57 protein-coding genes and 2 tRNA genes (2 of these 59 running past the window's edge) are annotated in these 55,910 nt (G+C 53.6%); 43 read left to right on the top strand and 16 right to left on the bottom strand.

What is annotated here, in order from left to right; genetic code table 11:
• Positions 1–384, bottom strand: the 5' end (the start) of a protein-coding gene (locus tag ACZ51B_RS00815) for a hypothetical protein (RefSeq protein ID WP_464295335.1). It extends 2,598 nt beyond the left edge of the window; 384 of the gene's 2,982 nt are visible here — the first part of the coding sequence; the start codon lies at positions 382–384; its stop codon lies beyond the left edge, outside the window.
• On the opposite strand from ACZ51B_RS00815, the gene ACZ51B_RS00810 reads away from it, so the two are divergent.
• On the top strand, positions 378–512 hold the full coding sequence (locus ACZ51B_RS00810; protein WP_464295334.1) for a hypothetical protein: 135 nt from the start codon (positions 378–380) through the stop codon (positions 510–512). The two genes, ACZ51B_RS00815 and ACZ51B_RS00810, sit on opposite strands and share 7 nt — an antisense overlap.
• A 210-nt stretch (positions 513–722) precedes the next feature.
• Here ACZ51B_RS00810 and ACZ51B_RS00805 read toward each other — a convergent pair whose 3' ends face one another.
• Positions 723–1,427 carry an HAD family hydrolase gene (locus ACZ51B_RS00805; protein ID WP_464295333.1) on the bottom strand — a complete coding sequence of 235 codons (705 nt, stop codon included), beginning with the start codon at positions 1,425–1,427 and terminating at the stop codon, positions 723–725.
• Positions 1,428–1,534: 107 nt separating this feature from the next.
• Here ACZ51B_RS00805 and ACZ51B_RS00800 point away from each other — a divergent pair, with 107 nt between their 5' ends.
• From ACZ51B_RS00800 to ACZ51B_RS00770, 7 genes are all read left to right on the top strand, one after another.
• A complete protein-coding gene (locus ACZ51B_RS00800) occupies positions 1,535–3,424 on the top strand; it encodes a flagellar hook-length control protein FliK (RefSeq protein ID WP_464295332.1) in 1,890 nt (629 codons plus the stop codon).
• Between the two features lie 9 nt (positions 3,425–3,433).
• Positions 3,434–4,114 carry a flagellar hook assembly protein FlgD gene (locus ACZ51B_RS00795; protein ID WP_464295331.1) on the top strand — a complete coding sequence of 227 codons (681 nt, stop codon included), beginning with the start codon at positions 3,434–3,436 and terminating at the stop codon, positions 4,112–4,114.
• Positions 4,115–4,130: 16 nt separating this feature from the next.
• A complete protein-coding gene (locus ACZ51B_RS00790; RefSeq protein ID WP_464295330.1) occupies positions 4,131–4,502 on the top strand; it encodes a TIGR02530 family flagellar biosynthesis protein in 372 nt (123 codons plus the stop codon).
• A 120-nt stretch (positions 4,503–4,622) separates the two neighbouring features.
• The gene (locus tag ACZ51B_RS00785) at positions 4,623–5,999 is read left to right on the top strand and encodes a flagellar hook protein FlgE (protein ID WP_464295329.1); all 1,377 of its coding nucleotides are present in this window, start codon (positions 4,623–4,625) and stop codon (positions 5,997–5,999) included.
• A gap of 75 nt (positions 6,000–6,074) precedes the next feature.
• Positions 6,075–6,455: a RidA family protein gene (locus tag ACZ51B_RS00780; protein WP_464295328.1), complete on the top strand. Its 381-nt coding sequence runs from the start codon at positions 6,075–6,077 to the stop codon at positions 6,453–6,455.
• 45 nt (positions 6,456–6,500) lie between these two features.
• A complete protein-coding gene (locus ACZ51B_RS00775; RefSeq protein ID WP_464295327.1) occupies positions 6,501–7,445 on the top strand; it encodes a quinate 5-dehydrogenase in 945 nt (314 codons plus the stop codon).
• A gap of 13 nt (positions 7,446–7,458) precedes the next feature.
• Positions 7,459–8,550 (top strand): shikimate dehydrogenase, encoded by a 1,092-nt coding sequence (locus tag ACZ51B_RS00770; RefSeq protein ID WP_464295326.1) that lies wholly within the window; start codon positions 7,459–7,461, stop codon positions 8,548–8,550.
• Between the two features lie 307 nt (positions 8,551–8,857).
• On the opposite strand, the gene ACZ51B_RS00765 is transcribed toward ACZ51B_RS00770, so the two are convergent.
• Positions 8,858–9,181 carry a hypothetical protein gene (locus tag ACZ51B_RS00765; RefSeq protein WP_464295325.1) on the bottom strand — a complete coding sequence of 108 codons (324 nt, stop codon included), beginning with the start codon at positions 9,179–9,181 and terminating at the stop codon, positions 8,858–8,860.
• A gap of 55 nt (positions 9,182–9,236) precedes the next feature.
• Between ACZ51B_RS00765 and purL the strand changes: the two genes are divergently transcribed.
• The 7 genes from purL to ACZ51B_RS00730 all read left to right on the top strand — a co-directional run bounded on the left by purL (position 9,237) and on the right by ACZ51B_RS00730 (position 17,225).
• On the top strand, positions 9,237–11,462 hold the full coding sequence (purL, locus tag ACZ51B_RS00760) for a phosphoribosylformylglycinamidine synthase subunit PurL (RefSeq protein WP_464295324.1): 2,226 nt from the start codon (positions 9,237–9,239) through the stop codon (positions 11,460–11,462).
• A 72-nt stretch (positions 11,463–11,534) separates the two neighbouring features.
• Positions 11,535–12,977 carry a tetratricopeptide repeat protein gene (locus ACZ51B_RS00755; RefSeq protein ID WP_464295323.1) on the top strand — a complete coding sequence of 481 codons (1,443 nt, stop codon included), beginning with the start codon at positions 11,535–11,537 and terminating at the stop codon, positions 12,975–12,977.
• A 2-nt stretch (positions 12,978–12,979) separates the two neighbouring features.
• Positions 12,980–13,843: an NAD(+)/NADH kinase gene (locus ACZ51B_RS00750; protein ID WP_464295322.1), complete on the top strand. Its 864-nt coding sequence runs from the start codon at positions 12,980–12,982 to the stop codon at positions 13,841–13,843.
• Positions 13,840–14,778, top strand: a complete 939-nt coding sequence (locus tag ACZ51B_RS00745) for an ABC transporter ATP-binding protein (RefSeq protein ID WP_464295321.1) — start codon at positions 13,840–13,842, stop codon at positions 14,776–14,778. The genes ACZ51B_RS00750 and ACZ51B_RS00745 overlap by 4 nt, the downstream gene beginning before the upstream one ends.
• An 18-nt stretch (positions 14,779–14,796) precedes the next feature.
• Positions 14,797–15,516 carry a phosphate signaling complex protein PhoU gene (gene phoU, locus ACZ51B_RS00740; RefSeq protein WP_464295320.1) on the top strand — a complete coding sequence of 240 codons (720 nt, stop codon included), beginning with the start codon at positions 14,797–14,799 and terminating at the stop codon, positions 15,514–15,516.
• A gap of 111 nt (positions 15,517–15,627) precedes the next feature.
• Positions 15,628–16,485, top strand: coding sequence for an ABC transporter permease (locus ACZ51B_RS00735; RefSeq protein ID WP_464295319.1), 858 nt, complete (start codon positions 15,628–15,630; stop codon positions 16,483–16,485).
• On the top strand, positions 16,482–17,225 hold the full coding sequence (locus tag ACZ51B_RS00730) for an ABC transporter ATP-binding protein (protein ID WP_464295318.1): 744 nt from the start codon (positions 16,482–16,484) through the stop codon (positions 17,223–17,225). The genes ACZ51B_RS00735 and ACZ51B_RS00730 overlap by 4 nt, the downstream gene beginning before the upstream one ends.
• Here the strand turns inward: ACZ51B_RS00730 and ACZ51B_RS00725 are convergent.
• Complete coding sequence (locus tag ACZ51B_RS00725; RefSeq protein ID WP_464295317.1) at positions 17,203–18,120, bottom strand: glycosyltransferase family 2 protein; 918 nt, start codon at positions 18,118–18,120, stop codon at positions 17,203–17,205. The genes ACZ51B_RS00730 and ACZ51B_RS00725 overlap by 23 nt on opposite strands.
• Before the next feature lie 29 nt (positions 18,121–18,149).
• Between ACZ51B_RS00725 and greA the strand changes: the two genes are divergently transcribed.
• From greA to ACZ51B_RS00685, 8 genes are all read left to right on the top strand, one after another.
• Positions 18,150–18,620, top strand: coding sequence for a transcription elongation factor GreA (gene greA, locus ACZ51B_RS00720; protein ID WP_464295316.1), 471 nt, complete (start codon positions 18,150–18,152; stop codon positions 18,618–18,620).
• A gap of 7 nt (positions 18,621–18,627) precedes the next feature.
• A complete protein-coding gene (locus ACZ51B_RS00715) occupies positions 18,628–19,281 on the top strand; it encodes a hypothetical protein (RefSeq protein ID WP_464295315.1) in 654 nt (217 codons plus the stop codon).
• A 285-nt stretch (positions 19,282–19,566) separates the two neighbouring features.
• Positions 19,567–20,295 (top strand): 3-deoxy-manno-octulosonate cytidylyltransferase, encoded by a 729-nt coding sequence (gene kdsB / locus ACZ51B_RS00710; protein ID WP_464297205.1) that lies wholly within the window; start codon positions 19,567–19,569, stop codon positions 20,293–20,295.
• 124 nt (positions 20,296–20,419) lie between these two features.
• A complete protein-coding gene (locus tag ACZ51B_RS00705; protein WP_464295314.1) occupies positions 20,420–22,645 on the top strand; it encodes a RelA/SpoT family protein in 2,226 nt (741 codons plus the stop codon).
• 9 nt (positions 22,646–22,654) lie between these two features.
• Positions 22,655–23,137, top strand: coding sequence for a D-aminoacyl-tRNA deacylase (gene dtd, locus ACZ51B_RS00700; protein ID WP_464295313.1), 483 nt, complete (start codon positions 22,655–22,657; stop codon positions 23,135–23,137).
• A 165-nt stretch (positions 23,138–23,302) separates the two neighbouring features.
• Positions 23,303–23,908: an RNA polymerase sigma factor gene (locus tag ACZ51B_RS00695; RefSeq protein WP_464295312.1), complete on the top strand. Its 606-nt coding sequence runs from the start codon at positions 23,303–23,305 to the stop codon at positions 23,906–23,908.
• Positions 23,905–24,774 carry a hypothetical protein gene (locus ACZ51B_RS00690; RefSeq protein WP_464295311.1) on the top strand — a complete coding sequence of 290 codons (870 nt, stop codon included), beginning with the start codon at positions 23,905–23,907 and terminating at the stop codon, positions 24,772–24,774. Before ACZ51B_RS00695 ends, ACZ51B_RS00690 begins: the two co-directional genes overlap by 4 nt.
• Positions 24,755–25,858 carry a PDZ domain-containing protein gene (locus ACZ51B_RS00685; protein WP_464295310.1) on the top strand — a complete coding sequence of 368 codons (1,104 nt, stop codon included), beginning with the start codon at positions 24,755–24,757 and terminating at the stop codon, positions 25,856–25,858. Before ACZ51B_RS00690 ends, ACZ51B_RS00685 begins: the two co-directional genes overlap by 20 nt.
• Here the strand turns inward: ACZ51B_RS00685 and recJ are convergent.
• Genes recJ through secE form a run of 3 tightly spaced genes read right to left on the bottom strand, consistent with a single transcriptional unit; the run spans position 25,855 to position 28,453 of the window.
• Entirely contained in the window at positions 25,855–27,597 is a 1,743-nt protein-coding gene (gene recJ, locus ACZ51B_RS00680; RefSeq protein WP_464295309.1) for a single-stranded-DNA-specific exonuclease RecJ, read from the bottom strand. The genes ACZ51B_RS00685 and recJ overlap by 4 nt on opposite strands.
• 60 nt (positions 27,598–27,657) lie before the next feature.
• Positions 27,658–28,185 carry a transcription termination/antitermination protein NusG gene (nusG, locus tag ACZ51B_RS00675; protein WP_464295308.1) on the bottom strand — a complete coding sequence of 176 codons (528 nt, stop codon included), beginning with the start codon at positions 28,183–28,185 and terminating at the stop codon, positions 27,658–27,660.
• A 10-nt stretch (positions 28,186–28,195) separates the two neighbouring features.
• Positions 28,196–28,453 carry a preprotein translocase subunit SecE gene (gene secE, locus ACZ51B_RS00670; protein WP_464295307.1) on the bottom strand — a complete coding sequence of 86 codons (258 nt, stop codon included), beginning with the start codon at positions 28,451–28,453 and terminating at the stop codon, positions 28,196–28,198.
• A 234-nt stretch (positions 28,454–28,687) separates the two neighbouring features.
• On the opposite strand from secE, the gene ACZ51B_RS00665 reads away from it, so the two are divergent.
• Positions 28,688–29,242, top strand: a complete 555-nt coding sequence (locus ACZ51B_RS00665) for a PadR family transcriptional regulator (protein WP_464295306.1) — start codon at positions 28,688–28,690, stop codon at positions 29,240–29,242.
• A gap of 10 nt (positions 29,243–29,252) precedes the next feature.
• Here ACZ51B_RS00665 and ACZ51B_RS00660 read toward each other — a convergent pair whose 3' ends face one another.
• Positions 29,253–29,753 (bottom strand): GreA/GreB family elongation factor, encoded by a 501-nt coding sequence (locus ACZ51B_RS00660; RefSeq protein WP_464295305.1) that lies wholly within the window; start codon positions 29,751–29,753, stop codon positions 29,253–29,255.
• 244 nt (positions 29,754–29,997) lie between these two features.
• On the opposite strand from ACZ51B_RS00660, the gene ACZ51B_RS00655 reads away from it, so the two are divergent.
• The 6 genes from ACZ51B_RS00655 (at position 29,998) to ACZ51B_RS00630 (ending at position 35,721) form a co-directional block, all read left to right on the top strand.
• On the top strand, positions 29,998–30,717 hold the full coding sequence (locus ACZ51B_RS00655; protein ID WP_464295304.1) for a hypothetical protein: 720 nt from the start codon (positions 29,998–30,000) through the stop codon (positions 30,715–30,717).
• Positions 30,718–30,753: 36 nt separating this feature from the next.
• Positions 30,754–31,830, top strand: a complete 1,077-nt coding sequence (locus ACZ51B_RS00650) for a type IV pilus twitching motility protein PilT (protein WP_464295303.1) — start codon at positions 30,754–30,756, stop codon at positions 31,828–31,830.
• 145 nt (positions 31,831–31,975) lie between these two features.
• On the top strand, positions 31,976–33,073 hold the full coding sequence (locus ACZ51B_RS00645; RefSeq protein WP_464295302.1) for a type IV pilus twitching motility protein PilT: 1,098 nt from the start codon (positions 31,976–31,978) through the stop codon (positions 33,071–33,073).
• Entirely contained in the window at positions 33,060–34,247 is a 1,188-nt protein-coding gene (locus ACZ51B_RS00640; protein WP_464295301.1) for a type IV pilus twitching motility protein PilT, read from the top strand. Before ACZ51B_RS00645 ends, ACZ51B_RS00640 begins: the two co-directional genes overlap by 14 nt.
• Positions 34,248–34,277: 30 nt before the next feature.
• Positions 34,278–35,363, top strand: a complete 1,086-nt coding sequence (gene metX, locus ACZ51B_RS00635) for a homoserine O-acetyltransferase MetX (RefSeq protein ID WP_464295300.1) — start codon at positions 34,278–34,280, stop codon at positions 35,361–35,363.
• Positions 35,353–35,721, top strand: a complete 369-nt coding sequence (locus tag ACZ51B_RS00630) for an ACT domain-containing protein (protein ID WP_464295299.1) — start codon at positions 35,353–35,355, stop codon at positions 35,719–35,721. The genes metX and ACZ51B_RS00630 overlap by 11 nt, the downstream gene beginning before the upstream one ends.
• Here ACZ51B_RS00630 and ACZ51B_RS00625 read toward each other — a convergent pair.
• The 3 genes from ACZ51B_RS00625 to ACZ51B_RS00615 all read right to left on the bottom strand — a co-directional run bounded on the left by ACZ51B_RS00625 (position 35,718) and on the right by ACZ51B_RS00615 (position 39,680).
• Positions 35,718–36,752, bottom strand: coding sequence for a TIGR03118 family protein (locus ACZ51B_RS00625; RefSeq protein ID WP_464295298.1), 1,035 nt, complete (start codon positions 36,750–36,752; stop codon positions 35,718–35,720). The two genes, ACZ51B_RS00630 and ACZ51B_RS00625, sit on opposite strands and share 4 nt — an antisense overlap.
• 1,099 nt (positions 36,753–37,851) lie before the next feature.
• The gene (locus ACZ51B_RS00620; RefSeq protein ID WP_464295297.1) at positions 37,852–38,232 is read right to left on the bottom strand and encodes a GNAT family N-acetyltransferase; all 381 of its coding nucleotides are present in this window, start codon (positions 38,230–38,232) and stop codon (positions 37,852–37,854) included.
• Positions 38,233–38,285: 53 nt separating this feature from the next.
• Complete coding sequence (locus ACZ51B_RS00615) at positions 38,286–39,680, bottom strand: family 4 glycosyl hydrolase (RefSeq protein ID WP_464295296.1); 1,395 nt, start codon at positions 39,678–39,680, stop codon at positions 38,286–38,288.
• Positions 39,681–39,796: 116 nt separating this feature from the next.
• Here ACZ51B_RS00615 and ACZ51B_RS00610 point away from each other — a divergent pair, with 116 nt between their 5' ends.
• From ACZ51B_RS00610 to ACZ51B_RS00575, 8 genes are all read left to right on the top strand, one after another.
• Positions 39,797–40,324, top strand: coding sequence for an NADPH-dependent FMN reductase (locus ACZ51B_RS00610; RefSeq protein ID WP_464295295.1), 528 nt, complete (start codon positions 39,797–39,799; stop codon positions 40,322–40,324).
• A gap of 197 nt (positions 40,325–40,521) precedes the next feature.
• A complete protein-coding gene (locus ACZ51B_RS00605) occupies positions 40,522–40,998 on the top strand; it encodes a response regulator (protein WP_464295294.1) in 477 nt (158 codons plus the stop codon).
• Positions 40,999–41,087: 89 nt separating this feature from the next.
• Positions 41,088–41,163 (top strand) — tRNA-Asp (locus tag ACZ51B_RS00600).
• A gap of 18 nt (positions 41,164–41,181) precedes the next feature.
• Positions 41,182–41,257 (top strand) — tRNA-Phe (locus tag ACZ51B_RS00595).
• Positions 41,258–41,487: 230 nt separating this feature from the next.
• On the top strand, positions 41,488–44,271 hold the full coding sequence (locus ACZ51B_RS00590) for a GH116 family glycosyl hydrolase (protein ID WP_464295293.1): 2,784 nt from the start codon (positions 41,488–41,490) through the stop codon (positions 44,269–44,271).
• Positions 44,268–44,810 (top strand): RbsD/FucU domain-containing protein, encoded by a 543-nt coding sequence (locus ACZ51B_RS00585; protein ID WP_464295292.1) that lies wholly within the window; start codon positions 44,268–44,270, stop codon positions 44,808–44,810. Before ACZ51B_RS00590 ends, ACZ51B_RS00585 begins: the two co-directional genes overlap by 4 nt.
• Positions 44,811–44,970: 160 nt before the next feature.
• Positions 44,971–45,975 carry a polysaccharide biosynthesis/export family protein gene (locus tag ACZ51B_RS00580; protein ID WP_464295291.1) on the top strand — a complete coding sequence of 335 codons (1,005 nt, stop codon included), beginning with the start codon at positions 44,971–44,973 and terminating at the stop codon, positions 45,973–45,975.
• A gap of 12 nt (positions 45,976–45,987) precedes the next feature.
• A complete protein-coding gene (locus ACZ51B_RS00575) occupies positions 45,988–46,728 on the top strand; it encodes a M15 family metallopeptidase (RefSeq protein WP_464295290.1) in 741 nt (246 codons plus the stop codon).
• On the opposite strand, the gene ACZ51B_RS00570 is transcribed toward ACZ51B_RS00575, so the two are convergent.
• Positions 46,691–49,123 carry a hypothetical protein gene (locus ACZ51B_RS00570; protein WP_464295289.1) on the bottom strand — a complete coding sequence of 811 codons (2,433 nt, stop codon included), beginning with the start codon at positions 49,121–49,123 and terminating at the stop codon, positions 46,691–46,693. The genes ACZ51B_RS00575 and ACZ51B_RS00570 overlap by 38 nt on opposite strands.
• Positions 49,124–49,204: 81 nt before the next feature.
• Positions 49,205–50,194, bottom strand: coding sequence for a Gfo/Idh/MocA family protein (locus tag ACZ51B_RS00565; protein ID WP_464295288.1), 990 nt, complete (start codon positions 50,192–50,194; stop codon positions 49,205–49,207).
• Between the two features lie 69 nt (positions 50,195–50,263).
• On the opposite strand from ACZ51B_RS00565, the gene ACZ51B_RS00560 reads away from it, so the two are divergent.
• Together ACZ51B_RS00560 and ACZ51B_RS00555 are read left to right on the top strand one after the other, a co-directional pair.
• Positions 50,264–51,136 (top strand): glycosyltransferase family protein, encoded by an 873-nt coding sequence (locus ACZ51B_RS00560; protein WP_464295287.1) that lies wholly within the window; start codon positions 50,264–50,266, stop codon positions 51,134–51,136.
• Positions 51,133–52,011, top strand: coding sequence for a hypothetical protein (locus tag ACZ51B_RS00555; RefSeq protein ID WP_464295286.1), 879 nt, complete (start codon positions 51,133–51,135; stop codon positions 52,009–52,011). Before ACZ51B_RS00560 ends, ACZ51B_RS00555 begins: the two co-directional genes overlap by 4 nt.
• Here the strand turns inward: ACZ51B_RS00555 and ACZ51B_RS00550 are convergent.
• On the bottom strand, positions 52,008–52,916 hold the full coding sequence (locus tag ACZ51B_RS00550; RefSeq protein ID WP_464295285.1) for a glycosyltransferase: 909 nt from the start codon (positions 52,914–52,916) through the stop codon (positions 52,008–52,010). The genes ACZ51B_RS00555 and ACZ51B_RS00550 overlap by 4 nt on opposite strands.
• A gap of 12 nt (positions 52,917–52,928) precedes the next feature.
• A complete protein-coding gene (locus ACZ51B_RS00545) occupies positions 52,929–53,561 on the bottom strand; it encodes a hypothetical protein (protein WP_464295284.1) in 633 nt (210 codons plus the stop codon).
• Between the two features lie 91 nt (positions 53,562–53,652).
• Here ACZ51B_RS00545 and ACZ51B_RS00540 point away from each other — a divergent pair, with 91 nt between their 5' ends.
• Positions 53,653–54,699: a BMP family lipoprotein gene (locus ACZ51B_RS00540; RefSeq protein WP_464295283.1), complete on the top strand. Its 1,047-nt coding sequence runs from the start codon at positions 53,653–53,655 to the stop codon at positions 54,697–54,699.
• A 45-nt stretch (positions 54,700–54,744) separates the two neighbouring features.
• Here ACZ51B_RS00540 and ACZ51B_RS00535 read toward each other — a convergent pair whose 3' ends face one another.
• On the bottom strand, positions 54,745–54,948 hold the full coding sequence (locus ACZ51B_RS00535) for an FmdB family zinc ribbon protein (protein ID WP_464295282.1): 204 nt from the start codon (positions 54,946–54,948) through the stop codon (positions 54,745–54,747).
• Positions 54,949–55,009: 61 nt separating this feature from the next.
• Between ACZ51B_RS00535 and ACZ51B_RS00530 the strand changes: the two genes are divergently transcribed.
• Both ACZ51B_RS00530 and ACZ51B_RS00525 read left to right on the top strand, forming a co-directional pair.
• Complete coding sequence (locus tag ACZ51B_RS00530; protein ID WP_464295281.1) at positions 55,010–55,747, top strand: TerC family protein; 738 nt, start codon at positions 55,010–55,012, stop codon at positions 55,745–55,747.
• Between the two features lie 84 nt (positions 55,748–55,831).
• Positions 55,832–55,910, top strand: partial view of a Gfo/Idh/MocA family protein gene (locus ACZ51B_RS00525; RefSeq protein WP_464295280.1) — the 5' end (the start) only. 995 nt of this gene lie beyond the right edge of the window; only the first 79 of its 1,074 coding nucleotides appear in the window; its start codon is at positions 55,832–55,834; the stop codon falls past the right edge of the window.

The following is a 55,910-nucleotide window of genomic DNA, read 5'->3' as shown; positions in this document are numbered from 1 at the left end:
TTCGGTGTGATCTGAGATACCGGCTGCTGTGATGTCTTTTTCGCGAAGACCCTTGCGTCGGCGATTCTTGGATCGTCTGGTATCGCTGGTTGAGTCGGTTGATTCGGCAACAGCTTCAACTTGCTTTGCGCTTTGCCTTTGTTTTGGAGCGTCGGAAGGTTTGGATCTCCACTCCAGGACGGGTAGCTCTTCGCCGTCCAGGTCCACTGGCTCGTAGTTGGCTGTTTGCTCAGTGGTTACGGCTGGCGCTGAAGCAACTGCGGAAGGCTTGGCAGCTGGGGTTTTGCTGGCTACTTGCCGGGTTCGGAATACCACCGGCAACTGGTCGCCTGCGTCATCGAACAGTAGAGTGGTTTCTTCTACGTTTACGACCGCGATTGGCAACTCGGTTGAAGTTGTCTTTGCTGGTCGTCTTCGATTGGACTGTTTTGGTTGCTCTTGGGCAGGCTTTGCAGGAGTTTGAGCTGCTGGTTCGACTGCTGGTTGAGACGTTCTTGAGCCACGTCCTTTAGACTGTGTCCGACCTGTTGCAGGTTTGGATTGTGTTCGAGATGCGGTCGTCTTCGCGCGGAACGTTACTTCGAGCGCTTCGACTGGTTCCGGTGCAATTGTTTGCGTTGGAACTGCTTCTTTTGAGACAGCTTCTTTTTTGGCTCTTGGTTTGCGCAATCTGGCCGGGGTTTCTACGGCTACCGGAGTTGCCTCAACGGTATCTGCGGGTGCTAACTTTTTTCGCGGCATGTTTTTTGGAAAAAGGCGGATGTTGCCCACGCGAAAAGCTCCTGGGGAGTGTGGATCAAGAGATCGGGTGACTCGGCTTCGAGTACTTCGGCCGGTGCTGCGCCATAGGCTACGGCTACTGATGCCATGCCTGCGCTTTTTGCGCACCGAATATCGTAAATCGAATCTCCGATAAAGATCGCACTATTTGGCTCCACCTCTAGTCTTTCGCAGGCTAAAAGAGCGCTATCTGGACTAGGTTTTGGAGCTCGAACATCTGAGGAGCTAACCGCCGTGTGGACGTACGACGTCGCTATAAATCTTTCTAAGAACGGTTCTATTTCTGGCTTGCTCTTGCTTGTCACAAGCGCCGTCTTTAGACCGTTGTCGTAACAAATCTTTAAAACTTCTATGGCGTCTTCGAATAAGGCTTCTCGATCTTCTAGAGCGTCAAATCGGCTCATCGCAAATCTAGACATTTCGTCGACTTCTTCTTGCGTGGCTTCTGGACCGGCATATCCGCGCATCTGTTCGCCTAACGGAACGCCGATCAAACTTCGAATGTCGGCATCCGACGGTCGATGTCCCAGAAACTTTTCGATAGTGTCACCTAAGCCAATAACGATCATTTCGAGGCTGTCAACTAGGGTGCCATCTACGTCAAACAGCACAGCACGATAGTCAGACAGGGAAGGCCGGAGCGGCATTACCCTTAAGTATGGCAGAACGGAGCCGCTTCTTGTTGAATACCCGCTAAATATGCGAGTTGAAAGTGCCGAAGATGTTAAGGGGCATACCCCGAGGGAAAACGATTATGGAAATAGCGCAGGTTTTTGCGACCAAGGCGCCGGATCCAACGACAACAGCTACCGACTCACATGCAGCGCCGACGACGGACCACGGTTCGGGCTTTGCTTCTGCGTTGGGTCATCAAATGTCTAAGGATACGCAAGCGCCTACGAGCGGACCACCCGGAGCATCTGGACCACCTGGAACAAAGGAAACTCCAGGAACATCTGGATCTAATGGAACAATCGATCTGACAAAGATTGCTGGAGAAGCGAATGGAAAAGGGCCGAATGCCCAACCAAACTTGCTGGACTTCCTGCAATCACCTCAGCTTCAGATTGAGTTACCGAATCCATTTTGGGGAAAGAACGCGGATAAGGCATCGGACACCAAGACTGATGCCACTGGCACTGTGCCGACTGCGGAGGAGTTAGAGAAGATGGCGGCATCGCTGGGAATTCCCGTGATGATGCCTGTTCAGTTTGCGTCGGTCGACCCGAACGCCCAGTCTTCGACTCCGACTCCGACTCCAGCGGCTCCAGGGGCCATTCCGGCAGCAGCGAGTACAGCGACTCCTTTGGATGCGAAGGCTATCGTGGGTGACACGCCGTTGGCTGCCGTGAGTTTGCCGACTGTGGATCCATCTTCACCGAAAGACCCGGTTGATCCGAGCGCGGCGCGACCGGGCGAAGCATCTTTTGCTGCCTTACTTTCAGGGGCTGATGCTAAGCAGGCGGTACCTGGTTCGGAAGCGGTCACAGGTCAGTCTTCGACACCTATTGCTGATAAGCCGAAGATGGTGAGCTTGTCGGAACTTCCGAAGGACGCTACGGCGCCGATTGTTGAAGCCAAGAAGGTTGACGTTGGTCCGATGGCTGTCAGTGCGGCGCCGGATCCGGCACCGACTGCTGCTCCGGCGGCTGCGCCGGAGAGTCCGAAGGCTGAGCCTACGACAGTCGTTGTTTCGGCTGAGCCTGCTCCGCAGCATCAGGTGATGGCAGCTGAGAGTAAGCAACCGATGGCGAATGCGGCTGCTGTGGCCGCAGCGCAGGCGAGTCAGCCTCAGGTCACTACGCCTGTGGTTGTTTCAAAAGCGAGTGGCGAAGCTAAGGTTGAGACTCCGAGTGTGAGTGAGTCCAAGCCTACGACTCTGAATGTAGATCAGAAGAGCACGACTGTAAGTTCATCGAAGGATGCTCCTCAGGGTGTTGTGACTGATCAGTCTCCGGCGAAGGGGGCATTGAAAGAGGGAAGTAGTGGGTTTGGTGGGGAGGCTAAGGACTCTTCGCGGAAGAGTTCGACACAGGCGGAAGCGAAAGTTGACGTTCCTGTAGCGAGCTCGGCGGGTGACACTCCCAACTCGGTTCCTTTGTCCGGTGATTCTGGGTCTGCCGTGTCTACTGAGCCCCGGGCTAAGCAGATTGAGCAGTCGAAGGCTGTTCAGACTGCGGATACGGGAGCGGTTGATCGATACCAGGTTGTTCGACAGGTTGCTGATCGGATTGAGATGCTTGCGGCTTCTAAGTCTACGGACGGCGTGGTTGTTCATCTTGAGCCGAAGAACCTCGGCACGATCACTCTTGTGGTGAAGAACGTGGCTTCTAATGTGGACGCGCAGGTCACGGCTAGTGATAACCGCGTTCGAGACGCTCTTCAGCAGAGTCGGCCCGAGTTGGGAGCGGCATTGCAGCAGAGAGGATTCAATCTTAACAACGTTTCGATCTCCAGTTCTCAGACAAGCACCCAACTATCTAATCATGGGGAAACGCAGCAAAAACACCAGCAGCCTTCCCAGCAACAATCACAGGGTCAATCTGGAAACAAGTTTCCGGGCGGGCATGTGAAAGGTGACTCACTCAACGATGGCAGTCAGCTTCGGAGAAGCTTATCTGGCGGCGTGGATGTGTGGATCTAAGGAGTAAGTATGAGTAGTGTCGTCCCAGTAGATGGAGCGCAATATTACGGCTTGAAGGCGGCCACCCCGAAATCGGCTTTGAACATGCAGACGTTCTTGCATCTGCTGACTGTTCAGTTGCAGAACCAGGATCCGACCAAGCCGATGAGTGACACGGACTTCTTTGCCCAGATTGCCCAGTTGGGTCAGGTTCAGGGTATGGAGCAGTTGAACAACCAATCGTTGGTTCAGCAGGCTCAGTCTTTGATGGGCAAGACGGTTACTGCTACTCGTTCCCTGAGTGATCAGGCGGCGGGTACGAATCCGATTGTGACGGGTGTGGTTACGAAACTGTCGATTAAGCAGGGTCAGTACTACATCAATATTCAGGAAGCGAACGGTGGATTGGTTGAAGTTCAGATGTCTGCACTTCAGAGTGTTCAGCCGACGCAGAACGTAAGTGCTGCGCTGCCGCTTGTTGGTAAGACGATTTCTGGTATCGCTCAGATCACTGCGAACGGGAAGACGACCCCGACTGAGGTTGTTGGTAAGGTTCTTGGTGCGAGTGTGGACAGCAATGGTCAGGTCACTGTTCAGGTGAACGTGAATGACGCGAATGGTGTTGGGAAGACGACGACGGACAGCAATGGAAAGACCATTCCTTATGTTGTGCCTGTTGTTCTTTCTGACGTGACAAATATTGCGGGATAGCAGCTAAAGTGTTTGTATGAACCCGATTCAGAACAACCGTATAGCCGACTTGGTTCAGGGAGGGGCGACTACGCCTACCCCGGTACAGCCAGGGAAGACGGCGGTTGGTGCGACGTTTGAATCTCTCTTACAAGACAAGCTGAAGGTGAGTGGTCACGCAAAGACTCGACTTGAAAGCCGGAACATTCAGCTGGGTCAGGCGGAGTGGGATCGTGTGATGGGAGGGGTCGACAAGGCGGCCCAGAAAGGAGCAAAAGAAAGTCTGGTAATGGTTGACGATGTGGCTCTTGTTGTGAGTGTAAAGAACCGAACAGTTATTACAGCCGTTGACAAGAACAACCTCAAAGACAACGTGTTTACCAATATAGACAGCGCAATCTTCGTTTAAAACAGAAAATCGTCATCTAGCAGCAAACCAAGCGCAGGCCCCAGAGTCACTCTGGGATGTGTCGCCTCTTCCAGAAGTGAAGGGGCTCTTGCTGCCTAATCTAAGGAGACTAGTTTAGGAATGCTACAGGCACTACTTGCTGGCGTTGCCAGCATCAAAGCGCAGCAAACGCGCATGAACGTTATCGGTAACAACTTGGCTAACGTTAATACGACCGCCTATAAGGGCTCTCGTGTTACGTTCCAGGACATGATTGCCCAGACTCTTACTGGTGCAAGCGCACCTTCCAGTGCATTGGGTGGTACGAACCCAGTTCAGTTTGGTTTGGGTGTGTTGGTAGGAGCTACTGACACCAACAACCAACAGGGTTCTCTCAGCGCTACGAACCGCCCTTCTGACATTGCAATTCAGGGTAACGGCTACTTTATGGTGAGCAATGGCCAGACGGTGTCGTTTACTCGGGATGGAGCGTTTGACATTGATGCAAGCGGCAACCTGGTTCAGAACTCGACGGGACAGCGTGTATTGGGTTGGACTGCTAACTCGCTGGGACAGATCAATACGAGTATTCCGATTGACACTCACACCACTTTGAACATCCCCATCGGTCGACTGAATGCGGTTCAGAAGACTACTCAGGTGACGATGGTTGGGAACTTGGACGGTACGGCAGCGTCGAGTGCGAAGTGGACGACTCAGGTTCGAGTTTATGACACTTTGGGTGGCCCTCACGACTTGACGATGACATTTACGAATCACCAGGCGCCTGCGGCGGCACCAGCGGCTGCAACCAATGCTGCTCAGCCTGCTGGAGCGAGCTCTTCTTGGGACTGGAGTGCTGTTGATAGTGCTGATACCAATGTTCCGCCTGCGGTTCTGGGCTCCAGCTCGATGGCTGGTGGTGCTCCGTTGTACTTCGACCAGAACGGTGTTTATTTACCTTCGACAGTTAGTACGGGCTATACAAACTCTCTTGGGCAGACCATTGCAGCGGGTTCGACGGTTACGAACCAGGTAATTATTCCTGCGAACTTGACCACGGGAACGGTTGCTTTGGGAATTAACTTGGTTATGTCTCAGGTTGGTCAACTTAAGACGACTACTCAGATTGCGGCGAAGGACCAGGATGGCTTCCCACCCGGATCGCTTCAGGGTTATTCGATTGGTACTGACGGGATCATCACTGGCTTGTTTACCAACGGTCTTACGCGGCCTATTGGTCAGTTGGCGACGGGAATCTTCCCGAACCCGAACGGTATGGAGCGCATTGGTAGCAACTTGTGGCGTGCTACGGATAACAGCGGTGTGGCTGTTGTTGGAACTCCTGCTACGGGTGGTCGTGGTCAGGTTAGCTCTGGGTTCTTGGAGCAGTCGAACGTTGATATTGGTAGTGAGTTTACGGACCTGATTGTCACTCAGCGTGGCTTCCAGGCGAACACTAAGGTTGTCACGACGGTTGATGAGATGTTGCAAGACCTCATTAACATGAAGCGATAATTTTCCTTTCTAGTCTCCTTATGTGCCCGTTGCAGAGTTGCAACGGGCATGTTCGTTTCCAAGTATCATCCTGGTATGACACGCGAGATTGTCTCTACGACATCTGCACCAGGTGCAATCGGTCCTTATTCTCAGGCTGTGAAGGCCAGCGGCAATTTCATGTTTATGAGCGGTCATATTCCGCTGACTCCTTCGGGCGAGCTGGTTACGGGGGACATTAAGATTCAGACCAAGCAGTGCATGGAGAACATGAAGGCTGTTTTGGAATCGCAGGGATTGGCTTTGTCCAATGTGGTTAAGACGACGATCTTTTTGAGCTCGATGGACTATTTTCCTGCTGTGAATGAGGTTTATGGCTCTTACTTTGAGTCTGATCCTCCTGCTCGTTCGACTGTTGCTGTGGCGGGTCTTCCGAAGGCCGTCGATGTTGAGATTGAAGCGATTGTCGTTTATTAATCAGCAAGTTGAGGGGTTGGGTTTGCTATTCTTAGGAACCCAACCATGAAACGAGTTGTATCGATTAGCCTTGGGACCGACAAGCGTGATAAGCGCGACGAAGTCGAAATCTTAGGTGAGAGCTTCACTCTGGAGCGCATTGGGACGAATGGGGATTTGGCTAAGTTTGGTCAGATGTTCAAGGATCTTGATGGGAAGGTTGATGCGATTGGTGTTGGCGGTGCTGACATCTATGTGGTGATTGAGGACAAGCGTTACGCTTTTGCTCAGATCCAGAAGCTGGCCTCGGGTGCGACTCAGACTCCTGTTGTTGATGGGAGTGGGTTGAAGCACACGCTGGAGAGGGAAGCCATTCGTCACCTTCAGCGAGAGGGTGTGGTTGATTTCAAGCAAGAGAAGGTCTTGTTGGTTTCGGCTGTGGATCGGTTTGGGATGGCTCAGGCTTTGATTGAGTCTGGGGCTTCTGTGGTTTTTGGGGACATTTTGTTTGGCCTTGGACTGGATATTAAGTTGACCAAGTACAGCCAAGTGAAGTCGGTTGGGAACTTCATTTTGCCTCTCATTACTAAGCTGCCTTTTAAGTGGTTTTATCCGACGGGTGAGAAGCAGGAGCAGCGGCAGCCTAAGTTTCCCAAGGTTTTTGCTGAGGCCACTTTTATTTGTGGGGACTGGCACTACATTCGGCGGTATGCGCCTGAGGATTTGACGGGGAAGACGATCCTTACGCAGACGCTTCGGAAGGCTGATATTGATTGGCTGAAAACTACGGGTGCTCGGCGGGCGATTACGACGACCCCGGTTATTGGCGGCGAAACGTTCGCCACAAACGTCATGGAAGGTGTTGTGGTTGCCCTTCTTGGTAAGCGTCCTGAGGCGCTGACTGAGCAGGATTACCTGGGCACTCTGGCTAAGCTGGGTTGGCAGCCTAACGTCATTGATCTTGCTTCCGATTTGGAGCAGGTCGCGATTGGCAACTCTTCTAACGCGTAGGAATTTAAAACACGTGACTCGATTTGCATTTGTAATTCACCCTTTGAACGCCAAAGATTTGGCTCGAAAGTTCCCTATCGCTAAGTATTTGCCTGACAACATGATTGAGTTCTTCAGCAAGATGAAGAGCCCTATGGTTGTGAGTGAGATCACTGGTGTGGAGTCTTTGACTGGGGCTAAGACCTCTGGGGTTTTCATTGGATGTCCGCTGACTCCTAACCAGATGATTAAGACCGTGCCGCAGGAGGTTGTTTACGACCGGATTGTGGAGTGCGCGAATATTGGTGAGCGTGAGGGGGCTTCTCTGATTGGGCTTGGTGCGTTTACTAGTGTGGTGGGTGATGGTGGAATTACTATTGCCAAGCGGTCCAAGATTGGGGTGACGACGGGGAACAGTTATACCGTTGCTACTGCGATTCAGGGGACTTTGCGGGCTTGCCAGCAGATTGAGATTGACATTCCGAATGCGACTTTGGCGGTGGTGGGTGCTACGGGGTCTATTGGTAAGACTTGTGCTCACATTTTGTCGCGAGAGTTTGGGCGGGTGATTTTGATTGGTCGCGATTTGGAGCGGACTCAGTTGGTGGCTGACGAGATACCGGGGAGCATTGCTTCGACTGACTTCAATATGTTGAAGGAGGCGGATGCGATTGTTACGGTGACATCTAGTGATACGGACGTGATTAAGCCGGAGCATTTGAAGCCTGGTGCTGTGGTTTGCGATGTGGCTCGGCCTCGGGATGTGAGTGTTCGCGTTTCTAAGGAGCGGCCTGACGTTTTGGTGATTGAGGGCGGCGTGGTGAAGGTGCCTGGAAAGGTTAAGTTTGGGATCGATTTTGGGTTTCCGCCTGAGACGGCTTATGCTTGCATGAGCGAGACGATGATGCTGGCTTTGGAGAGCGATCCTTCTTTGTACAACTTCACGCTTGGGAAGGATGTTTCGGTGGCTCAGGTGGAGCAGATCTCTGGGTTGGCGGTGAAGCATGGGTTTAGCTTGAGTAGCTTCCGCAGCTTTGAGGTTGAGGTTAACGATGAGGCGATTAGTCGGGCGAAGCAGGCTCGGTTGGTGGCTGGGACTGTGCCTCGGAATTTTCGACCGGCTTAGTAGAAAATTGGCCTAGGCTGCTGTATTTGTGGGGTTTAGAACCGTCATGAATATTGTAGGGATGACGGTCTGGTGTTAAGGCCGAAATGTTGAGTCTTAACGTGCGGCAATGTCCGCAAAATTGCCAGGTTTCGTTATGGTCCTATAAACGTCATTTAATACTAAACCAACAAAAACACTAGGATGATTATGTTCTACCTACTCGGTTACGCTGTCGTTGCCGTAGGGTTCTATACAATGGTGGCAAAGACGGCCACCCTCTTGGAAGAGGACTCTCGAGACTCCTTAACGTTATCTCGGTGACGTATTACAGATCTGGCTTTTTGGTGAGTGTTACTTCCTCATCGAAGAGCCATGTTCCGTCTTTCTGAGGCGTGAATGGGATTCGCGCGGTTTTTTGGATATCTGCGGGCTGTCTTTCTAGACGCATGCCGTGGATGGTTTCGGTCACGAAGATGGCTTTGCCATCGGAGTATTCCATTTCACCCTCTCTGTCTATTCCACCGTTGACGAAGGTGGCTCGGCCGTTTTCTTTGACTTGAAGTCTGACTAGGCCCAGGGTGTAGCCAATTGTTGGGTCTGCACCTGGTTTTAGATCGACTTTTCGGCGGCCTTCGTAAGTTCCTAGCATTCTTGGTGCGCCAGAACAGCCGATACACACCACCCCGGCGGCTATAATTAAGTGGATGGCCCTCATTACGCCTGAAGTGTACACGTCTATGGGGCTCAACCATAGCGAGTATGAGCTCATCCTTTCACTGCTCCAACGTGAACCGACTTATACCGAACTCGGAATGTTCGCTGTCATGTGGAGCGAACACTGTGGTTACAAGTACAGTCGCCCTGTCCTAGCCTATTTCAAGCGCTATAAAGAGGCTCTTGAAGGAGACGGCTTTGAGAATGCGGGTGTTGTCGAGATCGGAGACGGTCTTGGCGTTACCATGAAGGTGGAGTCTCACAATCACCCTAGTGCGGTTGAACCCTATCAGGGCGCTGCGACGGGTGTGGGTGGAATTATCCGCGACATTCTGACGATGGGTGCTCGGCCTATTGCGGCTTTGAACTCACTCCGGTTTGGAACTATTCAAGAAGGCCAAGAAAGCGCTGATGTGGTCGAACACAACAAATACTTGTTCGAGCATGTGGTTGCTGGTATTGCTGGTTATGGCAACTGCGTAGGTGTGCCTACTGTGGGTGGTGAGGTTGGTTTTCACCCTCGTTACAGTGGCAACCCTCTGGTTAACGCGATGTGCGTTGGCATTTTGCCGCTTGACTCGGTGACGACTGCTGCGGCGGCTGGCACTGGGAACCCTGTGATCTACCTTGGATCGGCTACTGGTAAGGATGGGATTCACGGTGCTACTTTTGCGAGTGATGCGCTCGGTGAAGATAGTGATGCCAAGCGGCCTAACGTTCAGATTGGTGACCCGTTTGCTGAGAAGTTGCTGATCGAGGCGACTTTGGAGGCTTTGCAGACTGGCGCGATTGTTGGTATCCAGGATATGGGCGCGGCGGGGATTACCTGTAGCACCATTGAGATGGCCAGCAAGGGAAGCGTTGGTATGGCTGTTGATTTGGACCTTGTGCCGATGCGCGAGTCTGATATGACGGCTTACGAGTTGATGCTGAGCGAGAGTCAGGAGCGGATGCTTGCGGTTGCCACTAAGGGGCGCGAGCATGAAGTGATTGACGTGTTCCACAAGTGGGGCTTGAAGGCTGAGGTTGTGGGCTACGTGACAGACGACGGTCTTGTGACGGTTACTCGGCACGGCAAGATTGAGGCCCAGCTGGATCCGAAGTTGTTGACTGACAAGTGTCCGACTTACGGTGGTACACCTGTTGAGCCTGATTACTTCAAGAAGGCGGCTCACTTTGATCCGAAGAAGCTTCCTCAGGTTGATCTGCACAAGGCTTTGATTACTTTGCTTGGTTCGCCGAACATCGCGAGCAAGCGATGGGTTTATCAGCAGTACGACTATCAGGTGCAGACTCAGACAACGGTGATTCCTGGTGCGGCGGATGCGGCTGTTTTGGCTCCTCGCGGATCGAAGAAGGGCGTGGCGTTCTGCATTGATGGCAACTCACGACAGACTTTCTTGCACCCTTATCGAGGCGGCCAGCTTGCTGTGGTTGAGGCGGCTCGAAATGTGGCTTGTACGGGAGCTTTGCCGAAGGCTGTTACCGACGGTTTGAACTTCGGAAATCCGACCTATTCTCACGTGTATTGGCAGTTCGACCGAGCTGTGAAGGGGATTGCTGACGCTGCGGAGACTATGGAGACGCCGGTTGTTAGCGGTAATGTGAGCTTCTACAACGAGAGCGAGCTTGGTGAGGTTCCTCCGACGGCTTTGATTGGAATGCTTGGCATTTTGGATGAAGCTGAGAGCCGGTTGACGATGGCTCCTCCTAGCCGATGTCCGCTGTGGTTGATCTCGATTCCTGAGGTTGAAGTGGAGCAGGACGGTCTTGGTGCTAGTGCGTTCCTTGCAGAGGTACACGGCATTGAGGACGGTTATCCGGTGGCTCCTAGCGTTGAGGGTGAGAAGCGGCTTTGCGAGTTCCTCTCGGAGGGTTGCTCGACTGGGATTCTGGTTTCGGCTCACGACTTGAGCGAAGGTGGCCTTGCTGTTGCGGCTGCTGAGATCGCTATGGTTACCAGTGGACGAGTTGAGATTGGTTTGGATGCTCACGAGGCAGCTGACCTGTTCGGTGAGATCCCTGGTTCTGTGATTGTTGGAACCGAGCGGCCTGATGCGATTGCTGCACTGGCACGGACATATCGATTGGAGGCTCGGCCTTTGGGAACCATCGTTCATGGTTCAGGGTTGAGAATCGGTGGGCTTAGCTGGTCTCTTGATGAGATGCAGCTAGCATTTGAAGGGGCTATTCCTTCGGCTATGCTCAGAAAGTAAACGGACGCGATTGTTAGGCGTCTGAAACGTTAATGCCGTGGCTCGAATGGGTCACGGCATGGAAGGCAATTTATGATCGGATTTCGAGCGGGTAAGACCGTTGCTTTGTTTGTCGCTTCGCTGGCTTTTGCCAGTGTTTCGCTTGCGCAGGATGTTCAGAAGCAGATCGCGGATGCGGTGGCTGTGTACAAGCAAGGGAACATGGATGAAGCTCTTAAGCGCTTCACGGACATGAACGCCAAGACGCCCAAGAATCCCGACATTGAGGCCTGGCTTGGGTTCTTGTATCTCCGGACGGACAAGGGTGAGAAGGCTGTGCCTTTGTTGGAATCGGCCGCTTCGATGCGTTTGAATGACTTGGAGATCCTTAATAACCTGGGTAACGCTTACTACGCGACAAAGCAGTTTGACAAGGCGCTGGTTCGGTATCAAGAGGTAGCGCGGCTGAACGCGAAGATGTTTGAGCCTCACTATAACAGTGGGAACATCTATCTCCAAAAGAAGGATTTCGTTAAGGCGATTGTTGAGTTTCGGGCTGCGATTGCTTTGAAGCCGACGGATGCGTTTTCTTATAACAACCTTGGAGTGGCTTTTGAGTCCAGTAAGGACTTTACCAATGCGGCCACTAACTTCCAGAAAGCGGCTGATTTGAGTCCGACGAACCCAACGTTTGCCCGAAATGCGGGACTGGCTTTGGTTCGGGTGCGTAAGCATAAGGATGCTCTGCCGTACCTGGAGCATGCGAATAACACAGATGCTTCGGTTAACGTTGCGTTAGGGGATGTTTACGGGAAGCTGGGCAAGAAGGATCTGGCGCTGAAGGCTTATGAGGCTGCGAAGTCTGGTATGTCTGGGAGTGCTACCTATTGGTTTAACCTGGGTGTTTTACGGTCTCAGAATGGTGATGCCAAGGGAGCGGAGCAGGCCTACCGGAAGACCTTGGAGCTTTCTCCGAACGACTTGGATGGTCTGAACAACCTTGGGTTGCTGATGTTCAAGGCCGGACAGTATTCCGATGCGATGGCTTTGTTTGACAAGCTCTCGGGGTTGAATCCGAGTTCTATCGCTGCGAAGATTAACCTGGCTGCTTCAGCGGCGAAGGCTGGGGAGCTTGATCGTGCGATTGCTTCTTGGAAGGATATTTTGAAGCAGGAGCCTGGGCGCGTTCAGATTCGATTGGACTTAGGGAATGCGCTTTTTGAGCAGGGCGATGTTGAGGGTGCCCGGTACCACTATGGGCAGGTTTTGCTGGTGGAGAAGGACAGTTCTGAGGCTTTGAACGGATTGGGATTGATCCATTTGAAGGGTTCAAAATTGCCGCAAGCTGAAGCAGCATTTCGAAGCAGTATTGCTTCGGACCCGAAGTATGTGCCAGCTTACAACAACTTAGCCATTACGCTTGAAAGAATGAATCGTAAATCGCAGGCGATCGCAATCTTGGAAAAGGCTGCAAAGATCGATCCGACAGATCCTGATGTCAAACGAAATTTACAACGGCTCAAGTCGGAAGGCTAGCTTTGCGCGTCCACCTGGTTGTTAACGTTCACCGTCCCGATGCCATGGAGGCTGCCCGTGAGGCAGCTGCATGGATGTCCGGGCGTGGAATCTATGTTGCGGTTGAGCCCGAGACGGGGCGTCACGTTGACTTGCCCAAAGTTTCACCTGAAGAGTTTGGGCTTGCAGACCTTGTGATTGCTTTTGGGGGAGATGGCACTTTGATCCGCGCGGCTCAGTTGAGCTGTGAGAAGGGTGTGCCTGTTCTGGGAGTTTATTACGGACGGTTTGGGTTTGTGACTCAGGCTAAGGGTTCGGAGTTGCGAAGCTTCTTGAGTGCGGCGTTTGACGGCACTTTTGAGATTGAAAGCCGGATGATGTTGGAGGTTCGGCTGATTCGTCAGGGCAATGAGGTGGCTTCGCTTCACGCTTTGAACGAGACGGCTTTGCAACGTGCGGTTAGCTCTCGGATGCTGACGTTTGATGTGATGGTGGATGGGCACCAGCTGACGCGGTATCCGGCCGATGGGATTATCGTGAGCACGCCGACTGGTTCTACTGCTTACAACTTGTCGGTGGGTGGCCCGATTATGGATCCGAATGTGCAGGCGATTATTTTGACGGCGATTGCGCCTCATACGTTGAATGCTCGGCCGTTGATTTTGCGACCTGATAGTGAGGTTGTCCTTACGATTCAGAGTGGTGATGGAGATTCAGTTTTGTCTGCAGATGGTCAAAGTAAGTTGCATATTCTTGCGGGAGACGAAGTTCGTGTTAAGAAATCGAGTAGAGTCACCAACTTGGTAAGCGTTGAGAAGCACGACTTTTTGATCAAATTGAGCGAGCGCCTTCTGTGGGGTCAGAGTGTTTTGGGAGATATGTTATGAGCGCTCTTTTAGAAGTGACTGATGCGGTGGTTGAGTTTGGTGGGCGGGGTGGATCCGTTCGTGCTCTTGACGGTGTTTCGCTCACGGTTAACGCGGGTGAGACGGTTGCCGTTGTTGGTGAATCTGGTTGTGGAAAGACCACCTTGGCTCGTGCTGTGCTTGGGCTTCAGCCGATTAAGTCCGGCCAGATTTTGTTGAACGGCGTTTCTGTTGAGGGCGTTGCCAAGGGGATTGCTGCTCATGTTGGGATGGTGTGGCAGGATCCTTATGCCAGTTTGAATCCTAAGTGGAAGGTAGGGCGGTCCGTTCTTGAGCCTCTGGACATACTTGGGCGACCGGGTGATGCTAAGAAGATTTTTGAACTGGTTGGGCTTGATCCTTCGATGGTGGATCGCTATCCTCACCAGCTGAGCGGTGGTCAGCGGCAGCGTGTGGCGATTGGGCGGGCTCTTAGCCCTCAGCCTCCTTTGGTGATTTGCGACGAGCCTACGGCGGCATTGGACTTGAGTATCCGTGCTCAGATTTTGAATTTGTTGAAGCAGATTCAGAATGAGCATAACTGCTCGTTCCTTTATATTTCGCATGACCTGACTACGGTTCGTTTTCTTGCTGATCGGGTGGCGGTTATGTATTTGGGGCGGATTGTTGAAGAGGGGCCGACTGAGGCTATCTTTACGGATCCTAAGCACTGGTACACGAAGTCGCTATTGGACAGTGCACCGAGCATTGAGAAGTTGATGCAGTTGCCGGAAGAGGTGAAGGGTGAGTTGCCTGATCCGAGGACGCGGTTTGAGGGGTGCCGATTTGCTGGGCGGTGTCCAAATGCCCAGGATCTGTGTTCAAAACAGGATCCTAACAAAACTATTGTAGGATCTAGAAACTACTACTGTCATTTTCCCGTCCTAATCAAAGAAGCGATTGGGCAATCGCAGTAATTTTATTGGCATGTATTCATGAGCACACACGCACGACAGGCTTACACAATTGAGATCAACGAGCTGGAACATGCTTTGCTTGATATGGGCAGTCGCGCCGAGAGTATGGTCGGGCAGTCTGTCGAAGCCCTTGTTGGTTTGGATGTTGCCCTTGCGCTTTCGGTTATCAAACGAGATGACGAGATTGATGAGCGTGATCTTTCGATTGAAGCGCACTGTTTGAGGTTGCTTGCTCTTCAGCAGCCGATGGCGGGTGACCTGCGGGTCATTGGTACGGCGATGAAGATGATCACGGACATTGAGCGTGTTGCGGATCTTGCGGTTGATATTTCGAAGATTACTTTGAAGGTCGAGAAGGAGCTGGGGTCGGCGACGATCATCGACATTCCGAAGATGGCTCATGTGGCTCGGGTGATGTTTCGTGAGGCTCTGGAGTCGTTTGTGCGGCACGATCTTGAGAAGATTCAAGGGATTGTGGAGATGGAGGACATTGTTGATGACCTCTATCGAGAACTTCGGGGGCAGTTGTTTACTCGGATGCGACAGGATCCGGCGAATGTTGTTTCTGACAGTTGGTTGTTGCTTGCGATTCACCACGTTGAGCGGATTGCTGATCACTCGGTGAACATTGCTGAGCGTGTGAATTTCATGGTGACGGGCGAGTTTACGCCTTTGGCTCGGCGAACTGAGCCTCGGGTTGAGCCGGAAGAGCCTGTTGATTCTGATCTTGATTTCTGAGCGGCACGGAATTTGCTTGTGAGGAACTGGCAGCCTCTTTGAGGGGTTGAACCACCTGACTCTGATGATTGCCGTGAACAAGTTTTTGTGCCCGCTGGTAGAATCGAATCCATGTTAGAGGAGCTGAGGGAGCTGTGGAAGTTCCGGGAACTCCTCATCACGATGGTCCAGCGTGAGATTCGGATTCGATATAAGAATTCGATCCTTGGATTTCTGTGGTCCTTTATCAACCCGCTTGTGACGACCCTGGTGTTTTGGGTTGTTTTCTCGGTGATTGGTGACAACCATATCAAGAACTATTCGGCTTATGTGCTTGCTGCGTATCTGCCGTTTATGTTTGTTCAGTTCAGCGTTTTGGATGCTTCGCAGTCGATTCTGAGTTCGATTTCGGTGGTGAAGAAGATCTATTTCCCCCGTGAGATTTTGCCGATTGCCACTGTGATCAGCAATCTGATTCACCTGTTGCTTGGGTTTGTGATCTTCTTTGTTTATCTGGCGGTGGTTTGGGCTATTAATCCGACGTTGAACCCGTTTCAGGTGACAGTCGTGTATCTGCCTTTGCTGCTGGTGGTTTCGACGGCGATGGCGCTTGGGCTGGCTTTCATTGTGAGTGCGATCAACACGTTTTATGAGGATGTGAAGTACCTCGTGACGGTGGGGATGAACTTGCTGTTTTATGTGTGCCCGATTGTGTACATGAGCGAGTTGGTGTATTACACGCCGAAGAATCAGGAGTCTGGGTATTGGCTGTACCGGATTTACAATTTGAACCCGATGGCGGCGATGTGTTCGCTTTATCGGGAGGTGCTGTTGGCGCCTCAGGACATTACGATCAACAAGGTTCAGCTTCCTCATCATGGGCTTCGGTGGCCTTATGTGGTTTGGGCTTGTTTCTGGTCTTTTGCGATTTTGATTTTTGGATACAGCCTGTTTAACCGCATGAAGTGGAAGTTTGTGGAGCGACCATGAAGCCTGAGAACGCGATTGTTTTGCATGACCTTCGGAAGTCGTTCACGATTGGGACGAGCGGTGCGGCGAGCATGAAGACGGCTCTTCTGTGGTGGAAGCGTCGGGGGTACCAGAAGCTGGATGTGCTTCGGGGGATCTCGCTAGAGGTTAAGAAGGGCGAGTGTGTGGCTGTTGTCGGCCGGAACGGGGCGGGGAAGAGCACGCTGCTGTCTTTGATTGCGAAGATTTATAAGCCGGATTCTGGGACGATTCAGGTGAATGGTCGTTTGGCGCCTTTACTTGAGTTGGGAGCTGGGTTTCATCCGGACCTTTCGGGTGCTGAGAATGTTCTTTACAATGCGGTGACATTGGGGTTGACCCGTAAACAGGCTCGGGAGCGGATGCCGGCTATCTTTGAGTTTTCGGAGCTTGGCGAGCATATTTACGCTCCTGTTCGGACTTATTCCAGTGGCATGCAGGCGCGGCTTGGGTTTGCGGTGGCGGTGCATGTGGATGCGGACATTTTGGTGGTGGACGAGGTGCTTTCCGTGGGGGACTTTGAGTTTACGGAGAAGTGCCACCGGAAGATTGAGGAGTTTCGGGATGGTGGGGGGACGATTTTGTTGGTTTCTCACCAGACAGAGACGGTGAAGATGTTTGCGGACCGGTGTATCTGGATTCAGAACGGCGAGATCAAGATGACGGGCACGGCCGATGAGGTTTTGCCTGAGTATGAGTCTAAGAGCGTTTCGGCCCTTTGATTGGGGCGGAGAGGACTTTCCAGAAGGTTTTGACGCCTTGGATCCCTGTTTTGGGTTTTGGTAGGAGCAGAAGGGTGTAGGTGAGCAGCCTTAGGAGTGCTCCCATTCGGTTTAGGAAGAAGCAGATGACGGCAGCTACGGGGCTGTGGTGGATTCTGAAGTAGAGCTCTTTGCCGTAGTTGTAGCGTGCAATGCCTTTCCAGGGCTCTTTGCGGCTGCTTGAGCCTAGTTCGTGGGTGAAGACGGCTTCTGGGACGTAGAGGAGCTGTCCGTGGGTTTTGAGGCGTTTGCAGAGTTCGGTGTCTTCGCAGTAGAGGAAGAATCTTTCGTCGAACTGCTCTAGGCCTTTTCGCATGAGGATGCAGGCTCCTGTGAGTTGGTCTACTTGGTAGCTTTGTTGTTTGGTTTGCTCCCAGTTTGCGACGAGGGGGCGGGTTCTCCAGTAGCCTTTGCCTTTGAGGAGTCGGTCGATGAGGGTTTGTTCTAGGAAGACGGCGGTTAGGGTGAGGGGGCCGGCGATGCTTTCTTGGAGGGAGCCGTCCGGGTTGAGGAGTCGGCCGCCTGTGGCTACGGCTTCGGGGTGGGCTTGTAGGACTTCGTTTAGTTTTTCGATGGCTCCTTCGTGTGCGTAACAGTCGCTGTTGAGGAGGAGGGCGTGGTTGTGGGTGGCGATTTCTAGGCCTTTGTTGTTGGCGACGCCGAAGCCGAGGTTTGTTTTGGAGCGGATGAGGCGGACGGTGGGGAAGTCGGTTTCTACCATTTCGGGTGAGCCGTCTTGGGAGTTGTTGTCGACTACGATGACCTCATGACCTTCGTTTAGACAGGCTAAACAGCGCTTCAACTTGTCTTTTGTGTTGAAGCTGACGATGATCACGCTAATGTTATGGGGCTTCATTGGCAGACTGATGCTACAATATCCGTTCCATGGGTAAGGAGATCCAATTCACCCGTGCAGGTTTCGAAAAACTCAAGGCCGAGTTGGAAGAGCTTAAGGGGCCTGTTCGCTTGCAAATAGCTGACCAGATTCGTGAAGCAAAGTCCCACGGCGACCTCCGAGAAAACGCAGCCTATCACGAGTGTAAGTTGAACCAGTCGCGGCTCGAAAGCCGTATTGCAGATCTTGAGAAAGCTCTTCAGTTAGCCAAGATTGTAGACCGTCCGGACGTGTCCGGTGCGACGGCACATCTTGGTTCAAAGGTAGATCTTAGGGACCTTGAGTTTGACGACGAGTTTACGGTGACTCTCGTGGGCTCATTTGAGGCGGATCCAGCGAAGGATCTTATTTCGATTGGCTCGCCACTGGGTGAGGCACTTCTTGGTGGCCTGGTGGGTGACGTTGTGGAAGTGGAAGCTCCACGCGGCACGTCGAAGTATAAGATAATTGCGATCTCGTAGAGACCTGATGAAACGTAGAGCGCTTCTTTTCTTGTTTGGGGTGGCGCTTTTCGGTTGTCAGCCACCGGAGGCGGGGCCTTCTGTGTTGGAGTCTAAGGGGCAGAGTAACGCTCCTGTTGAGCCGATTCGGGTTCGTGAGCCGATTGAGCAGGAGGCTCCTATTGCGCTGTATCGTGAGCGGAGCAGTGTGCATGTTGGCGATACGTGGGAGCGGGCGAAGGACGTGTTTCCTGAGCCTGCTCGGGGCGCTTATGAGCTTCGGGAGTTGCCAGCGCCTTTTCAGCGACCTTTTGAGGTTCATGGGTGGGAGACTGGTCGTGGCGAGGGGTATGGCGTCATTACGTACAACGGGCATGTGGTGACGGCGATGTACCAGTTGGCCAATGCGAACCAGGATACGGTTGACCAGTTCCTTGGGTTTCAGCGGTCTGGAACGGGGGAGTTGAAGCCGTTAGAGGTTATTGGGAAGAAGGTTCATTACTGGTTTTGGCAGACTTCCTCTCAGACTTTGATGCTTTCTACTTTGAAGGTGCCGAAGGGGTTCAATCTGACTGTGGCGATGGGGGATCGGAATGCGCTGAATGCGCTGGGGATCTCGTTGAACGATGCGCGGCATGATCAGAACCAGATGGATACTCAGGAAGAGCCAGCGGTCAAGTAGCTGTTAGGTTAGTTTTAGGTTCGTGCTGACCGAAAGGCCTAATGTAAAGTTCTTGGAGAATTCTTAGAACGTTTCGGTTCCTTACCTCGTTATTAACATTATCCTAACCAAAAGGAGGTGGTGCGAAAGAATGATTCCGAAACCTATGCACCAGGGAGGTTGTGGGTTTTAGCTAACCTGCAACTAGTCTAGAGGCGGGCTCGTAATGAACCCACCCTTCCTGGATAATCCTATCAAGCCCCGGCGACCCGGGGCTTCTTTATTTGTCAAACTGTTGGTTGAATGATGAAGTCGGTGATTGTAATCCCCGCTCGGATGGGCAGCACACGTTTTCCTGGGAAGCCTCTTGTTGATTTGATGGGGAAGCCTATGATTCAGTGGGTTGTGGAGGCGGCTCTGAGGAGTGAAGTGGGGGAGGATGTGGTGGTCGCTACTCCAGATGAGGAGATTGTGGATGCTTGCGCGCGATTTGGTGCTCGGGCTGTGATCACTCGGGCGGATCATCCTAGTGGCACTGATCGGATTGCTGAGGTTGCGGAGCATATCGTAGCCGACGTGTATGTGAATGTTCAGGGGGATGAGCCTTTGATCAGTTCTGAGTCGATTCGTGCTTGTGCTTTGCCACTTTTGGAAGATGGTTCTGTTGCTATGGGAAGTGTTTGGAGTCCTTGTGAGGCGGATGAGGAAGAGAACCCTTCGGTGGTGAAAGTTGTTACTGATGTTAAGGGGAATGCTCTTTATTTCAGTCGGTACTGTATTCCGTTTAATCGAAATCCGCGTGTGGGGGTGGTGAAGAAGCATGTTGGGATTTATGCTTACCGCCGGGATGTTTTGAAGGAGTTTGCTACTTGGCCGATGACTCCGTTGGAGCAGACGGAGAGTTTGGAGCAGCTACGGTTTCTTGAGAACGGGGTTCAGATTCGGATGTCTGAGGGGCTTGGGAGTGAGATGGCTGTGGATACTCCTGAGCAGGCGGAGACTGTCCGCGCAATCTTGACAGGAAGAGGGAAGTAGCCCTAGCCCGTGCCGAAATCTTGCCGATGTTCTATTAACGAACGTGCGGCGACGCTTGTAAGTTATAATTTAACGAGGATTTTAAGTCTGAGATCAAGCACAGTGGCTTGAAAAACGACGCGACATGGTTGCGCCCTACGAAATTAGCCACGACTGGGAGGAGCCCCAAGATCTTCACGATCTACTCCAGGTCATCCGAGAGCAACGTGACGATGCAAACGTCCGTAAGATTCGCTACGCCTATTTCTTAGCCGAGAAGGCGCATCAGGGGCAGACTCGGACATCCGGTGAGCCTTATATTCTTCATCCGCTTCAGGTGGCTCGGACGCTTGTGGATCTTCGGATGGACGATGATTCCATTATTGCCGGGCTTCTGCACGATGTCTTGGAGGACTGTCAGTGTTATACGGCTGAGGACATCGGGAAGATCTTTGGCGAGGATGTATTGCACCTTGTTGAGGGTGTGACGAAGCTTAAGTTTAAGCCGCAGGGTGAGCTGACGGATCGTGAGCGGATGGTGGCGGAGACTCATCGGACGGCAGAGACGCTTCGCAAGATGTTGCTTGCGATGTCGAAAGACTTCCGGGTGATGGTCATTAAGCTTTGCGACCGGCTTCACAACATGCAGACCTTGGAGGTTTTGGCTCCAGAGAAGCGTGCTCGGATTGCCAATGAGACGCTGGATGTTTATGCTCCTTTGGCGGCTCGGTTGGGTATTTGGCAGATTAAGTGGCAGCTAGAGGACCTGGCTTTCAAGTATCTGCATCCGGAAGAGTTTCAGCGGGTGAGTGAGCTTGTTTCGAAGACGCGGAAACAGCGTGAGGAGGAGTTGCAGACCTCTATTATCACTATCAAGGACCTGTTTCAGAAGCGTGGGATTCCGATTATCGATATCCGGGGAAGGCCCAAGCACCTGTATTCGATCTTTAACAAGATTGTGAAGCAGGGTGTGCCTTTTGAAGAGATTTATGACCTGTTGGCTCTTCGGATCATTGTGGAGACGGTGCCGGAGTGTTATGTGGCACTTGGGATTGTCCACGAGATTTGGGTGCCGATTATGTCCCTGTTTTACGACTACATCGCGCGTCCTAAGCCAAACGGGTATCAGAGTTTGCACACCAAGGTTGTGGGGCCTAATGGGCAGCCTTTAGAGATTCAGATTCGGACTCGGCAGATGCATGAGGTTGCTGAGCATGGTGTGGCCGCGCACTGGACCTATAAGGAAGGGAAGGCGGCGCTGGATGAGACGAACCGCCTTAAGACGTTGCGGGAGCAGTTGTTTGACTGGTCTACGGATTCGCGTACGTCGAGTGACTTCCTGCGCTCCGTGAGCACGGACCTGTTTAGTGAGCAGGTGTTTGTGTTTACGCCTAAGGGGGACGTGATTGATCTGCCGCAGGGAAGCACTCCGGTTGATTTCGCGTTCCGCGTGCATACCCATCTGGGGATGACGCTGGTGGGTGCGAAGGTTAACGGAGCCATTGGGCCGTTGAGTACCCAGTTGCAGAACGGCGATGTGATTGAGTTGATCACTCGATCGAACGCGACGCCGAGTATTGATTGGTTGGAGTTTGTTCGGAGCGCCCACACTCGGAGCAAGCTTCGTACGCATTTTAGAAAGCTGAACAAGAATGAGGACGCCCAGCGTGGGCGGGGGATTCTTGAGAAAGAGCTACGGTCTTTGGGGCTTGATCCTAAGCTGTATTTGGGCGAAGAGAAGCTTTCTAAGGCTGCTGAGGGGATTGAGCAGTGTGACAATGCGGCTGACGTCCTGGCGAAGATTGGGTCGGGGCTGATTAGTGCTTCGAGCGTGGTCGCGAAGTTGCGCGGTCAGGTGTCGGACGCTCCTGTTGGAGAGCAGATCCACGTTACCAAGACGAAGGAAGGCAAGCTTGCCCTTACAACGAGCGGGCTTGAGGGCGTGTTGGTTCATCGGGCCAAGTGTTGCAGTGCTATTCCTGGCGACGATGTGGTGGGTTATGTGACTCGTGGGCGGGGGATTATGATCCACCGACGGGTTTGTCCTAACGCGCAGGCGTATTTGACGACTGAGCCTGATCGTTTATTGCCTTATACATGGGCATCGGATGGGAATGTTTATGCGGTGTCGTTGAAGGTTCTTTCAGTGAACCGTACGGGGCTTTTGATGGACGTTTCGACCATTCTTGGTGAGTCGAAAACGAACGTGAGTGCCCTGAAGGTTAAGACGCTGCCTAACCATACGGCTGAGATTGAGATGACGATTGATGTGCGTGATACGGCTCATTTGGCGCTGATGATGACGAAGATTAGTAACTACAGTGACGTGATCAGCATCATGCGGATGTTTGGTCGGACTGCTGCCAAGTAGAATCGTTGGGTGCGAGCGATTGTTCAGCGGGTGAGTGGTGCGACTGTCCGCGTTGACGGGAAAGAGGTTGGTCGGTGTCACTACGGCCTGATGCTATTGGTGGGCGTTCATAAGAACGATAGCTCCAAAGAAGCTTTGAAGTTGGCGGAGAAGATTTCCACTTTGCGGATCTTTAACGATCATGAGGGGAAGATGAACCTGTCTCTTCTTGATTTCCCTGCCAACGATGCTCCGACTCCGATCTTTGAGTATGGGGTTTTGGCGGTGAGTAACTTTACGGTTTACGGGGACGCCAAGAAAAGCCGTCGGCCAAGTTTTACGGATTCCGCTCCGTTTGAGAAGGGGCAGGTTCTGTTTGACGAGTTTGTTGCGGCGTTGCGACAGACGGGCATTGAGGTTCAGACGGGCGTGTTTGGGGCGCATATGGAAGTGAGTCTGATCAACGATGGTCCTGTGACCGTTGTGGTGGATGTTGAAGGTTTATCGACCTAAATGGCTCGTTCATCCGTCATTCTTTAGGGAGCCGGGATTGTTTGCTGGCTTTTGAGATTGAGAGGGTCCTAGTCCATTGGAATGAGGGTAACGGCGAGCCTAGACGCGCGTCAATACCTATACAAGTTTGTTCCAGACGAGGATTAAGTGGTAGAACGCAGTTTATTGAGATTAGGAGCGTCTGTAAGTGGGCGAGTTGAGCTGGATACCGATGGGAGTCTAGTTAAGCGCGCTAGGGAGGGTGAGTATGGGGCGTTTGAAGAGCTCTTCGAACGGCACCGCACCCTTGTTTACCGGTTTGCTTACCAGATGACCAATTCTCGGGACGATGCCGAAGATGTTGTACAAGAGGCGTTCGTTCGGGCGTATCAAAACTTGCATCGATATCGCGATGAGGCGAAATTTACCACTTGGATTTTGCGAATTGTTTCCAACCTGTGTACCGATCGGGCACGTTCATCTCATCGAAGAACATCGTTGGAACAACAAGAGGCTGCAGGTGCTCTTGATTGGATGACGATTGGGACCTATGACGATCCCGTTAGCAATTTAGAAGAGGACCGTCGGAAAGTGGCGTTGAGGAAGGCTCTTGCAGCGTTGCCGGTACACCACCGCTCGGTCATTGTGTTGAGGGATATTGAAGAGAAAGAGTATCCCGAGATTGCGGGCATCCTTGGTTGTACTGTGGGTGGCGCAAAGTTGAGAGTTCTTCGGGCCCGTAGGGCTTTGAAGGAAAGGATCACTCCCCTGTTGGGCGAGGAACTAAAATGAAACGAAGGTTAGAAGATGATTTGGCAAGGTTAGCTTTTGGGGATGTTTCTCCTGAAGTGGCAGCTAAGTTGGAGCAATCCGCCCAGCTAGATCCTGATGCTGTCAAAACGCTTGCTACCTATCGGACAATTCGTGACGGACTCAAGACGTTAGGCGAAGTTCCAGAAGAGCAGCTTTCCAAGGAGCGGCTTCGCGAAGCCATTCTTTCTCGTGGAATTAAGCACGAGCAGGAAGTTGAGGCTCCGACTCGATGGACTCAGTGGCTTTGGCTACCTGCGATGGCATGTGTTGCTGGTTTGGTGTTTGTGAATCTTCCGAAGACCGGGCCGAAAGAGACTCAGGTTGTTGCGATGACCGACGGTAAGACTTTGAGTAAGTTGCATGTGGATGAGGGGGCGTTCCGATTGAAGCCGGAGATTTCATCTGTAGATAAGTCCGTAGCGAATTCGGCTGTGGTTCCGCCGGTTCCAGCGGCTACTAGTGCACCGCTGCCCGCCCAGGCAAACACTGTGGCTCTTTCTGATAGCCGTGGTAGTCGTGAGCGAACGCGGGGGACTGCTTCCCGTCATGGGAATCGAGACGGTTTTATGCAGGCGGCTTGGGAGCGGACTGTTCAGAGCTTGGTGAAGGACGGTCTTACGGCTAATGTTTCCTTCAGTGGAAGTAGCGATTACGTCGCGATGAATGGTTCGCGAACTGCTGCAAAGAAGAAGGCTTCCGGTTCGGTTGCCCCGATGTCTCGTGACGCGATGGCTGATAAGTCTGACACCACTTATGTTGAGATTGGTTCTGGGCAGGATGCTGAAACGGGTTCGCGGCCCGCACAGGAGTTAGAAAGCACGAATAATGATCCAACTAGCGGTTAGCCTTGCCATATGTTTGTTGTCCTCTGGGGACAACATTGAGACTCAGGTGCGCCAGTCTGCGAGTAATTTCTCGATGGACTTGTATCGAAGTGTTCCTTCGGTGGTGTCTCTTGTGGATCAGGCTGGCCCCTATGGGATTGTTACTCGACTTGATAGTCGTGGGTATTACTTGGCCTACAGCAGCAGCGTGCCGGGGCAGAATCGGACACGGCTTTCTGATGGCAAGAAGCTCTCTTTTGAGGCTGTTGCTCATGATCCCGTGACGGGACTTGTGCTTCTTAAGAGTGAGCAGGGCGCGGAGGCTGATTCGGCATTGCCGGTTACACGGCTTGCCCCTGAGAGTTATCCTGGGAAACCTCTGATTGTTGTTTTGCCGACGGGGGCCGTGCGAGGTTCGTTTGTTTCGGCGAATCGCGGGGGGATTGTGAAGGCGGAGAACCGCATCATTCCTCTCTCTGAGATCCGGTTTGAGTCGCCCGTTGAATCGTGTGCGGGTGCTTTGGTTTTCACTGAGACTGGCGAGTTGATCGGGCCTATTTATGCGACGTTGGCTCGGAACGGGTCTCAGAGTAATGTGCTGAATCAGGCTCGGGCGGTTTACGGGACGAACTCGAACAGTTTGAATGGGGGCTTTGGAAGTGGGCGTGCGGCGGGTGCTGGTGGTCCGGCTGGTGGTCCTGGTGGCGGAGCTACCAGCGAGAGTGCCAAGCATGCACCTCCTATGCTGAACCAGTATGGTCCTGCTGATTTGACTGTTGCGTATGTGCTTGGCACGGATTTGATGCAGCGGGCAGTGGATGGACTTACTTCACCCTCTCACAAGGTTGAGTATCCGACTCTCGGGGTGATCGTGAAGGATGCGGTTGGGGGTGGGGCGCTTATTCAGCAGGCTCAGGCTCAGACTCCCGCTAACATGGCTGGCCTCCGACGTGACGACATCATTATTGGCATTGGCCTTTATGGGATCCGAAACAAGATTGACTTCGCGAAGGTGATGCTTCGGCAGAAGATCGGTTCGACTGTGGAAGTTCGGATTCGGCGAAATGGGAAGGTTTATCTTTCCAATGTCGTGATTGGCTCTTAAGCCGAGACGGTGAAGTCTTTGATTTGCCAGGTGAGGTTTCGTTGACCTCGGAACTCATCTGCGTTGGGGCTGAAGAGAACGTCTACCTTGGTTCCCACTCCTGTTTGTTGGAGTCTTTCGCCTAACCCAAACGCGATGGCTGTGATGGTTGGGCCATCTTCCTTTCTTAAAAGCAGGCGTGCGTGGGATGGGTTTTTGGTTGGCATGATCTGGGTGATCATGAGATCTCTTGTCATGAAGAGCGGTTCGGGGTTTTCGCTGCCGAAGGGTTCGAGGGCTGCGATTGCCTCGGTTGAGGCTAGGGTGACTTCTTCTGCCTCTACTTCCATGTCGGCGTATATGCTTGGACGGAGGTCTTCTTCTGTGAGAACGCTGGCTGCGTAGTCGTGGAGGACTCGTCGAACTTCGGTTAGGTTCTTGTACTCGAAGCTGCAGCCTGCGGCCATTGCGTGTCCGCCACCCGTTAGGAATAGCCGTGGGTGATTCTTGATGGCGTCTGCTAGGTTGAAGTTGCGGATACTGCGTCCTGAGCCTTTGCAGATGCCTGTCTCTGTATTGACGGACATGACGAAGCAGGGGCGGTAGAAACGCTCTACGAGGCGTCCTGCGGCGATTCCTACGATGCCGGGGTGCCATCCGGCTTCGGCCACGATGATGACGAAGTCTTGGTCGCATCCGTCTCGCTCGGCTTGTTGGAGGGCTTCGTCGACCACCTTCATGGTTTCGCTTCGGCGGAGGGTGTTGACGGCTTCTAGTTCTTTGGCGAGTTCGTCGGCTGCTGTTGGGTCTGCTTCGAGGAGGAGTTTGAGAGCGACGGCTGAGTCGTCTAGGCGTCCTGCGGCGTTGAGGCGTGGGCCGAGGTGCCAGCCGACGTTGCGGGCTTTGAGTGGTTTGCCTGGCTCGGGGACTACGTTTGCCTCGCGCATGAGGGCGATGAGGCCTACTTTTTTGGTGTCGGCGAGTCGTTCGAGGCCGTATTTTGCGATGATGCGGTTTTCGTCGACGAGGGGCATGACGTCGGCGATGGTTCCTAGGGCGGCGAGGTCTAGGAAGGCCCGGTAGAAATTGTCTGGGCTGAGGCCTAGTTCGGCGCTGATTCCTTCGCAGAGTTTGAAGGCTACGCCTGCTCCGCTGAGTTCAGAGAAGGGGTATTCGGAGTCCGGACGGTGGGGGTTTACGACGGCTTCTGCGTTGGGGAGGATGTCGCCGACGGTGTGGTGGTCGGTGACGACTACTTTCATCCCTGCTGCGTGGGCGCTGTCGACTTGTTCGTGTGCTCCGATGCCGCAGTCGCAGGTGAGGAACAGTTTTGCTCCCATGGATTCGGCTTGGGCGACGGCGTTTAGGTGGATGCCATAGCCTTCTTTCATCCGGTGGGGAACGTGGGTGTGGACCTGGCAGCCGATGGCTTTGAGGAAGCGGCTTAGGATGGCTGCGCTGGTTACGCCGTCTACGTCGTAGTCGCCATGGACGAAGATGAGATCTCCGTTTTCTTTTGCGGCGAGGATGGCGTCTGCTGCCTGCCGATAGTCTGGGAGGAGTTTGGGATCGTAGAACTGATCCGTGGTGGGTTTTAGGAAGCGGCTTGCGCTTTCTGGATCGGTATAGCCGCGTTGGGCTAGGAGTGCGGCGACCAGGGTTGGGACGCCGAGTTCTTGTTGTAGCTTGGCTTCTGCTTGTCGGTCTCTAGGCGACACAACCCATTTTGGAGGCAGGTTTGTAACGCTCAGTAAGGACATAGCAATAGGAAGGGAAGCAAGGAACGGGGTGAATGCCCCCGGTGTGGGGGCATGCAGAGTTTAGAGTTTCTCGACTTGGTTGAAATCGAGTTCGACTGGTGTGTCGCGACCGAAGATGTTGATGAGAACCTTGAGTTTCTCTCGGTCTGCGTTGACTTCTTCGATCTTTCCGGTGAAGTCGCTGAATGGGCCTTCGACCACTCGGATTGCATCGCTTTTCTGCCATGCAACCTTTGGAGCTTCTTGACTCTTTTCGAGGTTGACGATAATTCGTCGCACTTCGTATTCTTCGAGCGGAACGGGTTTATTGCCGCTTTGGACGAAGCCTGTGACTCCGCTGGTGGATTTGACCAGTTTAAAGGTGTCGTCCGTGAGCGACATCTGAACCAGAATGTAGCCCGGGAACACCTTGCGATCCATTTCGTACCGCTTTCCGTTGCGGGTCTGAAGTTCTCGCTCTGTAGGAATCAGAATTTGATAGATGTCGAGGTCCCAAAGGCCTTCGACCTGTGCTCGGCGTGTGAGAACATCCTTGACCTTGTTCTCATGACCGGCGATTGTGTGGACGGCGTACCAAGATTTTGGCATTGCTTGTTTCTTAGAATCCCTTCGTTAAAATGTGAATGATTTCACCGAACGCATAACTCAGACCGGTAAGGATAGAGACGACCATGGCGCAAACGCCTAGGACGACTCCTGTCAGTCGGAATGTCTCGGCCCTTGTTGGCCAGCTCACTTTCTTCAGCTCTCGTCCGACTTCACTGAGGAAGCCTTTTAGACCACGGCGAGATTTCGGAATTGGGAGTGACCCTTGCGGTTTTCTCGGTTCATCCATGCCAGTTGCTATATTTGCCATCGACGTTCATCCCTGCTCAAAAGCTTGTGGGGAGACAACATGATACCCAGAGTAAGTGCATTCTCCAAGCACCAAAAGCTATATCTAGGCCTATCAGTGAAAAATAACAAATATTCCTTACAGAAGTTTTTCCTTTGCAGATGTGGCTAATACAAGCTAAAGTGTGCGGTGGGGATAGAGGGTTGTACACTCTTTGTTTATTAGTTTATGTCTAGTGCGGGCCCTTATAGTGAATTGGAATACTTGATCTTGGCGATGGCTGGGGACGGTATTAGCTCTGGCTATGCGATGCGCAAAGCTATGAATCGGATGCGTGGCGGTCGTTGGAGTGCTGAGAGCGGGTCTGTTTATCGGGTTCTTCGGAGGTTGGAGAAGGACAATTTGCTACGTGAGGTACGGCGAGTAGGTGTACCCAATCGGGAGCGGACGGAGTATGAGCTCACGCCTCAGGGTGAGTCGTTGGTTCATAGCTGGTTGACTTTCCCTCCGGATCATACGGAGTTTGCATTTCTGGTGGATCCGCTTCGGACGCGCAGCTATTTTTTGATGCGGTTACCCCATGCGGAGCGCATGCGTGTGGTGAAGACTTGGGTTCAGGAGAGTAAGCAGTTTTGCGTTGATTTGGAACGCGCCTTGAAGGACACTGCTTGGGAAGAGCCGATGCGTAACTTGGCGTACTCGAACCTATTGTATTTGGCTCAAGGTCGGCACGAATGGCTGAAGAAGTTGTTGGTGTCTACAAAAGCATTGGGCACGTCTAGTGACGTGCCCAATAGCGTTGAAGAGTGATATTGGATCTTTACTTTGTGATCCCTAGAATTCGATAGCGCTTCGGACCTTCCGGCGCTTCGAATGCAACATCGTCTCCGACGGATTGGCCATAGAGGGCTGTACCCATGGGTGATTCGTTGCTGATGAGGTCGTTGGCTGGGTCTGCTTCGATGCTGCTGACTACGCGTACTTCAAATACGTCGTCGAATTGCAGATCGCTGACCTTGGCAATGGAACCGATTCCAACTCTGTCCGTTGGGATCTGTTCGTGTTCCACTACGTGTGCGTTGCCAAAAATGGCCTTTAACTCGGCAATGCGACTTTCGACCATAGCTTGTTCGAATTTGACTTCGTCAAGTTCGCTATTGTCTTCGCTGAACTCACCGTGCTGCTGGCTTTCGCGAATGCGGTCCGCAATTTCTGGGCGCTTCACCGTAGTGAGGTGCTCGAGTTCAGCTTGTAAAAGCTTGAATCCCGGCGCTGTCAGCAGGATTCCGCCCTGCTGTTCGGTGATCAGTTCTTCGTTCATTTGGCTCAAGTCACTCTCCGTATCAGAAGAGCACGCATTATAGCTGCTTTCCCTTCTGTGAACGTACGTTCCAGGAGATGTATTTGTTTGGTGTTTTCTATCTTTTTTGAGTTATTACACTCTTTCGACCCTTTTCGGAAGGTTTTGGGAGAACTAGAGGGTTAGAAAGAACTAATGAAACCCTTGCGATAATACAGGTCAAAAGTGGGACCTTGGGGGTAGATTGAAGGGTATGAGGCTGGCCATGTCCGTCCTGTTCGCCTTGATGGTTGCAGCCGTTTTTGCACAACCGTCACCTGAGAAGAGTCTTTTTGCGACTGTTCGGGCTGATGCGATCATTGAAGTGCAGTTGGACCAGTATGGGTCGGACATTGTGAACATCACGATGATGGATCCGAGTTATCCTCCGGCTGTTTTGAATAAGCAGATCAAGGCGATTGGTGCTTATTTGGGGAGTGAGCCGCGGGGTTTGAACGTGTATCGGTATGCGATGCGGGCGAATGATCCTTCCAGTGAGTACACCAAGGCGTCGTTTGGTGTGGATGGGTTGATCCAGCGCGAGAAGGGGTTTTATCGGATTTTGCCGTTTGTGAAGGCGTTTGCGGGTGTTTCGGCTCCGAACACTGTTCACGGCATTAGCGTGATCTATTCGGGCATGCAGCCTACTGGAAACACCATTCACGCTTATCGGTCTGGGTCGTTCCGGATGGAGGCTCAGACTTCGCCGGGTGTGGGGCTGGAGTACCGGGTGGCGTTGCTTTCGCAGGATGTTGAACAAATTTCAAAAGACGGTGAGCAAATTGACCGAGCAGACCCGTCTCAGATGAGTAAACAAGCTGGTGGCAAGGGCGGTGGTAAGACATTTGATTGGACTCTTTGGGGTCTGATTGGTGTTGCGGCCCTGGCAGCCGGTGCGTTGGTATACTCGCTGCTGCTGAGACAACGTCCGCAAGCACGGGCGTAGATTTATTTTGAGAAGAATTAAGTTAAGGACCACAAGATGACCCTTGAGCAAATGACACTGCCGCAGCTGATTGAGCTCGGTTTCGACCAACGCGCCTCAGACGTCTTCGTCAAGGCGAATCAAGTTCCTACGATGCGCCAATTCAGCCAGATGAAGAAGCTGGGTGAAGATCTTCCTGTGGTCGATGCGGCGAACGCTCACCGCATGATCTATGCGATGATGAACGAGAAGCAGCGCAGGATTTTTGAAGAGACCAATGAAATGGACATCGCGTTCCAGGTCGAAGAAAAGTGCCGCGTTCGTATGAACATCTATCGCCAGAAGGGAACGGTTGCTACGGTTTGCCGTGTTATCCCTATGGTCATCAAGACGATTGATGAGCTGGGTCTTCCTCCTGTCTTGAAGGAGTTGACGAAGCAGCGTCTTGGTCTGATTCTGGTTACGGGTCCTACGGGTTCTGGTAAGACCACTTCACTTGCTGGAATGATCGACATGATCAACGATAACCGATCGTGTCACATCGTTACCATTGAAGACCCGCTTGAGTTTGTTCACAAGGACAAGCAGGCTTACTTCAGCCAGCGCGAAATTGGTATTGACACTGAGGACTTCCACCCTGCGCTTCGTGCGGTTCTTCGTGAAGCTCCAGACGTCATTTTGATTGGTGAAATGCGCGACACCACGACCATGAACGTTGCACTTCAGGCTGGTGAAACTGGTCACTTGGTGTTCTCCACGGTTCACACTGCTTCGGCTTATGAGACGATGGATCGTATCATCAACATGTTCCCACCTCACGAGCGAAACCACCTTTGCCAGCGTATGGCTGGTTCGCTTCGGGGCATTATTGCTCAGAAGCTGGTTCCTCGAGCTGATGGTAATGGACGTGTGGCTGCACTTGAGATTCTTGTGTGTACACCTACGGTTAGCAAGGCGATTGAAGACGGTCACTTTGGCGACCTTTATCACCACATGAACGAGGGTGCTTTCTGGGGCATGCAGACCATGAACCAGTCTCTCCTTCGATATGTGAAGGCTGGCATCGTGACTGAGGAAGTTGCGATGGGTTATGCCGGTATTGCTTCTGAATTGAAGCAGATGCTTCGACGCTAAGTTTGGCTTGAAGAGGCCCGTTCCATGTTGTGGGACGGGCCTTTTTGCGTTGTGGGGCATTGGTTTGCAATTCCCTCTGTTGCGTTTGCTGGAGTTCCTATATAATCGGTCACTAATACCACGCGGGTAGGAGTGTGAGCCAACGATGGCAATAACGATTAACGAACTGCTCATGGAGTTGGTCAACAGGGAGGCAAGTGACTTGCACCTGAAGGCCGGTCAGCCGCCCATCATGCGTATACGCGGGGAACTTGTTCGCGTGCATGAGCTGGCATATTCGGTGGAGGAGCATAACCAGATGCTCATGGGGATGCTCAACGAGGAGCGAAGGAATCGGTTTGATACCTTCAAAGAAGTTGACCTTTCTTATAACGTTCCCAACGTGGCTCGTTTTCGGGTGAACATGTTTTGGCAGCGGGGCGAGATTGGGGCGGTGTTCCGTGTGATTCCCTTTAAGATTCGCACGATTGACGACCTTGGGATGCCGCAGGTTTGTAAGAAGCTTGCGCTTTTGCCGCGTGGGTTGATCTTGGTGACTGGGCCGACGGGGAGTGGCAAGTCGACGAGTCTTGCGGCGGTTATTGATCACATCAATTCGAATAAGCGGTCGCATATCATGACGATCGAGGATCCGATTGAGTATGTGCATCGGGACAAGACCTCGATCATTAATCAGCGGGAGCTCTCGACTGATACGCACAGTTTTGGCGATGCTCTGAAGCACGTGATGCGTCAGAACCCGGATGTGATTCTGGTGGGTGAGATGCGCGATTTGGAGACGATCATGCTGGCCATCACTGCGGCGGAGACGGGGCACTTGGTGCTCAGCACGTTGCACACGGTGGATGCGGCGCAGACGATTGACCGGATTGTGGACGTGTTTTCTCCGGAGCAGCAGGCTCAGATTCGGACCCAGCTGAGCGTTACGCTTCAGGCGGTGATTTCTCAGACTCTCTTGCCTACGAAGGACGGGAAAGGGAGGATGGCTGCTTACGAGGTGATGACTGCGACTCCTGCGATTCGGACGCTTGTTCGGGAAGGGAAGACGCACCAGCTTTACATGGACATCCAGACGGGAGGGGAGCTTGGGATGCAGACTCTTGACGGTTGCTTGTTGAACCTGCTGAAGGATGGGGTTATTGACTATGAACACGCTTTTGCGAAGTGTTCGAACTCTCAAGACTTCCAGCGCCGTGCGATGAATATGGGACTCGTGGAGGTGCCTGTCAATGCAGTCCATTGAGTACTTCTTGAAAGCCTGCGTTGAGATGCAGGGAAGTGACCTTCACTTTAAGTCGGATACGGGGATTGCTTATGTGCGCGTTCATGGCGACTTGGTGCCGGTGGATGCTCCGCACTTTACGAGTGATGAGTTTGAGAAGGAGCTGTTTCGGTTCCTGAATCCGGGGCAGGTGGAGCGGTTTAGGAAAGCTTTGGAGCTGGACTTTGCCATTGAGGTGAAGGGGGTTTCTCGGTTCCGGGGGAACGCTTATCAGCAAAGGAATAATACGCAGGCTGCTTTTCGTGTGATTCCTTACGAGATCTCGACGATGCAGGATTTGCAGTTGCCGAGTGCTTGCTACGACTTTATTGATAAGCCGCGTGGGTTGGTGTTGGTGACTGGGCCTGCGGGTAGTGGTAAATCGACTTCGTTGGCGGCGATGATTTCGCAGATTAACGCCAATCAGTCGGTGCATATCATGACGGTTGAGGACCCGATTGAGTTTGTGCATGATGACAAGCGGGCTTTGATCAATCAGCGCGAGCTTGATGTGGATACATTGAGCTTTGCGAATGCTCTGAAGTACGTGTTGCGGCAAGATCCGGACGTGATTTTGGTCGGTGAGATGCGTGATTTGGAGACGATTCACCTCGCGATCACTGCGGCGGAGACGGGGCACTTGGTGTTTGCGACTTTGCATACCGTGGATGCGATTCAGACGGTTGACCGCATCGTGGACGTATTCCCTCAGCACCAGCAGCAGCAGATACGGATGCAGCTGAGTGTGAACCTGGTGGGTGTTTTGAGCCAGACGCTAGTGCGGCGGAGCGATGGTCGCGGTCGGGTGGCTGCGCATGAGGTGCTGGTGGCGACCAGTGCGGTGCGGAACTTGATTCGGGAGAACAAGTCTTATCAGATTGGGTCGCTCATTCAGACGGGTGCTCGCATGAAGATGAACTCGTTGGATCAGAGCTTGGCTTCTTTGGTGGAGCGGAATTTGATCACTCTGGAGGATGGTCGGGCGCGGGCGAAGGATCCGTTTGAGTTTGATCGTTTGATGAAGTTGATTGAGGAAGGGCACATTGCGAATCCGAACGCGGTCCATGCGATTCCGGGGTCGGCGCCTGCTCCGGCGGCTCCGGCTGCGACGGGAGTTCGGGGTCAACCGAACCGTGCTCAGTTCAAACGGGAGTAAGACGATGGCTTGGGGCGGTACCCTTTAGAAGTGCACATTGACGCGGCTTTGTTCCAAGAGAACGAAAGGACTGCCCCCCAACACGATGAACGGCTTTATGCCCATGTAGGCGCTCTTGACTGTGAAGCGGGAGGAATGCTTGCTGAGGTTACGGTGGCGTATGAGACTTGGGGAACGCTCAATGTGGAGAAGTCCAACGCGATCCTGGTTTGCCATGCGCTGAGCGGCGATAGCCACGCGATTGGTTGGTGGAGCCGTCTGATTGGGCCGGATAAGCCGATTGATACCAATCGGTTCTTTGTGATTGCGACCAATGCTTTGGGTGGCTGCCAGGGCACTACGGGGCCCTCTAGTCTTCATGAGGATGGGATGCCTTATGGGAGTCGATTCCCGATCATTACGGTCCGAGACATGATGGAAGTTCAGATTCGGCTGTTGGATCAGTTGGGGATTTCTGAGCTTTATGCCGTTGCTGGGGGAAGCATGGGCGGGATGCAGGCGCTGCAGTTTACGGTTCAGGCTGCTGGCCGGGCTAAGAAGGCGTTTATCACGGCTTCTTGTGCAGCTCATTCGGCGATGCAGATTGGGTTTAACGAGACTGGGCGACAGGCGATCATGCGTGACCCCAAGTGGCGTGGGGGAGATTATCCTCTGGGCGATGGTCCTTCGGATGGGTTAAGCATTGCTCGGATGCTTGGGCATATTTCCTTTTTGAGTGATAGCGCTTTTACGGCCAAGTTTGATCGTCGGCTTCAGGGGAAGGAGAAGCCGGACTTTCATCTTGGGGTTGAGTTTGAGGTGGAGAGTTACCTCAGCTATCAGGGTGATAAGTTTACGAAACGGTTCGACCCGAATAGTCTGTTGATCTTGACTCGTGCGATTGACTACTTTGAATTGACAAGCTTGAAGGGATCTCAGACGGAGTATCTGTTTGTGAGCTTTACTTCGGACTGGCTTTATCCTGTTCATCAGAGCAACCGACTGCAGGCGATGGCGGAAGAGGCGGGGCTTGTGTCTTCGCATCTGGTGATTGATCTGCCTTATGGGCATGATGCGTTTTTGTTGGACGCGGATCAGCAGGGTGCGGCTGTCAGGAAGTTTCTCGGTGAAGCTTAGGCTTCTTTCGGAGCCTTATAGCGTTTTCAAGTTGGGCGCTTGGCCCACGGCCTTAGAACCTGTAGGTGAGTTGTTTAGTCTCACTCGGACTGGGGATGAGGTTTCTTTGGTCGCGCCTTCCTCTGTGGTTGTTTCGGCTATGTCTGTTGAGGCTGGATGGCGGTGTTTTCGGGTTGTTGGGGTTTTGGATTTTTCGCTTAAGGGCGTGCTCGTGTCGATTTTGACTCCCTTGATGGAGTCTGACGTGAGTGTGTTTGTGGTGTCGACTTATGATACTGACTATGTGTTGGTGCGTGAAGCCGTCCTTTCGGATTCGGTTCACGCACTGACACGGGCTGGATTTGAGTTTGTGGCTTAGTTTGACTTGCGTCGGCGTCGCAAGAGGCCGAGGGTGCCTCCGGCTAGGGTGAGCATGGAGATGGGTTCTGGGACAGCTTTGATCTGTCCGAAGAGACCGTGCTGTTCGCCGCCGGGACCTGCTGCGAAGTAGAGGGAGTTGGTTGGTCCTGATCCGGTGCCGTTTCCGAAGGCGATGCCCCAGAGGCCGTCGATTGCTATGTCTGAGCCGCCTGACTGGAGAGTGCCTAGGAAGGTGCCTGTTGTGGGATCGTATGCGTTGATTCGGCCGTCTCCGAAGTTGCCGACTAGGAGGCTGTTGCTGAAGTTGCCGAAGTTTGAGGGTGCGAGAGCTACGCCCCAAGGTGCGTTGAGCGCTCCGTGGCTGGCGATGCGCTTGATGAATGTGCCGTCTGCTGCGAACTGGTCTACGAAACCGAGTCCTGCTCCTGCGACTTCGTCTCCGTTACCTGCTTGTTTTGCGTAGGTGACGAAGAGGCTTCCGCCGAGGGATTGGACGTTGAAGGGGGCGTAACCGGCATCGACGTTGGGGTCGGTGAAGCTGGTGAGTTGGTTGAAGTTTTGGTCCCAGACGTCGATGGCGTTGGTGGCGAAGTTGGCGGCGTAGAGCCTGTTGCCTTGGATGCCTAGGCCTTTGTAGATTGCGCCGGACTTGGAGTTGTCTACGACCGTGATGGCTGCGGTGGGTGTTGCGGTTGGGTTCCAGCCGCTGATGGTGCCGTCTTCTTGGGCGAAGAGGAAGCGGCCTGGTTTGTTGGGGGCTACGGCGAATCCAGAGCTACCGTTGAAGACGATGCCTGTGGCGTTTGCTCCTTTGGGGATGGAGACGACGAGTGGGTTGATGGTGCCTACGCCGTTGTATAGGGTGGAGGTTCCGGAGCCGTTGTTACTGGTCCACCATGGGCCGGAGCCGCTTGCTGCCAGTCCCCAGGGGTTGACTAGGTTTGGGTCTGTGACGTGTGCTTGACCTGCTTGATCGGACACGAGGTTGGTTTGGGAGTATTGGGCGAAGGTGATGGGTGCGGCGATCATTAGCCCCATTGATATTGATAGCTTCGAAATTTTCAACGATCTCTCCTATTGCTTCATCCGACTCTTTGTTGGATGAAGCATTGGGTTAGTACATGTGCGAGGGGGAAAGGTTGGGGGATTTGTTGAAATGGCAGGGGATGGGTTGGAACTCTGGAGTGCGTTGGTTTGGTGGTCGGTTAGCGGTAGGGACGATTAAGGTTTTGGGGTAGGCCGCGCCTTCAGCGCTCGGGTTTGGGTGAGGGCGTTCCCAGGGCTTACGCCGCTGGGCTAGGTTATGCCGGTCCGTTGGACCTCCGGAGAGGTGTCCTTCTTTGGTGCATGCCGGATGCTGGAGCTTTGAAGCAGGGGGGCGGTGGTTTGGGGTGTTCATTAAACGGCAGGGACGTTCGGGACTTCGCGTAGGCCGCGCTTTCAGCGCTCGGTTTAGGTGCGAGCTTTCCCAGGGCTTACGCCGCTGGGCTAGGCTATGGCGGTCCGTTGGACCTCTGGAGCGGCTAATGGTGTTCGTTGGTTTGGCGGAGTCTGTTTGGTGGTCGAAGGGAGGAAGGGACGCCAGGTGGGTTGCGTATGTCGCGCCTTCAGCGCTCGGGTTTGGGTGGTAGGTTTCCCAGGGCTTACGCCGCTGGGCTGGGGTATGGCGGTCCGTTGGACCTCCGGAGGAGTGTTCTTCTTTGATGCATGCCGGATGCAGGAGCTTCGAAGCAGAGGTAAGTGTGGCTCTGGTGGATTGCGTTAAGGACGATTGAGGTTTTGGGGTGGGCCGCGCCTTCAGCGCTCGGGCTTGGGCCGGAGCTATCCCAGGGCTTACGCCACAGGGCTAGGATATGCCGGTCCGTTGGACCTCTGGAGTGGAGTGTTGGGTTCGGTGGGTTGGTCCAATATTTTGCTTTTGTGGTGTTTGGGACTTGTTGTTGTTGGTGGTTTGTTCTTGCACGTTTTGCTCTGAACTAGTCGCGGGGAGATTGTGGATCTTACTCGGGGAGATTGTTGAGCTTTGGTAGTTGTGCCTCGAGGTCATTGAGAATGGCCCAGTGGGGGTTGAGCTCGGCAAATCCATTGTTTAGGTAGAACTGTTTGAAGGGATTTTCGGGGTAGTAGCCTACGCAGATTGAGTGGCTTCTTTTGAGAGCAGGTCGAGGAGATGGTGGAGGAGTTGGGTTCCTATTCTTTGGGCTTGAAACTCTTGGAGGACGTACATGGCTTGGAGTTCGGCTTCGGCTCCGTGGCGCGTGGTGTGGTGGAAGGCTAGGAAGCCTACGGGGACTTCGTTGCGGATGGCTAGGAGCACGGTGCCGTCTCCTTTTGAGCCTTGTGCTTGGCTTCCTCGTTGGATGTAGGTGAGCCAGCGGGTGATTTGGAAGGTGCGATCCTTATCTTGTGGGATCAGTAGGTGTGGCGTTGAGGCTTGTTTGCTGCGCATGAAGATGTCGGCAATGGTTTCTGCTTCGGCTTCATGCGCTGGCCTAATCTCTAGGTTCATGAGGGGGGGTTGACGACATCCTAGTTTGTATTGGCTAGGATGTCGTGCTTGGTTTATTTGTAGCCGGGGAGGAACTCGGCTTCTGCTTCGAAGAGGCGGTTGACCATCTCTTTGATCTCGGCTGGGCTGCAGACGGCTGCGGTGAGCGGATCTAGGTAGAGGGCGTGGGTTGCCAGTTCTTTGGAGCGGTGGATGGCGGCGTCGGCTGCAAGGTCGAACATTCTCATGTTTGAGTCGCAGAGGGCGGCCATTTGCTTGGGGAGGCGGCCGAACTTGGTGGGTTGGATGCCGTTTCCGTTGACTAGGCAGGCGACTTCGATGCAGCCGTCTTGCGGAAGGTTGGCGATGCAGCCTTCATTGGCAACGTTGCCGTAGATGACGAAGGGCTGGTTCTTCTCGATGGATTCGATGATCCAGGCACCGTATTCCCAGGTTCTCTCTAGTTTGATTTGCTCTTCGCCGTTGAACAGTTTCCTTCGGTACTCCTCTTGGTTCTGGCGCCAAGTTGGCCAGTTGTTCGCGTAGAAGCTTTCTTCGCCTCGGTAGCCGGTGTCGGTGTACTTGTCGAGGAGGTCTTTGCGCTTTCGGTAGTAGGGAAGGTATTCGCTGAGGTGTCCGCTGGATTCGGTGATGAAGGCTCCGAAGTGGAGCATCATGTCGGAGCGGACGGGTTCGGCTTTGGCGAAGTCGCTTTCTCGGTTTGCGGCTTGCTCCATGAGGGTGGGGTAGAGGCTTTGACCGTCTGGGCCGTTGAACTCGGTGAACCAGGCGAGGTGGTTGATGCCTGCGCACTTCCACTGGATTTTTTCGTATTCCACTCCGGTGTATCCGGCCAGCATGTTGGAGGTGCCTTGGACGGAGTGGCATAGACCTACGTGCTGCATGGAGGATGTTCTGGCTGCTGCCAGGCACATCATGTTCATGGGGTTGGTGTAGTTGAGGACTACGGCTTTGGGGCAGAGTCGCTCGGCGTCTTTGAGGATGTCTAGCCAGACTGGGATGGTTCGGAGTCCCTTCATGAGGCCACCGGGGCCGATGGTGTCTCCGATGTTTTGGCTGACGCCGAATTCGAGTGGGATGTCGTTATCGAATCGGACGCAGGCTACACCACTTACTTCGATTGAGTTGACAATGTAGTCGGTTCCGGGAAGCATTTCTAGGCGGTTGGTGCTGGATCGGATGGTCCATTTACCTTCTTCGCCTGCTGCTTCCAAGACTTTGTGCATCAGCTTCTCACTGAGCTCTAGTCTGGTGGCGTCGATGTCCACGAGTCGCAGCTCTCCGCCTAAGTTGTTGGGGATGAGGATGACGTCTTTGAGGACGGAGTTGGTGAAGCCGCTTCCGGCTCCCATCATGGTGACGACTATCTGCCGTGGCATGGCGCCTGGTAGACCTAGGCGCTTATCTTCCTTTGTATGCTCAATGTGACCCTTTTCGGCAACGGACATGAGCACAGGTTATCAAGTGACACCCGTTAATTACAATGCGATTTCGGGGCAATCTTGGGAATCGTGTTTGCTGGTTGGGTTATGTCGATCACACGTGTCATGCGTCGATACTATATATGCCGACGAAGACGCGTATTTTGGCAATTTCAGGGAGTTTGAGAAAGGCTTCCTCCAACTTGGTGGTGTTGCAGAGTTTGGCGGCGCTGGCACCTGCGTCTGTTGAGATTGAGTTTTTTGGTGGGCTGGGTGAGCTTCCGCAGTTCAATCCGGACCTTGAGGGTAGCGAGCCGGGGGTGGTGTTGGAGTATCGAGCCTTGCTTGCGGCTGTGGATGGGGTTGTGATCTCTAGCCCTGAATATGCGCACGGGGTGCCGGGATCGCTGAAGAATGCGTTGGATTGGGTGGTTGGGAGTGGGGAACTGGTGGACAAGCCGATCGGGTTGATCAATGCTTCGGCTATCTCTTTGTTTGCGCATCCTCAGTTGACGGAGATTCTTACTGTGATGAACAGTAAGGTTGTGGCTGGGGCGAATGTGACGATTCCTTTGCGGGCTCGGCGGATGACTCAGGAGCAGTTGGTTGGTGACCCGGAGGTGGCGGGGATTTTGAAGGGCGCTTTGGACGCTTTACTTGAAGCGATCTAGGTTGGGTTTTACGGAATGGCAGACTCTTGTACTTGTTGCGTAGGTTAAGATGGAGACGTTGGGTAATGGCTTTGCATATTGGAAGCGATGAGCACAATACGAAGCGAGTAGTTTCCTATCATATCTAGCACAAGAATATAGAGGTCTCTTGGCTTTTACAGTGTCGCTGCCATAATTCTTTTGGAGTAGATCCACTTATGTCGTTTAGCTCATCTCAAGCGCACGATAGCAAATTGATTCTTCTCATCGAGGACAACGTCGATGATGAGAGGCTAACTCTCCGTGCTCTGCGGAAGAACAATATTATCAACGAAGTTGTTGTTGCCTGTGACGGTCAAGAAGCCGTTGATTACCTCTTTGGGACTGGCAAGTTTAGCGGTCGCGATCTCAATGTGATGCCTTCTGTGGTCGTACTCGACCTGAAGCTTCCGCGCCTTAGTGGCTTGGACGTTTTGAGCAGGATTCGCGCTAACGAACTTACAAAAAGGATTCCTGTTGTGGTTCTCACTGCTAGTGAAGATGCTCGACAGATTGAGGAGTCTTACGTGCTTGGATGTAACTCCTTCATCCAGAAGCCGACCGACCCATCCGAGTTTTCCGAGATGATTTTGCAGGTGGCCATGTATTGGCTGCTTCTTAATCGCACGGCACCCCAACGGATCCTCACCTCCTAGTTTTGAACCCGCGCGGCGGGTTCTTTCTCAAGAATCCTTGGTTAAGGGTTGACTTCGGGCTGCCTAAGAGGGGATAATTTAATTCGTTCGCGGGTGTAGCTCAGTGGTTAGAGCGCCGGCCTGTCACGCCGGAGGTCGCGGGTTCAAGTCCCGTCATCCGCGCCATTTCTAACGCGAACATGTGCCGCTGTAGCTCAGTCGGTAGAGCATAGCACTGAAAATGCTAGGGTCACCGGTTCAAGTCCGGTTGGCGGCACCATTAAACTGATCATGTAGTTCTTCATGATCGTTTGTTACGCGATTAGTCCTCTAGTTTTTCCACTCTGACTGTAGCTTTACTGTTTTCGGTGTGCGTGGTAGTATTGCGGCATGGCCGACTCATTGTCGAGACGCTCATTTGTCGCTTCGGCGGCTTTGGTTGCTGGCTCGCCCCTTGTTCTTCGCAATCTGTCCTCGGGGGAAGATTCTCCAGTCGCGAAAGTTTCCGAGATGAAACTGCGCGATTTCCTGCGCCGCACCCATCCTGAAGTTTTCCGAGGTGAGGACCTCCGGTTTATTGGCATGCCAGTGGGGGGCTTCTTTGCGGGCACTGTTTACATTGGCGGTGACGGTCAGCTTTGGAACTGGGACATCTTTAACCAGGATCACTTGGGGACGGTCTTAGGACCCAATGTCACGTTCATGGGTGATTCGCTCAATGCGATGGGTGGATCGAACTACGTTGCGCCGCTGAAGCAGCAGTCTCCGTTTCGGCAAGAGTTTGTGCTTTGGACTGATGGTGCGGCGCCTCGCCGGGTTCGGTTTGGGGATATCAGTTTCCGGGGCGAGTATCCGGTGGGAAGAGTGACCTACGGTGAGGCTGATGCGGACGTTGAAATGACGCTTGAGGCGTTTTCGCCTTTCTGTCCGCTGAACGTGGATGACTCGTCTTTCCCTGCGACTACGATGACGTTCCGGCTGCGGAATACGGGCACTGAGTCGGCCCATTATCGGCTGGCGTACTCACTAGAGAACCCTGTGCTCATCCACTCACGCGCTCAGCGTCGGGACTTTCATTTGGATTCTCAGAGCACCGCTGATTCGCTGGTGTTTTCTGCGCGGGCGATCACGGGCTTGGAGGAGGGGCCGCCTGCTATTCGGTTTGCTGACTGGTCGGATGGGACCTACGGGAAGTGGACGGCTACGGGTACAGCGTTTGGTAAAGGGCCTCGGCGGGTTAGCGAACTTCCTGGATACATGGGGAATGTCCATGCTGAGACCGATTTCGTGGCCAACTCGCACCAGACGCGGAATGGGGAAGATGTCGGGGCGGGTGACGCTCATACGGGACGGTTGACCTCGCCGGAATTTCGCATCGAGCGGAGCTTCATTAATATGCGCGTGGGTGGGGGTGCGCATGTTGGCAAGACGTGCGTGAACCTGGTTATTGGCGGGGAAGTTGTTCGGTCGGTCACTGGGCGGAATTCGAATGCGATGGACTGGCAGTCGATGCCGGTTAAGGAGTTCATTGGCAAGACGGCCCGGCTTGTGGTTGTTGATGAAGAGTCCGGGGGATGGGGCCATATTAGTCTTGGCGAAGTGATGTTTGACAGTGTCCCGCTGGGCTTGCGTCCTTTGGCTGAGGAGTATGATTTCGGCTCCTTCTGTGTTCGGGTTCCTGGCGGCGCTGATGTTCGGGTGCCGGGGGATCAAGACGCGAAGCGTGGATCTGAGGGGGAAATCTCTCGGCGGATTGCTTTGGCTCCGGGGGAGACTGCTGAGGTCACGTTTATTATCGCTTGGCACTTTCCGAACGCTTCACGGGAGATGCCGGAACGGCGGAATTGGTATGCCGAACGTTGGTCGAGTGCGGCGGCGGTGGCGGGAGAGATTGCTTCTCGGTGGGTGGAACTGCGGGAGACGACTCGGGCTTGGAACTCGACCTGGTACGATTCCACGCTGCCTCATTGGTTTCTTGACCGGACGTTCTTGAACCTCAGTACGCTCGCGACGAATACTTGCCATCGGTTTGCTGGCGGCCGGTTCTATTTCTGGGAGGGTGTGGGGTGCTGTGCGGGGACCTGTACGCACGTTTGGGGCTATGCGCAGGCTATCGGGCGTGTGTTCCCCGAGATCGAGCGGTACCTGCGGGAGCAGATCGACTTTGGACGGGCATTCCACTCTGAGACTGGTGCGATTGACTACCGGGCTGAGTATGGGCAGATGGTGTTTCACGACGGTCAGTGCATGTGTATTCTGCGTGCCTACCGCGAGCATCAAATGAGTCCCAATGCGGAGTTCCTCCATCGGATATGGCCGAAAGTGCGGCGGGCGACTGAGTACTTGATCGCGCAGGACGGCAACGACGACGGGATTTTGGAAGGGGCGCAGTTCAACACGTTGGATACGGCGTGGTACGGGAAGATCGCGTGGATCTCTGGTCTTTATGTGGCGGCCCTTCGGGCTGCGGAAGCTATGGCGACTGCGATGGGTGATGGCGAGTTTGCTACGCACTGTCGAACGATTGCGGAGCGCGGCAGTAAGAATCTGGTGCGCGATCTGTATAACGGCGAGTATTTCATCCAGCATCCTGATCCTGCTCATCCTGAGGCGAACAACACGAACGTGGGTTGCCACATAGATCAGCTTTTGGGGCAGGCGTGGGCCATGCAGGTCGGGCTGCCTCGCGCGTTCCCAGTCGCTGAGACGCGGAACGCGCTTCGGGCTCTGTACCGGCATAACTTCTTTGATAACGTTTGGGAGTACCGGCGCAAGATGCGGGAGATCCCGGGTGGGCGTTGGTATGCGACGCCGGGAGAGCCGGGACTGTTGATGTGCAGCTTCCCGCGAGGCGGGGCGAAGGAGTCTATTGCGAAGGGGGCCGATGCTTGGGCGGTTGGGTACTTCAACGAGTGCATGTCGGGGTTTGAGCACCAAGTTGCCGCCCATATGATCGCGGAGGGGATGGTGCGGGAGGGGATGTCGATCATCTACGCGATCCACTCGCGGTATTCGGCGGCGCGACGCAACCCGTATAACGAGGTGGAGTGCAGCGACCACTACGGGCGGGCGTTGGCGTCTTATGGAGCGTACGTGAGCCTGACTGGGTTCACGGTGGATGGTCCGAACCATACGATGTCGTTTCGGCCACGAACGGGGGCGGGCGCATTTCGGTGCGCGTTTATCAATGAACAGGGATGGGGCACGTTTGATCGATCGGCGAGCGGGAAGGAGACGGTTACGTACCGCCACCGCATTACGCCATCGGCTGCCCGTAAGGAGGAACAACGATGAAGTTGGTGATGAGTTTGTTGGGATTGATGGTTGGAGTGAGTGGATTGGCATCCGGTGACGGTCCGAAGGATTCCGTGCGGCAGATTCTTGCTAAGCGACTGCCGGCATTGGGGCATCGGAACTGGATCGTCGTCGCGGATTCTGCGTATCCGCTGCAGACGTCGCCGGGTATTGAGACCATCACGGTTAGCGAAAGCCAGCTTTCGGCGGTGCGGTCGGTGTTTAGTGCGCTGGGGCGGACTAAACACGTGCGTCCGATTGTGTATGTTGACTCCGAGATGAAGTTCGTTCCGGAGGCACGCGCTCCGGGCATCACGGCTTACCGGAAGCAGCTCAATCAGATTCTGGCGGGGCGTAACGTTCAGCGGATGCTCCATGAGAAGATCATTGCCAAGTTGGACGAGGCGGGCAAGACGTTCCACGTCCTGGTGATCAAGACGCCGCACATCCAGCCTTATACGTCTGTCTTCTTCCAACTTGATTGCGGATATTGGTCGGCTGAGTCGGAGCAGGCGCTTCGAAAAGCTATGAATCACTGACGCTTGGCGTGTTTGGTGGATCAGGCCGTCATCTTCTTCGGGCGTTTGCCTGCGGAGAGGTGGCGGCTTCTATTTTGTCCTGTATTTCTGGTTTCTATGGTCCATAATCGAACCTGTGGAAGCCGACTCGAGGGACTCGGCGGCACGATAAGACTCAGTCATGATCCTCTGTTACGCCGTTCTGCTTCAGTCTCAACAGGCCGTTCTGGCTGGCGAGCATCGGATTGTTCCCGGCGACCATGTGGCACTTGTTTCCAGTAAGGAGCCTGCGCTTTGTGTTGAGCGGGTTGTTCAGGCGGATGGCACTATTTCGGTTCCTGGATTGGGACTTGTAACGATTGCATCTCGGACTTCTACCTCTGCAACTGAGAAGATTCGGCAGTTGCTTGATCTGGGCGGCTTGTATCGGGGTGATTCGCTTACGATTCGGTTCCAGCCTGTGACTTCCGGGACGGTTGAGGTGGTGGGGGCGGTGCAGCGGCCTTTGGTTACGTCTTCCAGCCGGTCTTTATCGTTGAGAGAGCTTCTTCGGGCTTCGGGCGTGACGAGTTCTGGTGATCAGCGGGCTATCGAGATCGATGGTGCTGATGGGCTGGTTTGGGTGGTGGATGCTGAACTGCGTGACTACCTGGTGCGTCCGGGGGACAGGGTTACGATTAATCGGATTTCCGGACCGACTGGTGTGACGGTGCTTGGGGGTGTTTTGCGACCTTCTTCGGTTGACTTTACGCCTGCGATGACGCTTAAGGATGCGCTTGCGAAGGCTGGCGGAATCTCTCCACACGGGAACGTTAATCGGATCATTTTGACTCGGGGAGCTGACACTATTCCGTTGCAGATGCCTTTGGATGAGGGGTTTCGGCTTCGCGTTGGCGACTCGGTTAATGTGTCTGTTCGTTCGGATCGGGGATATGTGATGGTTGTTGGTTCCGTGATGCGGCCTGGTCTTGTAGAATTTGCACCTGGTTTGACATTAACGGAGGCTATTGCGGCTGCTGGTGGGCCGGATTCGGGCTTTAGTGGTGATACGGTCGTTTTACGGACACGTGTGGATAACCGTGAGAAGGTCTTTCATCTGAGCTTAGCGTTCATTAAAGAAAAGAGAATTCCAGATCCGATTCTGAGAGCCGATGACACGGTTGAAGTCGTAAATACAAAGGGATAAATCAATCAAACAATGTTGAAGTGGGATCGCACGAAGGGAAGACCTGAGCCTATTCGTTTACTAAACAAAATCGTGGAGATGGAGAACGGAGAGCCGTTGGTGGATATGCGTATTGCGTGTCCTTCTGTTCGGCTGATACGGGAGCAGGTGATCCCTTATGTCCGCGAGAGTGTGGCTCACCGGTGCGAGCTAGCGGCCCGGAAGCTGCCTGATGGATACCACTTGGGGTTGGTGGAGGGTTGGCGGCCGATTGAGCGTCAGCAGCGGATCTATGATTTCATGTGGCGGTCGGCGAAAGAAGCTTTTCCGGATCGAGACTACACAGCTTTGCGGCGAACTGTTTGTCGCTGGGTAGCTCCTACGGATCAGAAGGCGCCTCCTGGGCACTGCACGGGTGCTGCTGTGGATCTATGGCTGGTGGACGACAACAATGAGACCATTGATGTGATTTCGCCTTTTGATCGATTTAAGGCCGCTCCCACGTACAGTTTTGGCCTCACTGAGGAAGCGCATCGGAACCGGATGATCTTGGTGGAGACGATGTTGTCTGTTGGGTTTTCCAACTGCCGCGATGAGTGGTGGCACTACAGTTACGGTGATGCCGGCTGGGCAGTTCGTTTGGGATATGACTCGTGCGTATATGGGCTTGCTCGGCTTGATCCAGCGATCTATGCCGAGCAAGAGCTACAGAGTATTGAGGGCTTTAAGAACCGGCCTAACCCTTTCCTACCGCAAGAGGAACAGGCAAGTTAGGGACCTCCGGTGGCTGGACTCCACTTGGTTTGAACGGTTTGGGGCTGAAGACGATGGTGTCTATGGCCATTTCGCTTCCGACGGCGTTTACGATCTGTAGTCGGACCTTTGTGGATGCGCCGCCGATGCGGGTTTTGCCTAGCTGATACCAGGCGAATCCGTCGCCGTAGGATTCGATGCCTTCGGATTGGATGGTGAGGACTTGGCCACCGACTTGGAGGCTGAAGTTCTTCCGCATCTCTGGTGAGATTTTTAGAGCTACCCAGACTTCTTGATCGTCGGGGCTCTTTACCGGGATCGTGTAGTTAGCGTAGAAGCCGCTTTCCGATTCGACCATGGGCGCTAGGGAGAGGTTGGATCCTCCGCTACAGCCTGGCATTTCTACCACTTCGCTCATGTTGTTGTCTGTGGAGCTTTCTGCTTCTACCCATGTGGTGTCGCCGACCTTCTGGGAAAGGCGCACGTACTGCTCGCGCATTACGGTGAAGCTCCCGCCTGGGTTTCTTTCGAACCCGCCAAAGGCGTCGGAGAAGGTGATTCTCTCTTTGGTGACTTCCTTGTGGGAGGCGTCTGCGGCTCTGAGCATTTCTGAGAAGCCCATGACGACCTCTTGGAAAGCTGGGTCTGGGACAGGGATCTCGTCCGTACCGCCGACGATCATTGGGATCTGGGTGAGTTTGAGCTCGACGCCGTTCTTGACGATCTTTACTCCTGGGTCTGAGCCGTCGAGTGTCTGGAAGGTTGCTGACTGTTTGTTGGTGAGTCGGAGAACGACTCGACCTGGATATCTGGCCCAAAGCACCAAGCGGTCTCCGTGCTCGCGGATTCTGTAGGCGAAGAAGTTTCTGCCTAGGTCGACACGATTGCCTGGGGCTGGGCTTGGGAGCCACCACTTACCGTTTGTGAGCCGTTGGGCTGTGGCGGGGTTTGTGGCGTTTTCTGGGAAGAAGATGGCTTCGGGTGAGCTTTGGGCGATGGTTGTGTCTGCTGATCGGGTCTTGGCTTCGGCTCCGATTGCTTTGATCAGACTTGGGTCATCGGTTCTGAAGAAGATCCCTCGTGCGCCGACGTTTTGGAGGTCATCGATGGTTGCTGCTAGTTGTGAGACTGCGGTTTTGGTGTCTCCGAGCTGTACGTCAGTGGCGAGGAGGAGTCCTTTGTCTCGCCAGCGCATGACTGTGCTGGCGGCTCTTGCTGCGCCCTGCAAGATGGCGTGTGGCGTGGTGCCGGTGACCTTCATGCTCACGCCGTCGAGGGCTGGCTTTGCGGATTCATAGGGAAGTGCCCAGCCGGACCACTCCTGGACTACAGGGACGTCTGTGACTGATCTTATGGATGCGATGAGGCGTGTATAGCGTCGGAGGCAGGCTTCGTTGATGGCGTCTGAGTAGTCAGCCCAGATTCGACTCTTTGCTTTGTCGCAGGTGTAGAGTTGGTCTGTTTCGGGGTCCCAGAGTTGGGAGATGCCTCGGGTGCCGGACCATAGGGGGACTAGGCGGCTTAGGTCGTCGAAGGTGGATGTGCGTGTGCGTTTGGCACCTGCAGTTGTGTCCTCTGCCTTCTCGGACGTGAGATTGGAGCTACGCAGTGACCAGGCCTTGATGACTGTTTCGTAAGCTTTATGCTTTTCTTCGAGAACGTTTCGGAGTTCGGTTCGGAAGCTTTGGCTGGTGGGCACGAAGCGGAGCTCGCTTCCTGGTAGGGAGAGCAAGCTCCCCATGGGGTTGACGAGACCACGGAACCCTTTACCAAGTCCGGATTTTCGAAGGGAGTTGAGGAGTTGGTCTCGGTGCTTGTCCATTCCGTCCCAGTAATCGATTTGCTGGAGGCTGGAGCGCTCTGGGTAGATGAGCACGACGGTTTCCATGTCTGACGGGACTGAGATGTCGTAGGTGAGCCGGCCGTCTTTGGTGGTGAATCTGGAACTCTTGAGAACGACTCCGTCGCGTCTTTGGGCTAGGACGAGGAGGCCGCGTTCGATGTTTGGAAGTGCAACATCGATGTGCTTGGGTCCTTTGATGGTTGAGACTCGATATGCGGATGGGTCTACGACAATTCCTTGAGCTTGTGGTGCGGTTGAACTGATTCGGATTGTGTAGTTGAGGCCCCTTGCTTCGGCCAACTCGATGGCGTGCGTCCATCCGGCACCACTTACTGGGAGGTCGAAGAGGACGTCTTTGATTCCGGCAGCTTTGATTGCATCTAGGGTGGCTACGTTGGGTTCTGCTCGGACACCGATGGGCAGGTATGGATTGCTATCCCAGATCAGGGCGTGATGATCGTTGATCTCCCATTTCGCTGGCGTGCCAACGGTGGGGGTGTAGATGCCGTCTCGCTTTTGAGCTAGGGACAGGCAGGACAAAGCGATCGCGAAAGCGATGGTAAAGGGACGCACGCTCTGAAGACTACCCCTAAGGGCAAAAGGGTTCGCGTGGATGAGGGCAGAGTCGAAGAAACGGCCCTCATCTTCACCGATCTAGGGCTTTTCTGCGCAGCCGGACTGGGTGCTTTTGATGGCAGCGTCTAGAATTCGGCAGGCGTCTGCGGCGATTTCTGGATCCATGATGCCTACGGGAGTTTTGCCTTCGCGGATACACTCCATGAAGTAGGCGGCTACACCTGGTCCGGGGAGTTCTGTTGGCTTGATGAGTTCGGTGTTGCCTGGTCGGGATTTTTCAACGCGATCGTTGTAGGCGGCTAGAGTGCCTGCTTTGCCGTAGAGCGCGCTGATGGGGCCGCTGTCGAAGCCAAAGGTTGCCCAGGTTCCTTCTAGGACGGCGCTACCTTTGGGGTATTTGAGCACGATGGTGGCGTGGTCGTCGGGCACTTCATAGTCTTTGGTGTAGTTGCCTTTGACTGCATAGACGGTTTCGGGCATGCCTAGAAAGAAGCGAGAGAGTGCTGCGCCGTAGCAACCGAAGTCTGCGATGGCTCCGCCTCCGTTTCGCTTTTCGTCGTAGAGCCACTCTACGAATTCGGCGCCGCAACCGATCTCTTTGGGGCCGTGGTGGCCGATGCGGAATTTGTAGTGGAAGATGTGCCCGAGTTCCTGGCTATCGAGTTGTTTCTTGAACTCATAGACCCAGGGGCTCCAGGCGAGGGGCCAGTTGATGAGCAGGGTTTTGCCGGATGCTTTCATGGCGGCGAGCATTCGGTCGGCATCGGCTGCGTTTGCGGCCATTGCTTTTTCGACCAGGCAGGGGATTCCTTGGTTGAGGGCCTCGATGGCGATCTCGGAGGACTCGACGTTGTCGCTTGTGACTACGAGTGCGTCGAGCTGTTCTGACTTGAGCATTTCTCGCCAGTCTGTGTATTTGCGCTCGAAGCCTTCAATGCTATCTAGTAGCTTTGTGGCGTCGGCGACTGCTACGAGTTTTGCACCTTCGAGCTTCTTCCATGAATCGATTAATCCACCCACGTGACCATGGGTTAGTCCTGCTACTCCAACTCTTACTACTTCCGGCATGTACTTCTCCGTCCCACGGACGATACCACTCTGTGCCCCGTAAACGCACTCGGTACAATGTTCTGGCCCATGAAGCGCATTGTTTACACCTTGGCAGTTGGAAAGAAGAAATTTGCTGACTGTGCGCTGGGGTTAGGGCGGTCCCTTCGGTTGATTGGAGACACAACGCATCGCGTGGTGGTTACCGATATGCCGGACGTGAATTGGAAGCCGGCTTTCGATGAGGTCATTGCTGCTCAGGACCCGATTGAGTGGATCTTCTTTTCTAAGCTGACAGCTTTGGAGCGGTCTGATGCCGACCAGGTTTTGTTCATTGATGGGGACACGTTGGCCTTTAAGCATCTCGATCCGATTTTTGATTACTGTGCGGGCAAGGGATTGGCGGTGCAGGGGAAGCGGGTTTCTTCTGGCGACTGGTATGGGAAGATCGAGGAGCATTGCGCTCGGCACTCGGTTGATTCTCTGCCTCAGTTCAATGGTGGGATGATCTATTACGAGCGGACGCCTGAGTGTCTTGAGTTTATTGAGGCTGTGCGCTCCTATGGTCACCGTGCTAAGGAGTTAGGGTTCCAGCGAGATGATCCTCTGATTCCGGATGAGCCTTGTATTGCTTTGGCGATGGCGCAGCTTCGGGCGGGTCATCTGATTCCTGACGAGATGGATTTTACGAATACTGCCACGGGTTTGGTAGGGAAGCTGCATTTAGATGTGATGCGGAATGAGTGTGAGTTCTTGTGTCGTCGTTATGAAGTGCGACATGTGCGGCCAACTCTGTTTCATGCGGCGCGGTACATCAACTTTCTGACTTACTGGAAGCAGTTAGAGACCCTTGAGAAGTTGGAGAAGTACGAGCAGGAGCATGGGTTTGGGTATATGTCGGCTGGGCATAAGTTCTCGCGGTCGATTCAGAAGAGGATTTTGAAGGCGAGGAAGAAGATTTGAAACGCCGGATGGTTTATACCGTTGCTTTTGGCAATCGCCGGTTTGGGGAGATGGCGATGGGGTTGGGGCGCAGCCTGAAGCTTTTGGGCGATCAGAATCCTCGTGCGATCCTTACTGATATCGCTGGTTTTCCTTGGGAGAAGGCGTTCCACAAGAAGGTCGACATTACCGTTGGTAAGGAAGACATCTGGTGGGCTAAGTTTTACGCGCTGGATAAGACTGATGCGGAGGCGTATCTGTTTATCGACAGTGATTGTCTGGCCTTTAAGCGGTTGGATCCTGTTTTTGAGTTTTTTGAAGGTGCGCCGCTTGGGGTTCAGGGGGTTTGGAAGTCTAGCGGGGAGTGGTACGACGCGGATATTGCCGAGGTGTGCCGTAAGGAGAACGTCGAGGCGATTCCGCAGTTTAACGCTGGGCTGATGTACTTTGAGCGCGGGCCGGAGTTTGATGCGATTTTAGCTGAGGCTAAGGAGATTGCGAAGCGGGCGGAGAGTTTGGGTTTTCGTTCGCCGCGTGGGGTGCCTTCTGAGGAGGTTTGTCTTTCTCTGGCGATTGCTCGGACTGGGTTGGGGAAGGTTGCTCATGACGGGATGGACTTCCAGAGTAGCGGGGTTGGGCTTATTGGGAAGCTTCGTATGGATGTTCGACGGGCGCGGTGTGAGTTTATTTGTCGTCGGCATACGCTTCAGTGGGTTTCGCCATACGTTTTTCATGCCCATTTCTACAGCAAGTTTTTGATCTACTGGCGGCAGCTGCGAATCTTGGAGGATTTGGAGAAGTACGAGGATGCTCATCCGTTTGGATACATGTCCGCGGGTCATAAGTTTCGGCGGAGCATTGAGAAGCGGATCTTGACGGCACGCGGGAAGCTTTAGAACTCTTTGGTGGCTTCTTCTACGATCTGGCGATATTGATTGCCGATTGTTTTGATGGAGAAGGCTTCGTAGGCTGGAAGGGCTTTGAGGTGCATCTCTTGGCGGAGGGTTTCATCCTGTGCAAGTTCTCGTATTCCGTCGATGAAATCGTTTAGGGTGGGGCGGATGAGGGTTGCGCCGCTGCCTAGGGCTTGGTCGGCTTCGCGATAGCTTTCGTATGCACAGACTACTGACGGGATTCCGTGGGCTGCGAAGTTGACCATTTTGATATTGCTGCGCGTTTCATCTCGGAGTTTTTCGGGTTGGGTCCAGGCTACGCCGATGTCGATTTTTTCGTACGCGCGCAAGTCTGTGGTGGCAGCGTTTAGGAATTTGAGGCCCATTTTCTCGACGGCACTTTGGATTGCTTCGGTGTCGTGGAGGTGTTCAGGTTGGCCAACGTAGCCTACTGTGAGTGGCTTTTCGATTCTCTCTTTGGGCAGTCGGTAACCGGTGGTGTTGCAGTGGTGGTGTGGGACGACCCAGGTTTTCCATCCGTGGGCGGGTTCTGGGCCGACGTAGTTGATGGAGGATGCTGTGTTGAGCAGGAGGAAGCGGAAGGAGCTACAGCGCTGGTAGAACCGGTCGAGGTTTTCTGAAGCTGGGTTGATGACATCCAGGATTTGGGGCGTCATCTCATTGAACCGCTGGACAAGGGATAGATCGGGTTCGACGATCCAGAAGATGGCTGGGCTGCTGGCGACGGTTTGGTCGCTGAGATACTTGCAGCGGAGGCAGAGTCCGCCGAGTTCTTCTGCCATTTGGTCTCCTCGAACGGTGACGGATGTTAGTTTCCGGCGGTTGCCGGTGAAAAGCATCTTATCCCGCGCGAATCGACCTCCAAGGAACTCGGCGATGCGACTCATAGGCTAACGAAGTTACTCAACGTCAGCGTCTAGCATGGACAGGTCGATATCGGGCTCTGGCTCTGGCTCGATTTCGACAGTCTTCTTGGTTGGCCGTGGCTTCTTGGCTCCTGTGGCTCCCATTTCGACACCGACTGCGCCTTCGGTGAAAGCGGTCTTCACTTTGATGCGTCGGCTGACTTCTTGTCCGGTGATGGTGCTCCAGTTTGCGCGGTCGAGCGCCCACTGCCAGCCAATATCACTTGGTTGGTATACGAACTCGACTCCGTCCTGCAGCACTTCGCTGAGGAGAGCTTTGAGATCTTCACGCGTGGTGAGATTTTTCTCGCCAGCGGTGAGGTTTGGAGCTAGGCCGACGGAGATCATTACGGGTTCTTCTTCGACGGCAGTCTTGGAAGTTTTCTTTGGAGCGTTGTGTTCAATTGCTTCTTGGGTGATCTTCACCTGAGAAACCATTGCTTGCATTAGCCGGTCGTTGTCGTCTGGCCAGGTGTATTGTTCGCCTTCATAGAGGGCAAGTGCATGGCGGCCCGTAAGCGACAGTGCGCTTGCAAGGAGGGCTGCGTCCGCAGGGAGAAGTTTAGGATAGGATTTCTTAACCTGATCCAGTGCGGTCTCGAGCTTTGTGAGTTGGCAGGTGATCATCTGGCTTCTTTTAGACAGCGCCAAGACGTAGCTTGCGCCATAATTCCACAGTTTACCTCTCGGCGAGTCGTCCGGGACGGAGGTTGGTCTATTGAAAATTCGTTTTCTGATTTCTGCACTCGCCATTTCGGCGCTTTTTGGCTGTAATGGTGGCTCTGGAGGGCAGGTTGCCACGGAAAAGCCAGGTGGAAAGCACCTGAAGATCGGCATTGTGTTTGATAGCGGTGGGAAGGGCGATAAGTCTTTTAACGATAGTGCTGACGAGGGAACTAAGCGTGCGGTGAATGACTTGGGCATTGCTGCGGAGGACATCAAGTCGGTTGACTCTAAGAGCGAGAAGGACTATGAGGGCAACATTTCGGCGCTGGCTGAGGGTGGTTGCGACATTGTCTTTGCGGTTGGTTTGGCTCAGAACAACGCTTTGACGAAGGTGGCTCCGAAGTATAAGGATGTCAAGTTTGCGATCATTGACTCGGTGGTTGACCAGCCTAACGTGCGGTCGCTTGTGTTTAATGAGGAGCAGGGGAGCTTCTTGGCGGGATATCTTGCCGCGCTGATGAGCAAGTCCAATAAGATTGGGTTTGTGGGTGGGAAGAAGATTCCTTTGATCAGCAAGTTTGAGTCGGGCTACATTGCGGGTGCGAAGAGTGCCAAGGCCGATATTCAGATTCTTCCTTCCAAGTACACCGACAGTTGGGATGATACGGCTTTGGGCAAGGCCGCTGCTTCGACGCTGTTTAATGATGGTGCGGACGTGGTTTACCATGCGTCTGGGCGATGTGGCATTGGCGTGATTACAGCTGCTAAGGAAGCAGGGAAGTACGCGATTGGGGTTGATAGCGACCAGGATGGGCTTCAGCCGGGGTCTGTTCTTACCAGCATGATCAAGCGTGTGGATGAATCTGTGTTTCAGACCATCAAGGATGTGCAGGATGGGAAGTTCACTGCGGGCACGAAGGTTTATGACTTGAAGGCCAAAGGCGTGGGGCTTTCATCGTTCACTTACACGAAGGATAAGATTGGATCTGAGAATCTCAAGAAGGTTTCTGAGATTGAAGCTAAGATCGTGTCGGGTGAGATCAAGGTGCCTAGCACACCTGAAGAACTGACTGAGTTCTTGAGCAAAGCTAAGAAGTAAGAGGGAAGGGATAGCTGCAGTTGGCGGCTATCCCTTTTGTTTAGACTATTCTGAGGAGCCTGAGTTGGATCCGGCGCTGTCGTTGACGTAGAAGCCTGAGCCTTTGAAGGCTATACCGACTGGCTGGATGATTCTTTTAACTGTTCCCTTGGAGCCACACTGGCAGGTGTCCAGGGCGTTTTCCGTAATTTTCTGCTCGATTTCGAAAGTCTTTGTGCACTTGCTGCACTCGTATACGTAAGTTGGCATCTTGTCTCCAAATATGGGGATGAACCTCTATTGTGACAGAATATGGATGGTCTCTTGAACCATGTTCCCCCCTCAAACCTTTGACGCTGCCGATATTGGGGTTGTGGCGTTTCTGGTTGTGCTGGAAGCGTTATTGAGTGCTGACAATGCTCTCGTCCTCGCGATGATGGTTCAGCACCTGCCACGAAGTGAGCAGAAGCGGGCGCTATTTTATGGGTTGGGCGGATCGCTGGTGTTTCGACTCATCGCCATTTTGGGTGCCACTGTGGTGATCCGGTTTTGGTGGCTTCAGATTTTTGGGGCGGTTTACCTACTCTGGCTGTCTTTTAAGCACTTTCTTGGAAAGAGTGAGGAGAAGCAGGGAAAGGAACTCCAGAGCAACTTTTGGAAGACGGTTCTCTTTGTTGAGTTAACGGACATTGCTTTTGCGCTTGATAGCGTTTTTGCTGGGGTGTCCACGGTTGGGCGGCATCTGAACAAGCTTTGGGTGGTCTATTTGGGCGCGATGGTTGGGGTGGTGCTTTTGCGGGTGGCAGCGAACGGGTTCATCAAACTGCTCCGAAGATTCCCGGCTTTGGACGATGTGGCTTACGTGATTGTGGGATGGGTGGGCGTTAAACTTGCATTTATCTCGCTTAACGAGTACGAGGATGCTATGCGGAGGAACGGAACCCGGAGCATTATTCCTTTTGAAGTGCCTGAGCTGAGCCCGATCGTGTTTTGGTCCATTTTGATTTGCATTGGTACAACTGGGACCATTTTGGCTCTCCGTAAAAAATCTGCTTCGGAATCGTTGTGAAACGTTTCTAATTGGGTGTGTAAGTTCGGTAACCTCGGCCCGGCGATTGAACCTCGCCACAACCATTACGGATTAACGACACTTATGTCTAAGAAACTGCGAATTGGAATCATTGGAAGCGGCGGCATTGCTCAAGGCTGCCATATGCGTGGTTATGCCGCGA

This window comes from Fimbriimonas sp. LA-C6 (assembly GCF_055398105.1).
The sequence above is the reverse complement of the archived record's forward strand: the minus strand, read 5'-3'. Positions and strand labels throughout refer to the sequence as shown.

Coding starts and splice junctions, on each gene's coding strand:
- ACZ51B_RS00805 (WP_464295333.1), bottom strand. CDS start 1,427: ATGCCGCTCCGGCCTTCCCTGTCTGACTATCGTGCTGTGCTGTTTGAC.
- ACZ51B_RS00800 (WP_464295332.1), top strand. CDS start 1,535: ATGGAAATAGCGCAGGTTTTTGCGACCAAGGCGCCGGATCCAACGACA.
- ACZ51B_RS00795 (WP_464295331.1), top strand. CDS start 3,434: ATGAGTAGTGTCGTCCCAGTAGATGGAGCGCAATATTACGGCTTGAAG.
- ACZ51B_RS00790 (WP_464295330.1), top strand. CDS start 4,131: ATGAACCCGATTCAGAACAACCGTATAGCCGACTTGGTTCAGGGAGGG.
- ACZ51B_RS00785 (WP_464295329.1), top strand. CDS start 4,623: ATGCTACAGGCACTACTTGCTGGCGTTGCCAGCATCAAAGCGCAGCAA.
- ACZ51B_RS00780 (WP_464295328.1), top strand. CDS start 6,075: ATGACACGCGAGATTGTCTCTACGACATCTGCACCAGGTGCAATCGGT.
- ACZ51B_RS00775 (WP_464295327.1), top strand. CDS start 6,501: ATGAAACGAGTTGTATCGATTAGCCTTGGGACCGACAAGCGTGATAAG.
- ACZ51B_RS00765 (WP_464295325.1), bottom strand. CDS start 9,181: ATGCTAGGAACTTACGAAGGCCGCCGAAAAGTCGATCTAAAACCAGGT.
- purL (WP_464295324.1), top strand. CDS start 9,237: ATGGCCCTCATTACGCCTGAAGTGTACACGTCTATGGGGCTCAACCAT.
- ACZ51B_RS00755 (WP_464295323.1), top strand. CDS start 11,535: ATGATCGGATTTCGAGCGGGTAAGACCGTTGCTTTGTTTGTCGCTTCG.
- ACZ51B_RS00745 (WP_464295321.1), top strand. CDS start 13,840: ATGAGCGCTCTTTTAGAAGTGACTGATGCGGTGGTTGAGTTTGGTGGG.
- phoU (WP_464295320.1), top strand. CDS start 14,797: ATGAGCACACACGCACGACAGGCTTACACAATTGAGATCAACGAGCTG.
- ACZ51B_RS00735 (WP_464295319.1), top strand. CDS start 15,628: ATGTTAGAGGAGCTGAGGGAGCTGTGGAAGTTCCGGGAACTCCTCATC.
- ACZ51B_RS00730 (WP_464295318.1), top strand. CDS start 16,482: ATGAAGCCTGAGAACGCGATTGTTTTGCATGACCTTCGGAAGTCGTTC.
- ACZ51B_RS00725 (WP_464295317.1), bottom strand. CDS start 18,120: ATGAAGCCCCATAACATTAGCGTGATCATCGTCAGCTTCAACACAAAA.
- greA (WP_464295316.1), top strand. CDS start 18,150: ATGGGTAAGGAGATCCAATTCACCCGTGCAGGTTTCGAAAAACTCAAG.
- ACZ51B_RS00715 (WP_464295315.1), top strand. CDS start 18,628: ATGAAACGTAGAGCGCTTCTTTTCTTGTTTGGGGTGGCGCTTTTCGGT.
- kdsB (WP_464297205.1), top strand. CDS start 19,567: ATGAAGTCGGTGATTGTAATCCCCGCTCGGATGGGCAGCACACGTTTT.
- ACZ51B_RS00705 (WP_464295314.1), top strand. CDS start 20,420: ATGGTTGCGCCCTACGAAATTAGCCACGACTGGGAGGAGCCCCAAGAT.
- ACZ51B_RS00690 (WP_464295311.1), top strand. CDS start 23,905: ATGAAACGAAGGTTAGAAGATGATTTGGCAAGGTTAGCTTTTGGGGAT.
- ACZ51B_RS00685 (WP_464295310.1), top strand. CDS start 24,755: ATGATCCAACTAGCGGTTAGCCTTGCCATATGTTTGTTGTCCTCTGGG.
- recJ (WP_464295309.1), bottom strand. CDS start 27,597: ATGTCCTTACTGAGCGTTACAAACCTGCCTCCAAAATGGGTTGTGTCG.
- nusG (WP_464295308.1), bottom strand. CDS start 28,185: ATGCCAAAATCTTGGTACGCCGTCCACACAATCGCCGGTCATGAGAAC.
- secE (WP_464295307.1), bottom strand. CDS start 28,453: ATGGCAAATATAGCAACTGGCATGGATGAACCGAGAAAACCGCAAGGG.
- ACZ51B_RS00660 (WP_464295305.1), bottom strand. CDS start 29,753: ATGAACGAAGAACTGATCACCGAACAGCAGGGCGGAATCCTGCTGACA.
- ACZ51B_RS00655 (WP_464295304.1), top strand. CDS start 29,998: ATGTCCGTCCTGTTCGCCTTGATGGTTGCAGCCGTTTTTGCACAACCG.
- ACZ51B_RS00650 (WP_464295303.1), top strand. CDS start 30,754: ATGACCCTTGAGCAAATGACACTGCCGCAGCTGATTGAGCTCGGTTTC.
- ACZ51B_RS00645 (WP_464295302.1), top strand. CDS start 31,976: ATGGCAATAACGATTAACGAACTGCTCATGGAGTTGGTCAACAGGGAG.
- ACZ51B_RS00640 (WP_464295301.1), top strand. CDS start 33,060: ATGCAGTCCATTGAGTACTTCTTGAAAGCCTGCGTTGAGATGCAGGGA.
- ACZ51B_RS00625 (WP_464295298.1), bottom strand. CDS start 36,752: ATGATCGCCGCACCCATCACCTTCGCCCAATACTCCCAAACCAACCTC.
- ACZ51B_RS00620 (WP_464295297.1), bottom strand. CDS start 38,232: ATGAACCTAGAGATTAGGCCAGCGCATGAAGCCGAAGCAGAAACCATT.
- ACZ51B_RS00615 (WP_464295296.1), bottom strand. CDS start 39,680: ATGTCCGTTGCCGAAAAGGGTCACATTGAGCATACAAAGGAAGATAAG.
- ACZ51B_RS00610 (WP_464295295.1), top strand. CDS start 39,797: ATGCCGACGAAGACGCGTATTTTGGCAATTTCAGGGAGTTTGAGAAAG.
- ACZ51B_RS00605 (WP_464295294.1), top strand. CDS start 40,522: ATGTCGTTTAGCTCATCTCAAGCGCACGATAGCAAATTGATTCTTCTC.
- ACZ51B_RS00590 (WP_464295293.1), top strand. CDS start 41,488: ATGAAACTGCGCGATTTCCTGCGCCGCACCCATCCTGAAGTTTTCCGA.
- ACZ51B_RS00585 (WP_464295292.1), top strand. CDS start 44,268: ATGAAGTTGGTGATGAGTTTGTTGGGATTGATGGTTGGAGTGAGTGGA.
- ACZ51B_RS00580 (WP_464295291.1), top strand. CDS start 44,971: ATGATCCTCTGTTACGCCGTTCTGCTTCAGTCTCAACAGGCCGTTCTG.
- ACZ51B_RS00575 (WP_464295290.1), top strand. CDS start 45,988: ATGTTGAAGTGGGATCGCACGAAGGGAAGACCTGAGCCTATTCGTTTA.
- ACZ51B_RS00565 (WP_464295288.1), bottom strand. CDS start 50,194: ATGCCGGAAGTAGTAAGAGTTGGAGTAGCAGGACTAACCCATGGTCAC.
- ACZ51B_RS00560 (WP_464295287.1), top strand. CDS start 50,264: ATGAAGCGCATTGTTTACACCTTGGCAGTTGGAAAGAAGAAATTTGCT.
- ACZ51B_RS00550 (WP_464295285.1), bottom strand. CDS start 52,916: ATGAGTCGCATCGCCGAGTTCCTTGGAGGTCGATTCGCGCGGGATAAG.
- ACZ51B_RS00545 (WP_464295284.1), bottom strand. CDS start 53,561: ATGATCACCTGCCAACTCACAAAGCTCGAGACCGCACTGGATCAGGTT.
- ACZ51B_RS00535 (WP_464295282.1), bottom strand. CDS start 54,948: ATGCCAACTTACGTATACGAGTGCAGCAAGTGCACAAAGACTTTCGAA.
- ACZ51B_RS00530 (WP_464295281.1), top strand. CDS start 55,010: ATGTTCCCCCCTCAAACCTTTGACGCTGCCGATATTGGGGTTGTGGCG.